This window comes from Rhizobium sp. Root1220, assembly GCF_001426265.1.
Lineage (GTDB): Bacteria > Pseudomonadota > Alphaproteobacteria > Rhizobiales > Rhizobiaceae > Rhizobium.
Map to the genome: position 1 here is coordinate 567138 of NZ_LMDG01000001.1, position 55565 is coordinate 622702.

The window sequence follows — 55565 nt, forward strand, 5'->3', positions numbered from 1 at the left end:
TTCCGTGGATCGGCATGCTGGCCGGCGCGATCGTCGGCGCAATCCTGACGCAGATAGTCGGCGCCGGAGCCCTGTGGTTGATCTCCGTGTTTGCGATGCTGATCGCTTTTGCAGCACTTCTCATTCCGAAGCCATTGCAAAGGCGCTTCAACCAGAACCGCGCGGTGCGGCGACCTACCCGCAACGGGTGATCGGTGCATCCCTGCCATCGTCGAATCAGATAAAGATGCCGGGAATGCTGAAGGAGCCTGCGTTTTGTTTCTCTTTTCAAAGCTCGTCTGGGTGTTCGGGCAGCCCCTGTCACTTGCTTTCGCCTTTGTCCTGGCGGCGCTGCTGACCGGGTTCGTTCGCTGGAGAGCCGTGAGCCTCGTTTCGTCGGCGCTGGCCGGGCTCATCCTCTTCGTCACGCTCTACACCACCGTTGGCAACTATCTGCTGCAGGGGCTGGAAGATCGTTTCACGAAGCCAAAGGACCCGCAGATTCTGCAGTGCATGATCGTACTCGGTGGCGCGTTTGAAAATGAGGTCAATACCATGCGCCACGGCATCGAGCTCAATGCGGGTGGCGACCGGTTCATCGAGGCGCTGCGCCTTGCGCAGAAGTATCCGCAGTCCCGAATCCTGATTTCGGGTGGAGATGGATCTATTTCTGGAAACTACGAGGGCGACGCGGTGATATCCGAGCGCTTTTTTCCTCTCTTCGGTATCGGCAAGGAACGCCTCATCGAGGAGACTGCATCCCGCACGACGTTCGAAAACGCAACCAACACCAAGGATCTTCTTGCCAGCCACGGATTGTCGAACTGCCTGCTGATCACCTCCGGCTACCACATGCCGCGTTCCGTCGGCATCTTCCGCAAGCTCGATATCGACGTAACGCCTTGGCCGACGGACTATCGCACCGACGGCAGGGAGCAGCTTGGCCTCGACTTCACACAGCCAAGCCGAAACGCCCAGAACATGGCGACTGCGATCCGCGAATGGTTTGGACTGGTCGGCTACTATCTCGCGGGCCGTACATCCGAGCTTTACCCGGAATGATCGCCGCTACTTCTTTGAAATCGTCACGAACTTTGTTCCGCGCACACGGGCCGTGACGACGCAGGGATCCTTTTCCCTGTCCGCTTCCGGCCGGTCGCAGAAACGTGGGTGCATCTTCATTGCCATGACCATGTTTCCGAAGCGCTTGACGAAGTCATAGCCGTAGATCTGCGCGGTGGCGATCATGAAATAGCCGCCTTCAGCCACCTGAAGATAGAAATTGTAGGTGCAGCCGTCGTCATTGCACTGCGGCCCCTTCTCGCCGTCGCAGGTCAGCTTTCCCTCGTTGACAACCGCGTCGACCAAGCCATCATTGTTGATGTCCTGCCGAGTGACAAAGCCGTCCGCAAACTCCGCTGCGGTGCATTGCTCTTGAAAATGCTTCTTCTCGTAGATCTCTGGATCGGAGATGAGTGACTGCTGAGCAAGGGCAGCAACCGGCAGCACGAGGAATGCGACAAGGTTCAGGGTGATCAGGAGCGTTTTCACGAATTTCTCTTTTGGTCGGATAAGGACGCTAATGGTCGGTCACTTTGCGTGATCCGGCTTGCGCGGCCCTTGCCGCCATGATTCAGTCGGCGCAAATGCCACATGGGCTCCGGAGCGCCGCCGTATGCCGCTATTCGTCTACCTGGACTATGCCGGCGTTGCGCTGTTTGCCGCGACTGGCGCACTCGCAGCGTCGCGCAAGCAGCTTGATCTGATCGGCTTTCTGTTCTTCGCAATCGTTACCGGAGCTGGCGGCGGAACGGTGCGCGACATCGTTCTGGGTCGGGTGCCGGTTTTCTGGGTTCTCAATCCGACCTACATCCTCGTCTGCTGCTTGGTCGGCATCGTTGTTTTTTTCACTGCCCACCTGGTCGAATCGCGCTATCGACTGCTGATCTGGCTGGATGCCGTAGGGCTCTCTGCCTATTGCGTCATGGGCGCCGCCAAAGGGCTTGCTGCCAGCGGCTCGCCGACTATCGCCATCGTTACCGGCACTCTTACGGCCACGTTCGGCGGGATACTGCGCGATCTGCTCGCAAACGAGCCATCTGTGTTGCTGCGGCCAGAAATCTATATCACCGCGGCGCTGGTCGGCTCCGGCATCTTCACAGCCGCGAACGCGCTCGATTTGCCGCTGTATTCGGCGTCGGCCGTGGGGGTGCTCGCCGCATTTGCCGTGCGTGGTGGCGCTCTTTACTTTGGCTGGACGTTTCCGACCTACAAGACGAAGCCCGGTCGTCACCCGGACGATGTGATGTAGGTCAGCGGTGTTTCGGCCGCAGGCGGATAACCACGTCGACGTGGGCGATTTCCATACCTTCGGGTGGCTCCGGCAGATTGCCGATCGTCAGATTGCTGACCGGGATATCGAGAATGTCGTTATCGCCTTCGACGAAGAAATGGTGATGGTCCGAAACATTGGTGTCGAAATAGGTCTTGGCGCTTTCGACCGCGAGAACGCGGATCATGCCGGCCTCGGTGAACTGGTGAAGCGTGTTGTAGACGGTCGCCAGCGATACAGGCACACCGGCGTGCACCGCCTCTTCGTGCAATTCCTCGACCGTCAGATGCCGGTCGCCCTTGGCGAAGAGCAGGTCACCTAGGGCTACCCGCTGACGCGTCGGTCGCAAGCCTGCACCGCGCAGCCTTGCTTCGATGGTAAGCGGGGCTTCAGCCGCCATTCGACGAACTCCGTTTAATCTAGCGTCCAGCAATCAGGTTTCCTAAGCCATATAACTTTTACGCAAAAGCCTTTCAATAGTTTCAATGGGGACAAAGCGGTCTAAAGTGCCGCAAAAACGGGCTTTTGGCGCAATTAGTTCTGGTAGGGGGCTTGGCCTTCCTGTATGCGACCACCAAATAGGGCGCGCAGCCGGTCCTTCGAAGGTGGGTGAAGCTTAGCCATGCTTATGCTTCATTTTCCGCTGAACTTGGACTAAACGTTCACATCCATCGGCATAGCTGCGGGGGAATTAGAGTTTTCATGGCTACGAGACAATCCAGCTTCAACTACGAGGAAATCCTGGCCTGCGGCCGTGGCGAACTGTTTGGCCCGGGCAATGCACAGTTGCCGCTCCCGCCGATGCTGATGGTGCATCGAATTACGGACATCTCTGAAACCGGCGGCGAGTTCGACAAGGGCTACATTCGCGCCGAGTATGACGTGAAGCCCGACGACTGGTATTTCCCCTGCCATTTCGCTGGAAACCCCATCATGCCAGGTTGCCTCGGTCTCGACGGCATGTGGCAGTTGACCGGCTTCTTCCTCGGTTGGCTCGGCGAACCGGGCCGCGGCATGGCGCTTTCGACAGGCGAGGTGAAGTTCAAGGGCATGATCCGTCCGACGACGAAGCTCCTTGAGTACGGCATCGACTTCAAGCGCGTCATGCGCGGGCGTCTCGTACTTGGTACTGCGGACGGCTGGCTCAAGGCCGACGGCGAAGTCATCTATCAGGCGAGCGACCTGCGCGTAGGTCTGTCAAAGGACAAAGCGGCCTGAATCGCGGCTCCGCGCCGCCCACACACCAAGCGTTCTAGAAAAGGTCATCGACATGAGACGGGTTGTAGTCACGGGTCTGGGTATCGTTTCCTCGATCGGAAATGATGCACAAGAAGTTACCGCGTCGTTGCGTGAAGCCAAATCCGGCATTTCCTTCTCCAACGATTTTGCCGAGCATGGTTTCAAGTGCCAGGTCTGGGGCAGCCCGACGCTCGACCCGACAGACATGGTCGATCGCCGTGCGATGCGCTTCCTGAGCCAAGGCGGTGCCTGGAACCATGTGGCCATGAAGCAGGCAATTGCCGATTCCGGTCTCGAAGAGAGCGACATTGGCAACAACGAGCGTACCGGCATCATCATGGGTTCTGGTGGTCCGTCGACGCGCACGTTGATCGAAGCCGCCGAGATCACCATCAAGAACAACAGCCCGAAGCGCATCGGTCCGTTTGCCGTGCCGAAGGCGATGTCCTCGACAGCATCGGCCACGCTCGCGACCTGGTTCAAGATCCACGGCGTCAACTATTCGATCTCATCGGCCTGCTCGACCTCCGCGCACTGCATCGGCAATGCCGCCGAGATGATCCAGTGGGGCAAGCAGGACATCATGTTCGCCGGCGGCCACGAAGATCTCGACTGGACGATGTCGAACCTGTTCGACGCCATGGGCGCCATGTCGTCCAAGTACAACGATACACCGGCAACGGCTTCGCGCGCCTATGACGTCAGCCGCGACGGCTTCGTCATCGCAGGCGGCGCGGGCGTACTGGTTCTGGAAGAACTCGAGCATGCGCTGGCGCGCGGCGCCAAGATCTATGCCGAAATCGTCGGCTACGGCGCGACATCGGACGGCTACGACATGGTCGCTCCATCTGGCGAAGGCGCGATCCGCTGCATGCGCCAGGCACTGGCAACGGTGAAGGGCCAGATCGACTACGTCAACACCCACGGCACTTCGACCCCAGTTGGCGACAGCAAGGAAATCGGAGCGATCCGCGAAGTGTTTGGCGACAAGATCCCGCACATCCAGTCGACCAAGTCGCTGACCGGCCATTCGCTCGGTGCGGCAGGCGTCCAGGAATCGATCTACTCGCTGCTGATGATGCAAGCCGGGTTTATCGGCGAAAGCGCTCACATCACCGAGCTCGACCCTGAATTCGAAGGTGTACCGATCGTTCGCAAGCGCATCGACGACGCCAAGATCGACATCGCGCTTTCCAACTCCTTCGGCTTCGGCGGAACCAACGCCACGCTCGTCTTCCAGCGCTACAACGGATAACAATAACATGACGGGTATCATGCAGGGTAAGCGCGGGCTTATAATGGGCGTCGCGAACAGCCATTCGATCGCCTGGGGGATTTCTAAGGCGCTGGCCGCACAGGGCGCAGAGCTTGCCTTCACCTACCAGGGCGATGCGCTGGGCAAGCGGGTCCGGCCGCTGGCGGCAGAGGTTGGCTCCGACTTCATCCTGCCGTGCGATGTCGAGGATCTCGCATCCGTCGATGCCACCATCGACGCTATCAAGGAGCGCTGGGGCAAGCTCGATTTCGTCGTTCACGCCATCGGCTTTTCCGACAAGAACGAACTGAAAGGCCTCTACGCCGATACCACGCGCGACAACTTCAGCCGCACGATGGTGATCTCCTGCTTCTCCTTCACGGAGATCGCCAAGCGCTGTGCGCCGTTGATGACCGAAGGTGGCTCGATGCTGACGCTGACCTACAACGGCTCGACGCGCGTCATCCCGAACTACAACGTCATGGGCGTCGCCAAAGCGGCTCTGGAAGCCTCCGTGCGCTACCTGGCTGCCGATTACGGCCCGAAGGGCGTTCGCGTCAATGCGATCTCTGCTGGCCCGATCCGCACGCTTGCGGGCGCCGGCATCTCGGACGCACGGGCAATCCTGTCGTGGAACCAGCAGAATTCGCCGCTGCGCAAGACCGTCACAATCGACCACGTCGGCAACTCGGCCCTCTACCTGCTCTCCGACATGTCGGCAGGCGTTACCGGCGAGATTCACTTCGTCGACGCCGGCTTCAACATCACCTCGATGCCGACACTCGAGGCGTTGCGCGGGGCGGACGTCGCGTAAAGGATTTCAAACTCCTGAATTGAAAAAGGCGGCCAATCGGCCGCCTTTTTCAATTTCTACTTCTTCGCCCACAAAACCTTGAAGCGGGCGTTGCGGCAGGTTTCGCCGCTTTCCTTGAAGTTGGCGGCCACGACCGGCTCGTAAGGCATGCCGCGATTGGCAACCATCAGCAGTCGACCGCCGCCGCGCAGCGACGAGGCTGCCATCTTGATCATTGCCTGGCCGAGTGCCGGCTCGGCGGCGTGGCCTTCATGGAAGGGCGGGTTCATGATGACAAGGTCGTACTTGTCCTTGACCGGCTCTGCCGCCAGATCGTGCCAGAAGAAGCGTGCGGCAACGTTCGGGCAGTTCTCACCCATGTTGGCCTTGGCGGCCTCCAAGGCGGCGTGGTTGGCCTCGTAGAGGTCCAGACGGCTGACGCCGGGCGAACGGGCGGCCATTTCCACCGAGAGGTAACCCCAGCCGGCGCCGAAATCGGCGACATCGCCGGTGAAATCGACAGGCAGGCGCGAGGCCAGCAGTTCCGAACCGTCATCGATGCGATCGTGCGAGAACATGCCGGCGGCAGCCGTGAAGCGGCCATCGACGCGGACCGGCGGCTTGGCGAACTTGGCGATGATCGCGCTGCTGTCTTCGGGTGCGCCGAACCAGAAGGCGACGCCGTGGTACTTCGGCATATGCTCGATCGACAGGCCGAAGGCTTCCATGCGTTTGCGCAGCGGCTGAACGCCATCTTCCTTGCCGCCGGCGACGACGACGAGACCGCCCACCTTCACGCGACCAAGGGCGGTGGCGATGTTCGCCTCGTTCTCGCCCTTGTGCTTGTTGCACAGGATCAGAACGGCATCATAATCCTCACCTTCGATCTCAGGCGTGGTTTCGATGCGCTGGGCGAGCAACTGCCGGTACAGGGGCTTGAAGCCCTGTACGGCGCTCAGCGAGGCGGCAAAGCCCTCCGGCAGGGCGAAGCCTGCCTCGGCGCCAAGGAAAAGCACGCACTCGTCCTCGCCGGGCGCCTCTACGGTGCCGCTTACAAAGGGGTGGAACAGTGTTTTCAGCGTCTCGCTGCTCATGGTTTTATCTCGATCTCGAATAGAAAAAGGGCGCGGAAACTACCCCGCGCCCATGAAGTCTCGGGAAGGCGCAGCTTACTCGGCTGCTTCTTCCTTCTTCTTGTCGGCAGGAATTTCCTGGCCGGTTGCCTGATCGACAACCTTCATCGACAGGCGGACCTTGCCGCGCTCGTCGAAGCCGAGGAGCTTGACCCAAACCTTCTGGCCTTCCTTGACGACGTCCTGGGTCTTGGCAACGCGCTCGGAAGCAAGCTGCGAGATGTGGACGAGACCATCGCGGGCGCCGAAGAAGTTGACGAATGCGCCAAAGTCGGCGGTCTTGACGACCGTGCCTTCGTAGATCTGGTTGATTTCAGGCTCGGCAACGATCGAGTGGATCCACTTGCGGGCCGCTTCGATTTCCTTGCCCGAGGACGAGGCGATCTTGACGGTGCCGTCGTCTTCGATGTTGATCTTGGCGCCGGTCTTTTCGACGATTTCGCGGATGACCTTGCCGCCGGAACCGATGACTTCACGGATCTTGTCGACCGGGATATTCATCACTTCGATGCGCGGTGCGAATTCGCCGAGCTGCGAGCGACCTTCGGTGATGGCGTTGGCCATCTCGCCGAGGATGTGCTTGCGACCGCCCTGAGCCTGCTCCAGAGCAACCTTCATGATCTCTTCGGTGATACCGGCGATCTTGATGTCCATCTGCAGCGAGGTGATGCCGTCGGCAGTACCTGCAACCTTGAAGTCCATGTCGCCGAGGTGATCTTCGTCGCCGAGGATGTCGGAGAGAACGGCAAAGCGTTCGCCTTCTAGGATCAGGCCCATGGCGATACCGGCAACCGGCTTGGCCAGAGGAACGCCTGCATCCATCAGAGCGAGCGAGGTGCCGCAGACGGTTGCCATCGAGGACGAGCCGTTCGACTCGGTGATCTCGGAGACGACGCGCAGCGTGTAGGGGAACTGGTCAGCCGAAGGAAGCATCGGGCGGATAGCGCGCCACGCGAGCTTGCCGTGGCCGATTTCGCGACGGCCCGGGGAACCCATGCGGCCGGTTTCGCCAACCGAGTAGGGAGGGAAGTTGTAATGGAGCAGGAAGCGCTCCTTGTACATGCCGGTGAGGCTGTCGACGTACTGTTCGTCTTCGCCGGTGCCGAGCGTGGCAACAACGATCGCCTGCGTTTCACCGCGGGTAAACAGAGCCGAACCGTGGGTGCGCGGCAGGATGCCGACTTCCGAGACGATCGCACGAACGGTCGACAGGTCGCGGCCGTCGATACGGCTCTTGGTGTCGAGGATGTTCCAGCGAACGATCTTCGCCTGCAGGTGCTTGAAGGTCGCGCCGATGACTTCGGCGGTGTGCTTCGGCTCAGCGCCTTCCGGGAAGAAGTGTGCCTTGACCTTCGCCTTGACGGCGTCGACGGCAGCGTAGCGTTCAGCCTTCTGCGTGTTCTTGTAAGCAACGCGCAGTTCGGCTTCGAAGTGCTTGAGCATTTCGGCTTCGAGCTCGGAATGATCTTCCGGCTGGAAATCACGAGGCTCCTTGGCGGCAACCTCAGCGAGCTTGATGATCGCGTCGAGAACCGGCTGGAAGCCCTTGTGGCCGAACATGACGGCGCCGAGCATGACTTCTTCGTTGAGTTCCTTGGCTTCAGATTCAACCATCAGAACGGCGTCATGGGTGCCGGCGACAACGAGGTCAAGGGTCGACTCTTCCATCTCGTCGAGATGCGGGTTGAGGACATATTCGCCGTTGATGTAGCCGACGCGTGCGCCGCCGACCGGACCCATGAAGGGAATGCCGGAAAGCGTCAGCGCAGCGGAAGCGGCAACCATCGACAATACGTCAGGATCGTTTTCAAGGTCGTGCTGGATGACAGTGACGACAACCTGGGTGTCGTTCTTGTAGCCTTCCGGGAATAGCGGGCGGATCGGGCGGTCGATCAGACGCGAAACCAGCGTTTCCTTTTCGGACGGACGACCTTCGCGCTTGAAGTAGCCGCCGGGGATCTTGCCGGCTGCGTAGGTCTTTTCCTGGTAGTTGACGGTCAGCGGGAAGAAGTCCTGGCCCGGCTTCGGCGACTTGGCCGAAACGACGGTGGCGAGAACGACAGTTTCGCCGTAGGTGGCGAGAACGGCACCGTCAGCCTGACGGGCAATCTTGCCGGTTTCGAGCTTCAGCGGGCGGCCTGCCCACTCGATTTCCACGGTATGTGTGTCAAACATGTGTCTTGTCCTTCAATGCGGGAAGACGCGCCATTGCCGATAGGCACGGCGCGCAGTCGACCGCAATCAATGATGACGCATCATGGGCAAGACAACGGGAGGCTTTGCAATGTCGGTCTCCTGGCAGAAACCGGGCCAAGGTGCGCACCCTGGCCGAAAGCATCCGGCAATCCTGCCCCATGACAGGTCAACGGTTTGGTTTTGGCAGATCCGGCCCATCCGGGTCTACCGGGCAATCCCGCCACGCCTCCTTGCGTATCGCGGGGTCGGGGAAAACATTCCCCCGAAATAAATGCGGCGGGCGTCCTGAGGGAGCGCCCGCCGAAAAAAGCCTTAGCGGCGGATACCCAGGCTGGTGATCAGCTTGGTGTAACGGCCTTCGTTCTTCTTCTTGAGATAGTCAAGAAGCGAGCGGCGGCTGGAAACCATCGTCAGCAGACCACGGCGGGAATGATTATCCTTCTTGTGGTCCTTGAAGTGGCCGGTCAGGTTGTTGATACGCTCGGTCAAGATGGCAACCTGTACTTCCGGTGAACCGGTGTCGCCTTCGAACGTTGCGTATTCCTTGATCAGAGCCGTCTTGCGCTCAGCAGTAATCGACATCGTATGTTCCTTTCGATGAGAGGAGATAAGGTCGCCAAAAGCCGGGATGTCGTCCAGCTTTGGCCGCGAATGCATTCAAGCCGAGCCTGATGCTGGCGCTGCCTATAAACCATTCAGGCAGCAAAGGGAAGAGGCATGCCACGCACGCCTCCGCCAGTCTCAACCTCAGCCGAAGACGCGCTTGGGGCGGAATTCGCCCTGGCCGATTTCGCCGATGGCGACCAGTTTGCCGCGGGCCGTGGCATAGGCTTCGCTTTCGGCAACCGGGGCATCACGGCCGCGCACAAGAATGGGGTTGCCCATCTTCAGGCGGTGGGCCTGGTCGTCGTTGACGACGAGATGCGGCAGAGACGAGAGAGCTTCGCTGGTATCGATCAATAGGACATCAAGCGCGGCCAGGCGCTCGTCGATATCCTCGATTTCCTCAAGCGCAACCAGATCGGCCAAGGGGATCATGCATTCTTCGGCAAACGGCGCAACGAAGCTGCGGCGCAGACCGGAAACATGGCCGAAGCAGCCAAATTCACGGCCGAAATCGCGGGCCAGCGCGCGCACATAGGTGCCCTTACCACACTCTACCTCGAAATGCGCGGTGCTCTCGTCCGGGCAGTCGACCAGCGTCAAGCGGAAGATCTCGACTTCGCGCGACGGGATCTCGACGGTCTCGCCTTCGCGTGCCAGATCGTAGGCGCGCTCGCCTGAAATCTTGATGGCGGAGAACTGCGGCGGTATCTGGCTTATGACACCGGTATAGCTGGGCAGGAGATCACGGATCTGCTGTTCGGTCGGACGCTTGTCAGAGCTCTGGGTGATCTCGCCTTCGAGATCGTCGGTCGCACGCTCCTCGCCCCAGGTAACCGTGAACTCATAGATCTTGCGGCCGTCCATGACGTAGGGGACGGTCTTGGTGGCGTCGCCAAGGGCGATCGGCAGCATGCCTGATGCCAGTGGATCGAGCGTGCCTGCATGGCCGCACTTTTGCGCCTTGAAGAGCCACTTGATCTTGGAAACGGCTTCCGTCGAGCCAAAGTCAACAGGCTTGTCAAGGATAAGCCAGCCCGAGATCGGGCGGCCTTTGGGCTTACGTGGTTTGGACATCAGGCTCTTCTATGATTGTTCTTCGGTATCGCCGCCTTCAAGGTCACGCATGACCTCGGGCGAGCGCAGCAACTCGTCGATCTTCTTGTAGTTGTCAAAGCTCGTATCGTCGCGGAAACGGACTTCCGGCATGTATTTCATCTGCCGGAGCTGCGGCCCAAGACGACCGCGAATGTATTTGGCGTGACGGTTCAGCGCCGCGATGATCGCGGCATGGTCAGCGACGCCGAGCGGCGTGACGAAAGCCGTCGCGACCTTCAGATCGGTCGACATGCGGACTTCGGAAATCGAGATGACGGTTTTTTCGATCACGTCGTCCCGCACTTCTCCGCGCTGCAGAACCTGTGTGATCGCCGCGCGTACCTGCTCGCCGACGCGCAGCATGCGCTGCGAAGGTGCGGAGGTTGTTGGTCTTGTTGCCATTATTCTTTGCCTCAAAAGGTTCGGGCGCCGGACTGGATGATCCGGCGCCCGTCCACAATTCTAGTCTCGCACGATCAGAGAGTGCGGGTGATATGCTCGACGCGGAAGCACTCGATAGTGTCGCCCGCACGGATGTCTTCGTAGTTCTCGAAGGCCATACCGCACTCCTGACCGACCGGAACTTCCGATACTTCGTCCTTGAAGCGCTTGAGCGTCTTGAGCTTGCCTTCGTGGATGACGACGTTGTCGCGCACCAGGCGGACGCCTGCACCACGCTCGACCTTGCCTTCGACGACACGGCAACCGGCAACCTTGCCTGTCTTCGTGATGTTGAACACCTCGAGGATCTCGGCGTTGCCGAGGAAGGTTTCGCGACGTTCCGGAGAGAGCAGACCGGACATTGCCGCCTTAACATCATCGACCAAATCGTAGATGATGTTGTAGTAGCGGATCTCGATGCCTTCACGCTCTGCAGCGGACCTAGCCTGCGCATTGGCGCGGACGTTGAAGCCGATGATCGCGGCATTGGATGCCTCGGCCAGCGAGATATCCGATTCCGTGATAGCGCCTGCACCGGAATGCACGATGCGGGCACGGACCTCGTCGGTGCCGAGCTTGTCAAGCGCGCCGGAAATGGCTTCAATCGAGCCTTGGACGTCGCCCTTGATGACCAGCGGGAATTCCTTGAAGCCCGTATCCTGCAGCTTGCTCATCATCTGTTCGAGCGAACCGCGCTGGCCGGACTGGCGGGCAGCCGCCTTGTCGCGGGCAAGCCGCTGGCGGTATTCGGAAATCTCGCGGGCGCGGCTTTCGTTCTCGACGACGGCAAACTTGTCGCCGGCTGCAGGCGTCCCTGAAAGACCCAGAACCTCTACAGGCATTGCCGGGCCTGCTTCCTTGACGTGATCGCCCTTGTCGGTGACCAGGGCGCGAACGCGGCCCCAGACGTCGCCAGCAACGATGATCTGGCCCGGGCGCAGCGTACCGTTCTGGACGAGCACGGTGGCCACGGCACCACGGCCGCGATCGAGCTGGGCTTCGATGACCGTACCTTCCGCCGTGCGGTTCGGGTTGGCCTTGAGGTCAAGAATTTCAGCCTGCAACAGTACGGCTTCGAGAAGCTTATCAAGGTTGAGACCGGTCTTGGCGGACACTTCCACGTCGAGCACTTCACCGCCCATGGATTCGACGAAGACTTCGTGCTGCAGCAGTTGGTTGCGAACCTTCTGCGGATCAGCTTCGTGCTTGTCGACCTTGTTGATGGCAACGATGATCGGAACGCCGGCCGCCTTGGCATGGCTGATCGATTCAATCGTTTGCGGCATGACGCTGTCGTCGGCCGCAACCACCAGGATCGCGATGTCGGTTGCCTGCGCACCACGAGCACGCATGGCCGTAAAGGCGGCGTGGCCGGGGGTATCGATGAAGGTGATCTTCTGGCCGTTCTGTTCGACCTGATAAGCACCGATATGCTGGGTGATGCCGCCAGCCTCGCCGGAGACGACGCTGGTCTTGCGGATAGCGTCGAGCAGCGACGTCTTGCCGTGGTCGACGTGACCCATGATGGTGACGACCGGCGGACGCGAAACGCGCTCGCCTTCGCCATCGGCAACGTTGAAGATGCCGAGTTCGACGTCGGATTCAGACACGCGCTTGACCGTGTGGCCGAACTCACCGGCGATGATTTCTGCCAGGTCGGCGTCGATGACGTCACCCGGCTTCATCATCTGGCCTTCCTTCATCAGGTACTTGATGACGTCGACGGCGCGTTCGGACATGCGCTGCGACAGTTCCTGAATGGTGATGGTCTCAGGCAGAACAACTTCGCGAATAACCTTTTCGCGGGTTTCCTGCATCTGGCTGCGGCGGAACTTTTCCTGCCGGCGGCGCATGGCGGCCATCGAGCGCCCACGGGCAGTACCGTCGTCGTCGACGCCGGCGGTGCCGATCGTCAGCTTGCCGCGGCGACGCTCGTCTTCGGTCTTCGGACGTGTCGTAACGGGCTTTGCAGGTTCCGGGCGGACAACGCGGCCACGAGCCGGAGCACCGCGCGGGGCCGGGCGTTCTTCCTGCTCGTTTTCGCGACGGCGAACCCCGCCTGGCGCTGCGACAGCACCGGCAGCCGGACGGGCCGACTGATCGCCATCGGCGCGACGCACAGCCGGTGCAGCTGCCTGGACGCGCGGGGCTTCGGCCGGAGCCGATGCAACCGGTGCCGGCGGAGCGGCAGCAGCTTCGGCTGCACGGACCGCATCCTCTGCGGAACGGCGCTTGGCTTCCTCTGCTTCGGCTGCCTGACGGACAATCTCCTCGGCGGCTCGGCGCTTCTCGTCCTCGGCGCGGCGGACAGCGTCCTCCGCGTCGCGCACCTGCGCCATGGCAAGGGCGCGGCGGCGCGCATCCATTTCTTCCGGCGACAGATGGTTCAAGACCACCGGACGCGGACGATCCTGCTGGCGCGGTGATTGCGATGAAGGCTGCGAGCGCTGCTGCTGGCCACCCGGCTGATGGATCCGCGGCTGCGGTGCCTGTGGCGCTCGCGCCTGAACAGGTGCCGGCGCCGGTTCCGCTGCGCGAACTGGAGCCACCGGTGCGGCCGGGGTAATCGGACGTTCGTCTTCAGGGCGCATCGGGCGCCGCTTGCGGGTCTCGACAACGACCGCCTTGGTGCGGCCGCGACCCATATCCTGGCGCACGGTGCCCTGGCTTACGCCCGACGGCTTCAGGGTCAGAGTCTTCTTGCCTGGTCCGTTCAGTGTCTTGTCGTCATTGCTATCGGTCATTCGTTCCCGTTCCTTCGGACAGGGAGCGATGACGTCATCAGGCCCTGTCAATCAAATAGTGTCGATCAATGATCTTGGGACCGGACAAGTCCGGTGACCGTATCATTGTTTTTGCCGGCCAGCGCCGCCCGCTGCCCGGGACTGACCGCCATTGCGGTACTGTTCGAGCATCTTTGCGCGCTTCACTACACCTTCACCCGCCTGCCCTGCAAGCACTGCAGCATGGATAAAAGCGTTCTGACCCATCAGGCCTTCCATTTCGCTCTCCGAGAAGAGGTGGTAGGAAGGTATTTCCTCCTCGGTTTCCATCCCGAGATGCCAGGCCTTGCGGGCCTGGTCGATTTTTCTCACGCCATCGGCTGCTGCGTCCGTTGCATGGAACACAGCGATGGCCGCGCCACTCCTGATCGCAGCATCCACTTTCGAGGAGCCGCTGATGAACTGCCCGGCCTTACGGGCCATGTTCATCATCTGCATCAACTGCTGTGCCAACAGCTTGTCGACGACTTCGCCGAGATCGGCCGCGACCTTAACTTCCGTCTTCAGGGCACGGGCGAAGGACTTCTTCGCCACTGCCTTGTCGACCAGCGCACGGTCGATCTTCACCCAACAGCCGCGTCCCGGAAGCTGGCGCTTCAGGTCTGCGACCACTGTCCCATCGGGAGCGGCAACGAAGCGGATCAGCTCACCCGGCGATCCGCTTTCGCGCGTCACGATGCACATGCGACCATTCACGTCATATCCTGCAAGATCGTCGTCCTCAGGAGAAACGGTAGGCTCACGCGCGGACATTAAACTTCCTGCTCGGCCTCGGGAGCTTCTTCAGCTTCCGCTTCCTTCGCGAGGTCTTCCTCAGTGATCCAGCCAACCGCGAGGCGGGCCTGAACAACCATCTGTTCGGCTTCGACGCGCGACACATCGAACTTCGAGAACAGACCTTCGAACTTCTTGGTCTCGCCGTTCTTGCGTTCGCTCCAGCCCACGAGATCGTCAGCTGCGCAGCCGGCGAAGTCTTCCATCGTCTTGATGCCGTCTTCGCCAAGCGCGACCATCATCTGGGCGGTCATGCCGTCGATCTGGCGCAGGTCGTCCTCGACGCCCAGCGCCTTGCGCTTCTCATCCATTTCGGCTTCCAGCTTTTCCAGAAACTCGCGAGCGCGGGTCTGGATTTCCTGTGCCGTGTCTTCGTCGAAGCCATCGATCGACGCAATTTCGTCGAGCTCGACGTAAGCCAGTTCCTCGACAGCCGCGAAGCCTTCGGAGGCCAGAACCTGCCCGACCATTTCGTCAACGTCGAGCGAGTCCATGAACAGGTTGGTGCGTTCGTTGAATTCCTTCTGACGGCGCTCGGATTCCTCGGCTTCCGTCATGATGTCGATGTCCCAGCCGGTCAGCTGCGACGCCAGCCGAACGTTCTGACCGCGGCGACCGATGGCGAGCGACAGCTGCTCGTCCGGAACCACGACTTCGATGCGCTCCGCGTCTTCGTCGAGAACGACCTTCGCGACTTCGGCCGGCTGCAGGGCGTTGACGACGAAGGTCGCCGGGTCCTGCGACCAGGGAATGATGTCGATCTTTTCGCCCTGAAGCTCGCCGACAACGGCCTGAACGCGCGAACCGCGCATACCGACGCAGGCGCCGACCGGATCGATCGAGCTGTCGTTCGAGATCACCGCGATCTTGGCACGTGAACCCGGGTCACGGGCAACCGACTTCACCTGAATGATGCCGTCGTAGATTTCCGGCACTTCCATGGTGAAGAGCTTGACCATGAACTGCGGATGGGTACGCGACAGGAAAATCTGCGGACCGCGCTGTTCGCGACGAACGTCGTAGACATAGGCACGGACGCGGTCGCCATAGCGGACGTTTTCACGCGGAATCATTTCGTCGCGACGGATGATGCCTTCGCCACGGCCGAGATCGACGATGACGTTTCCGTACTCGACGCGCTTGACGGTGCCGTTGACGATTTCGCCGACGCGATCCTTGAATTCGTCAAACTGCCGGTCACGCTCAGCTTCGCGGACCTTCTGGACGATCACCTGCTTGGCGGACTGGGCAGCGATACGGCCGAAATCCATCGGCGGAAGCGGATCGGCGATGAAATCGCCAAGGGCTGCATCCGGGTTACGGTCGCGGGCCAGTTCAAGCGGAATCTGGGTCGAATAATCCTCGGCCACTTCGACAACTTCGAGCAGACGCTGAAGGCGGATTTCGCCGGTCTTCGGGTTAATGTCCGCGCGGATGTTGGATTCAGTGCCGTAGCGCGAGCGCGCGGCCTTCTGGATCGCGTCTGCCATTGCGGCAAGCACGATCTCGCGGTCGATGACCTTTTCGCGCGCCACTGCATCTGCGATCTGCAGAAGTTCGAGCCGGTTCGCACTGACTGCCATGTCTTTTCTCTCCGTCTAGGCGTTCAGGGTTCCCTTCCCCGGCGCCACAAGTTGATCGGTTTATTCTTCGTCTTCCGCTTCGTTCTGGTTCGCGGCCTCTGCCTTCGCCAGCTTGTCAGCGCGCAGTGCATCACGGATCAGATCGTCGGTCAGAATGAGTTTCGCGTCGGCAAGCGCCGTGAACGGAATAACGATGGTCTGTTCTTCGCCCTCGGAAACCTGGTCACGCTCCAGCGTAAAGCCGTCCGTGTCGGTGGCAACGATCTTGCCACGGAAGCGCTTGCGATTGCCGACCATGATCGACGTTTCGCACTTCAGAAGATGTCCCATCCAACGCACAAAATCGGACTTGCGCACCATCGGCCGGTCGATGCCCGGCGAAGACACTTCCAGATGATACTCTTTATCTATCGGATCTTCCACATCTAGAACCGGAGAAACGGCCATCGAGACCTCCTCGCAGCCCTCGACATTCATCGTTCCGTCGTTGCGTTCGGCCATGATCTGCATGGTCGCGCCGTTCTGGTTCATCATGCGCACGCGCACCAGACGGTAGCCCAGGTCGACAAGCACAGGCTCGATAATCTCGGCAAGGCGCTGGTCAAGACCGGTCTCGGTGATCAGCCGCGGCTCATGTTCGTTGTCTACGTTCGTCGGATCCGACAAGCGATACGCTCCTAGCAATGTCGTGCATTTCGGATGATCGCGGTAATAAAAAAGAGCGGGTCCTTGCGGCCCACTCTTCATCAGACGATCAAGATTTGAGAGCCATATAGGCCGGTTTCCGCGAAAATGCAAGCTCTGTCGCGAACAGCCGGACGTATGGCTGAATGTGTAGCCATGATCATCATTCCGCATATATTGCATATGGAGTGAATGGATCGCGCGGGAGGAATCGTGGCGTACAGTTCTTCGACATTGGCGCCGCTCCGGCATGAAACCTATAGAACCATATGGTTCGCAAGCCTGGCCTCCAATTTTGGTGGCCTCATCCAGGCGGTCGGGGCGGCCTGGATGATGACGATCATCACCTCGTCAGGCGACATGGTGGCGCTGGTCCAAACGTCGACGGCGCTGCCGATCATGCTGTTCTCGCTTGTCTCTGGCGCGCTTGCCGACAGTTTCGATCGTCGAAGAGTGATGCTGACGGCCCAGTGCTTCATGCTCGCCGTCTCGGCGGCGCTCAGCGTCTGTGCCTATTTCGGCCTGTTGTCGCCGTGGCTACTGCTGTGCTTCACATTCCTGCTCGGCTGCGGCACCGCGCTGAACAACCCCTCCTGGCAGGCATCGGTGGGCGACATGGTGCCGCGCGCCGACCTGCCCGGCGCGGTGACGCTCAACAGCGTCGGCTTCAACATCACCCGCAGCGTCGGCCCCGCGCTCGGCGGTGTGATCGTGGCGGCGGCGGGCGCTGCCGCCGCCTTTGCCGTCAACACGCTGAGCTATTTCGCGTTGATCTATGCGCTGGTGCGCTGGAGGCCTGCCCTTCCCGTTTCAAGCCTGCCACGCGAAGCACTGGGAAGCGCCATCTTCGCCGGTCTGCGCTATATCTCGATGTCCCCCAACCTTCAGAAGGTGATGTTGCGCGGCCTGATTTTCGGTATCAGCGCCAGCTCGATACTCGCCCTTCTGCCGATCGTGGCACTGGAACTTGTCGGCGGCGGCCCGCTGACCTACGGCCTTATGCTCGGCGCCTTCGGTATCGGCGCGATAGGAGGAGCAGTATTGAATGCGCGCCTGCGCGAACAGTTTTCGAGCGAGACGATCGTTCGCCTTTCCTTTGCCGGATTTGCGCTCAGCGCGGCCATTGCGTCCGTCAGTCCTATGGCGGCGCTGACCTGCGTCGGATTGGTGATCTCGGGTGCCTGCTGGGTGCTGGCGCTCTCGCTTTTCAACACGATCGTGCAGCTTTCAACGCCGCGCTGGGTGGTTGGCCGGGCGCTATCGCTCTACCAGACGGTCACCTTCGGCGGCATTGCGGCCGGCAGCTGGATCTGGGGTGTGGCAGCGGATCGCTACGGCGTTGCCGATGCATTGCTCCTCTCCGCCGCAGTCATGCTCGTCGGCATCGTCGGCGGGCTTCGCTTCTCCATGCCGGCCTTCACATCGCTCAATCTCGATCCCCTCAACCGCTTCACCGAGCCATCACTCGGGCTCGACATCACCCCGCGAAGCGGGCCGATCGTCATTCAGGTCGACTATGACATCGCAGACGACGATCTCCCCGAATTCCTGATGCTGATGGGTGACCGCCGGCGGATCCGCATCCGCGACGGCGCCAAGAACTGGGCCTTAATGCGCGACCTGGAGAAACCCGGCAGCTGGACCGAGACCTATCATACGCCCACCTGGGTCGAATACATCAGGCACAACCAGCGCCGCACCCAGGCGGATGCCGAAAACGCCGATCGCCTTCGCGCGCTTCATCTTGGTGAGACGTCACCGCACGTACACCGCTTGATAGAGCGGCAGGCGATTCCTCCCGATGACGACGTCTTCTACAAGGCGCCCATCGATCTGCACCATTGAGGCAAACCATTTCATTGAATGAGCCGCGTGTCGAACGAGGCTACTTCAGCTTGCCGATCATCGACGCCTCGGGGTAGCAGGTCGGCTTCATGCCGCTTTTCTCCTGCCACCGGCCAATGGAGCGCCGCGTCTTGTAGCCCGGCAGGCCATCGGAACCGCCGACATCGTAACCCTTGTTTTCCAATGCTTTCTGCATGGTTGCAACGTCGGACCGCAACATCTTGCCGACGTCGCCCCACGGCCCCCGGAAGGGGCCAGACCCATAGGCAATCCGATCAGCAAGATTGCCGATGTAGAGGGCGTAGAGGTCGGAGTTGTTGTATTCCTTGATGACATAGAAATTGGGGGTTACCAAGAATTCCGGGCCGTCGCGCCCTGCCGGAACAAGCATCATGCCCGTCGCCTTCTTTTCATTCGACGTAAAAGCCTTGCCGGTCACACGCTCGATGCCAAGCGATGCCCAATGCGAAATTGGCTTGGCGAGATCGGGACCTTCCTGAGCACAGGACACCGTGGCGGGGATCGTCACCTCGTAACCCCAGCCGCGATCGCGTTGCCAACCCTTCTGCACAAGGAAATTGGCGATCGACGCAAGCGTGTCCGGCACCGAGGTCCAGATGTTGCGATGCCCGTCACCATCGAAATCGACCGCATACTTTAGGTAGCTGGTCGGCATGAACTGTGGCTGGCCGAGCGCGCCGGCCGACGAGCCCTTGAAACCGGCTGGCGTCACGTCGCCGTTCTCGATGATGCGGAGCCCGGCGATCAACTCGGTCCAGAACATGTCCTTGCGGGTCGACATGAAGGCCTTGGTGGCCAGAACCTCGATCGCTGAGTTCGGGATCTTCGCCGCGCCGAAACCGGTCTCGCGTCCCCAGATCGCCATCACGATCGAGCCGGGCACGCCATATGTCTTTTCGATCTTCTTCAAGGCCGACGCATATTGCGATGCGAAGCCGCGTCCGGTCACCGCAAGCCTCTTCAGGCGATCGTCGTTGAAGTAGGGGGCCGGCGAGGAAAACTCCGCCTGCGTCTGCTTCAGCTCCTTTGGTGGCGGAAAACCAGGAGGGGCAAGATCAGTCAGGTTCCAGTTCAATTCGACACCGGCAAAGGCAGCCCGAAACACCTGTTCGGAAATACCGTCCCTATGCGCTTCCGGCCAAAGATCGGCCTGCACCCATTTTTCGAACTGCGCTTCGACATTGGCCTTGGAAGCCGAGAGGGCCGGTAGGCATGAAAGGGTCAGCAAAGCCGCGCTCGCTACGAAAAGCCGGCCGAAATTGCGTCTGCTCATCCTTCCCCCTAAATTGCCGTGCGTGCTCTGACGGCCGCGGTCAACGTGCCTTCGTCAAGATAATCGAGTTCACCGCCGACCGGAACGCCGTGCGCGAGGCGCGTGATCTTTACGTCCAGACCCGACAGCCGGTCCGTTATATAGTGTGCTGTGGTCTGCCCCTCTACAGTAGCGTTGACGGCGATGATCAGTTCGCGGATGCCGCCGGCTGTTACCCGTTCTATAAGACCGTGAATGTTCAGGTCGTCAGGCCCGACACCGTCGAGCGGAGAGAGCGTTCCGCCGAGCACATGGTATGCGGCGTTGAGGACGGCAGCCCGCTCCAGCGCCCACAGATCCGAAACGTCCTCGACGACGATAATCACGGAGTGGTCGCGCCGGTCATCGGTGCAGACCGTGCACGGGTCAACAGTATCGACATTTCCGCAATGGGAGCAGATCTTGACCTTGTCGTAGGCCTCGCCCATTGCATTCGAAAGCGGTCCCAGCAACTGGTCTTTCTTCTTGATGAGATGCAGGGCAGCACGACGCGCGGAGCGCGGGCCAAGACCCGGCACCTTCGCCAGAAGCTGGATCAGTTTTTCGATTTCGGGGCCGGTGACTCGCTTTGCCATGAGCGGTTATTAGCCCATATGTTGGCAAAACGGAAACACGCAAGGATCGCAGATCGCATGAAAATCCTCGCTGTCTGCCTCGGCCATCCGGAAAGGCTGCCAGGCAAGAGCTACAAGACAGGGATCAACAAGCACCCGGTCGGCGCTAGCGTGATGGTCGATGCCCATGGGTTGGTTGGCGATGCGATTTGCAATCGCAAGCATCACGGCGGGGTGGACCAGGCCGTCTATCTCGAAGGCGCCATTACGCTGGAGTGGTGGTCGAAGTCCCTGGGTCACACGATCGAACCCGGTACCTTTGGCGAAAATCTGGTGATCGACGGACTCGACAACAGGACGGTCGCCGTCGGCGACAAATTCATAGCCGGCGATCTTGTTCTCGAGGTGACCGCCGCTCGTATTCCTTGTGCGACGTTCGCCGCCAAGATGGGCGATCCGCAATTCGTCAAGCGATATACGCGTGCGGCACGTCCCGGTATCTATTGCCGCGTCATAAGCGGCGGCATGGCGACCACAGGCGAAGCGGTCGACCTTCACCCCTTCACTGGTGCGAAGGTGACGTTGCCCGAGATGATTGCGACTTTCGGCCGGAAACTCTCGGCCGGTGACCGGGCGAGGTACCTCGCCGCGCCTATCCACTATAAGCTGCGCGCCGCTCTGGAAGCACAGGCCTAGCCGAGATCCTGCCTCGAAGGCTGGGAGGGTTGCTCCCGTCCCACGTCAATCAGAACGGCATCTTGAAGCCGGGCGGGATCGGCAGGCCGGCTGTGAGCGCCTTGGTCTTTTCGGCAGCGGCGGCTTCGGCCTTGTCCTTCGCGTCCTTGTGGGCGGCAACGATCAGGTCCTCAAGGATCTCGACATCATCCTCCTTGAACAGCGACGGGTCGATCTTCAGGCTCTGCATTTCGCCCTTTCCGTTCAGTATAACGGCGACAAGCCCGCCGCCTGACTGGCCTTCGGCCTTGAGCTCGGCGATCTCCGCCTGCATTTGCTCCATCTTGGCCTGCATTTCCTTGACTTTGCCCATCATGCCCATGATGTCGCGCATCGTCTTGCTCCTTCTTGGTCTCTCAGAATTCTATATCATCGCCGGGCAGGATATCGCCCTCTTCGGATTCGGCGGCAGCAGGAGGCTGGATCTCGCCCTCGTCCTCCGGCTCGGGAGCCCTCACGCGAACGTCGATGATCTTGGCGCCGGGAAATTGCGCGAGGATCGCGGCGACGTCCGGGTCCTCTCGGGCGTCGCTGACCTGCTGTTGCTTGGCACGGGCTTCGGCCTCGACCATGGTCGGCTGGCCTTCATCACGGCTGAGGCTGACGATCCAGTGGATGCCCGTCCAGTCTTTGAGCTTGACGGCCAGTTCGTTCAGCAGCGTCGGGGGCGCGCCTTCCGTCAGGTTGACATCGAGGCGGCCGGGCTCGACGCGGACGGGACGCACGAAATTGCGAACCAGCGCCTTTATCTTCGCATCGCGCTTCTCGGCCGCCAGATTGACAAGGTCGGCGATCGAGTTGACCGGGACGAGTGGCTGCGGCGCTTCGGCAGGCTTCGTCTCGGTACGACCGACCGGCAGGCTCTGTGGATCGGGATTGGCGACGGAACGAAGCATCGCCGTCGAACCGGACGGCTGCGGCCGCGATGCGACTGCCTCTGTGGAACGCGCCGTGACATTTCCCTGATAGTTGACCGTCGCGCCGTTGCCGCCACCGCCCCCCGACGGTGCGGATGGACGCGTACCGCTGCTGTTTTCGGAGAATTCCGCCAGACGCCGGGCCGCATCTTCAGGTGCCGGCAGATGCGCGGCATGCGCCAACCGGATCAGCACCATTTCGACAGCTCCGGCCGGGCGCGAGGAGGCTTCCGCTTCGGGAATACCCTTCAGCAGCATCTGCCAGATGCGTGACAGGGTGGTAACCGCAACGCCTTGCGCGAATTCGGCAGCTTTGGTGCGTTCGACTTCGCTCAGCGACGGATCGTTGGCCGCATCGGGCACGTATTTCAGCCGGGTCACCAGATGGGTGAAATCGGCGAGGTCGGTGAGCACGGCGACGGGGTTGGCGCCAGCTTCGTACTGACTTTCGAACTCGCCGAGTGCAGACGCAACATCACCTTTGACGATGTGCTGGAAGAGATCGACGATACGGGCGCGATCGGCGAGGCCGAGCATGGCGCGCACGGCTTCCGCCAGAACGCTGCCGCCGCCGTGGGCAATCGCCTGGTCGAGCAGCGAAAGCCCGTCGCGCGCCGAGCCTTCGGCAGCGCGGGCAATCATCGCCAGCGCATCGGGTTCTGCCTCGATGCCCTCCTTCGACGCGATCGTGGTGAACAGGCCGACGAGATCCGATGCGCTGATGCGGCGCAAGTCGAAGCGCTGGCAGCGCGAAAGGACCGTGATCGGCACTTTGCGGATTTCTGTGGTGGCGAAGATGAACTTCACATGCTCCGGCGGCTCTTCAAGCGTCTTCAGCAGACCGTTGAAGGCCTGCGTCGAAAGCATGTGCACCTCATCGATGATGTAGACTTTGTAGCGCGCCGAAACCGGACGGTAGCGCACCTGCTCGATGATCTCGCGGATGTCGTCGATACCGGTGTGGGAGGCGGCGTCCATTTCGATGACGTCGACATGGCGGCCTTCCATGATCGCCTGGCAATGCTCGCCGGGGATGCGCAAGTCGATCGTCGGCTTGTCGATCTCCGACGTCTTGTAATTGAGCGCACGCGCCAGAATACGGGCTGTCGTCGTTTTGCCGACGCCGCGGACGCCGGTCAGCATATAGGCCTGCGCAATACGGCCGGTCTCGAAGGCGTTGGTCAGCGTCCGAACCATCGGCTCTTGGCCGACCATCAGATCCGTGAAGTCCTTGGGGCGGTATTTGCGTGCCAGCACCCGGTACCCGGTGCCCGTCGAGGCGGCATCTTTTGACTGTCGCTCGGTGTCGCTCATCGCCCTGCTTAGCGCCCGATTGTTCGGGCAAAGAATGGAGAGAAGGGTGGGAGGCTGGCACGATGACCCGTGCCGGGCTCGTTAGGGCTGCTTCCTTCCGGACCTGACCCGGTTGGCGAGTGGCTCGTCCACCACCAACCTCCCGAAGGCACATATCGGCAATATCGCGATCAAAAGCAAGCCAAGCTCAAAAAAAACTGCTAGCCTTTGGAAAACCCTGGAGGAATGGTTGTTGGACGTCTTCGCGCTCGACCGGCGGCTTCAAAGCGACAGCCACAGCGTCATGCAGATCGGGCTCTGCGACCTGAGGCTATCAAAGGATGCGCGCTGGCCATGGCTGATTCTCGTGCCGCGGCGCTGTGACGTCAGTGAGGTTTTCGAACTGACGCCGCTCGACCAGGTAATGCTGACGTTCGAAACCGACTTGGTCGCCGCTACGCTCAAGAAGATCACCGGCGCGACAAAAATCAATGTCGGGGCCCTTGGCAATATCGTCCGCCAGCTTCATGTTCATGTCATTGCCCGCTTCGAAGGCGATGCCAATTGGCCGGGTCCCGTCTGGGGATTTGGAAAGGCGGAGCCATACGAGGAGGGGAAGAGAGATGAATTTATAGAGAAGTTGCGGGAAGCCCTTTCATCATGAGCCGTTCGCTTTTCGACCTGGATGTTCCCCATCCGGAACCCAGCAATCTGACCGCCTTTGCCGCCAACGACCTGATCCGCGACTCAGAGCATCGTGACGAAAGTTCGGTAGACAAGGCGTTGGCCCAGGACGGCACGCATATCTTTGCCTTTACCGGCGACAAGCTTGTCCTGAAACACGACGGACAAGTGCTTGATCCACTGTTTGCCCGTTACGAACTCAACGATCTCCAGCCGAATTGGGATGAGACCGTACTGCTTGGCTATCGCAAGACGGGCGAACCACGCCTTGCCGTGCCGGTCGGCGTTTCAGAGGATGAGCTTGCCTGCCAGTACAAGCCGGCCGATGGTCGTTCATTGTTTCGCGAGATGCTGATCGACGACGTCCTGCTTGGCGAATTCGCTCAGGGCGCCAGCCTGATCCGCTGGAACAGGGACAACAAATTCTGCGGCCGCTGCGGCTCGACGATGGATATCCACATCGGCGGATACAAACGGATCTGCACCGCCTGTGAGCACACGATCTTCCCGCGCACGGATCCCGTCGTCATCATGCTGGCGGTGGACGAGGAGCGCGATCTCTGCCTGCTGGGCCGAAGCCCGCATTTCGCACCCGGCATGTATTCGTGTCTCGCAGGTTTCGTCGAACCCGGAGAGACAATCGAGAACGCCGTTCGCCGCGAGACGCTTGAGGAGTCGGGAATTCAGATCGGCCGCATTCGCTACCACGCCTCGCAGCCCTGGCCGATGCCGCACACGCTGATGATCGGTTGTTATGCCGAGGCCAGATCGGCCGCAATCAAGCGTGATGAGCAGGAACTGGAAGACTGCCGCTGGTTCACTCGCGAGGAAACGATAGAGATGCTCGAGCGTCCCAGCCCGACAGGCAAGGCGCCGCCGCCGAAGGGCGCCATCGCCCACCGCCTGATGCGCGACTGGGTGGAGTGGAAGAACCGATAGGCTCACGTGATGGCTCGCTCGGAACGGCTGCTGACCCTGCTTCAGACATTGCGTCGCTACCGCCATCCGGTCAGTGGCGCCGTGCTCGCAACCGAGACCGGCATCAGCATCCGCACCCTCTACCGCGATATTGCGAGTCTCCAGGCGCAGGGCGCCCTGATCGAGGGCGAGCCCGGCCTCGGCTACATACTGAAGCCCGGCTTCATGTTGCCGCCGATGATGTTTTCGCAGGATGAAATCGAGGCGCTGGTTTTGGGCTCGCGATGGGTCGCGCGGGCCGCCGATCCGCGGCTGGCGGCCGCAGGTGCAGACGCTTTGGCCAAGATCGCCGAGGTGTTGCCGCGCGAGATGCGGGAGGAAGTCGAAACCTCGACCCTGCTCGTTCACCTTCGCCCCCCGATTGCCGACAAGGCCGACCTTGGCGTTATCCGCAAGGCGATCCGCACCGAGCGCATCCTGGAACTGACCTATACCGACGAGAGTGGGCGCGCTTCCATCCGCAACGTCTGGCCGTTCGCGCTCAGCTATTTCGAGCAGGTGCGCGTCATGGTGGCCTGGTGCGAGCTCCGGCAGGATTACCGCCATTTCCGGACCGACCGAATTGTCGAAATGGCACCGCAGGAAGTGCGCTATCCCCGCCGCCGTGCGGTGCTGCTCAAGGAATGGCGGGACCAGCAGGAGATTTCGTCCGATTGAAGACTACTGCCATAAACTGACAGTAGCTCGCGCTATTATCGGGACCAATCCAAACAGGAGGACTTGATATGACGCGCCTGAATTTCAACCAATCGACAAGCGGAGATCGACTTGTCGAGGACACGCCGACGCCGCCGGGATACCCTCAATCGCTGATACTCCGCATGATGCTGGACGCCTCGCGCAAGATGGCACGGACCGGCAATCCCCGCCTCGACCCGCAGGCCATGTCGGCAACAATGAAACGCGACCTCGGCTTCGCGGACTGAAGCGGTGTCCGAGGGGATGTACACTCCCAGCCATCACGCATTTCAAGACACCAGGATCACCAGATGACCAGCCCAAACCTCATCATACTCTACGTCCGTGATCCTGCCGAGAGCGCCAGCTTCTACCAGGCACTCCTCGGTCGGGACCCGGTTGCGGTCGCCCCGAATTTCGTCGCTTTCGCCCTCGACGGCGGCTTCACGCTCGGCCTTTGGCGATTGAGCAAGGTCGCTCCGCAGCCGTCCGCCATCGGCAGCCGCGCTGAGATCGCGTTCATGATCCCCGGTGAAAACGGCGTCTCACGACTCTACGAAGACTGGCGCAATCGGCGGATGCCAATTGCCCAGGATTTGACTGACCTGGATTTCGGGTCGACCTTCGTCGTACTTGATCCGGACGGCCACCGGTTACGCGTCTGTGAGCCGGATAAGTAAACAGTGGGGGCCGTTGCGCCCTTCCTTTACTTCTGCAGGTGGCCGCGCATCGGATGGCCCTTATAGACACCGAGAATCCGCACCTTTTCCGAGAAGAACCGAAGCTCCTCCAAAGCCCGCCGGACGTTGGCATCGTTTGGATGGCCTTCGATGTCGGCGTAAAACTGCGTTGCTACAAATTTGCCGCCCAGCTGATAGCTTTCCAGCTTGGTCATGTTGATGCTGTTGGTCGCAAATCCGCCCAGCGCCTTATAGAGAGCGGCGGGAATGTTGCGGACGTTGAAGACGAAGGTCGTCACCAGCTTTTCCTCTGCCGAATCCCGGTGGGCCCATTCTTCGTCGCGCGACAGCACGACGAAGCGGGTTACGTTATCTTCGGTGTCTTCGACATTCTCGGCAACGATATCGAGTCCGTAGAGATCGGCGGCAAGGCGCGGTGCAAGCGCCGCCATCGAACGGTCACCCGTCTCCTGCACCAGCTTTGCCGCGCCTGCCGTATCGCCGGCGATGACCGCCTTCCAACCGTTGGCCCGAACGATCTTGCGGCACTGGCCGAGCGCATGGATGTGGCTGTGGACGGTGCGGATCTCGTCCTTGGTCACTCCGGGCAGAACCATCAGCTGGAAGCGGATCGGCATGAAATACTCGCCGATGATGTGAAGTCGCGATTCGGGCAGCAGATGATGGATGTCTGCAACACGCCCAGCAATTGTATTCTCGATCGGGATCATTGCCAGGTCGGCATCGCCGTTATCGACGGCAACGAAGGCATCCTCGAACGTCTGGCACGGCAGCGGCTCCATGGTCGGGAACATGTCCCGGCACGCCATGTCTGAATTCGCGCCGAAGTCGCCCTGGAAGGCGATCCTGTTGGTCTTGATGTTCATAGGAGATCCGTCAGTTCGATTTTGCGGAGAGAATGCGCCGCGCCTTTTCAAGGTCGGCTGGAGTATCGACACCCAGCGGAACCGTGTCAACGATCTCGACATCGATGCGCATGCCGGCTTCGAGCGCCCGAAGCTGCTCCAACGATTCGCGCATTTCAAGGATGGACGGGCCAAGCGATACGAACCGCTCAAGTGCCGACCGCCGATAAGCGTAGAGCCCAATGTGGTGGTAGAGCGGTCCAACGCCATAGGGCGCCGTCGCCCTGGTGAAGTAGAGCGCCCGCAGCCGGCTTTCGGAGAGCGGAGAGCCGACGACCTTGACGATATGGGGCGCGGTCTTGTCTTCCTCGTCCTCGATCTCGATGGTCAATGTCGCGATATCGACGTTCTCGTCCGCCAGAGGCCTTAGCGCCGCCCGCACCGTTTCCGGTTCGATCGTCGGCAAATCGCCCTGGACATTGACGATAATCTTTGCCCGTCCGTCCGGATCCACTTTCATCAGCGCTTCGTAAATGCGGTCAGAGCCGGACTGATGCTCCCTGCTTGTCATGACGACTTCGAAGCCGGCTTGCGAAACAACATCGAAGACCTCCTGGTCGTCGACGGCCACGACCACGCGCCCGATTGCCGCCTCCCGCGCCCGCAACGCCACCTGCACGATCATCGGCAGACCGCAAACATCGGCCAGCGGCTTGCCGGGAAGGCGGGTTGATGCCATGCGCGCCGGGATCAGCACGAGGACGTCGTCTATATTTGATCTGGTCATTGTTAGGGCCTTAAAATCGGGGCGGAAAGTGTCAAAAAGTCTCACGCAGCAGACCATTTAGACTGTTGCAACAAATCGCCAAAAGACATAGGTTCCGCGCGATTTCAAGATGGTCCGGTGTATCTCTGCCGGATGCGAGGGGAGCATTGCAGATGAATTCATACGTGAATACGGCAGTGGGGGCGCTGCTTGGAACGATATTCGTTCTGATGTCGGTGTCCATCGCATCGGAAGGGATCTTTCATTCCGAGAACCCCGAGAAAGAGGGGTTTGCCATTGTCGCCGAGGAGGCATCCGCCGGTGGTGCCGAGGCGGCGCCTGCTACGGTCGTTCCGATCGCTCAACTGCTCGCCAAGGCGGACGCCAAGGCTGGCGAGACCGTATTCAAGAAGTGTCAGGCCTGTCATGACGCCACCAAGGGGGGACCGAACAAGGTCGGGCCAAACCTCTATGGTGCCGTGGATCGTCCTATCGCCACGCATGAAGGCTTCGCCTATTCGTCGGCCATGAAAGACTTTTCCAAGGGTGGCAGCGAAAAGTGGACGTTTGACCACCTCAACCACTTCCTCGCGGCACCGAAGAAGTACATCGCCGGTACGGCTATGGGTTTTGCCGGCCTGACGAAGGACACCGATCGCGCCAACGTCATTCTTTACCTGCATACCCTTGCTGATTCGCCCGTGCCGCTTCCGGACCCGAATGCGCCGGATTCGGCAACGCAGTGATGTTTGCAATATCCTGAAGAAGACCGAGCCCGGCCATGAGCCGGGCTTTTTTCATGCGCCGAGAAGATAGGCCCAGAACGACACCGAGATGGCGCCAAGGGCAGTGGTCACCGTTATGGTCGAGGCCGCCAGGCCATGTCCGACGCCGAAGCGATTGGCAATGAGCCAGGCGTTCACCCCCGTCGGCACCGACGAAATCAACACCAGAGCCGCTGTCCAGTCACTCGCCAATCCGACCAGATTGCTCGCAGTCCAGACGCACGCGGGGAGAAGCAGAAGCTTGAAGGCGGAGGTGACGCTGGCAATTCCGACATTGCCCGAAATGCCGTACTTCTGCAGCGCCATGCCGAGCGAAATGAGGGCGACAGGCCCAGCCACGCCAGCGATCTGGTCGACAATCATCTCCACCGGCGCAGGCATCTTCAGCTCCAGCAGGTGCATGCACGCACCGCCCGCCAACCCGATCACCAGCGGATTGCGAACGAGGTTGACGGCGATCTGCCGAACCACCTTGGCGACGCTGCGCTCGTGACCGCCGGCGATCTTGTGTTCGGCACGCTCCATCAGGATCGTACCGATGATCATCATGACAGGCAGGTGAACGGCGATCAGGATCGAGAGCGGGACAAGGCCCTTGTCCCCTATCGTCCGCTGCACCAGCGGAAGCCCGATGAAGATCGTATTGGCAAAGGCCGATGAAACGCCGGCGAGAACGCCGATACGATCATCCCGGCCGAAAAACCGGGTGGCGGCCACATGCGCCGCAAACCACGTGACGGCAACGCCGGAGAAATAGGCGATCCAGAGACGAAAAGGCGATGCGCCTTGAAAATCAGCTTCAGCAATCGTTCGGAAAAGCAGCAGCGGAACGGCGACCTTGAAGACGAACTCGCTGAGCGCATCGCCGATCTCCGCCTTCATCAATCCCGCTTTCACGATCAACCAGCCGATCAAAATCATGATGAAAATGGGAAGAACGTCGAAAATGATGGCTGACATCAGAAAGGGGTGCCTTTGCATGCGGTTGGCAAAGGTCTAGCAGCAAATCGTTTGCGCTGACAAACGTGAATGGTCGCAACGCGTTAGGCCGAGACAAAAAAAGCGGGCCACGCCCGCTTTTCCGCGTCCGGCCTTGCCGGACAGCCGGTCGACAATGCTGCCAGTTCATCCGTGGTCAGCGTCGCTCCGGTACCGTCGAAGGGTATCATTCCCTTCTCCATTGGCTGCAGTCCGTGAACCACACATGCCAATCTCGTTGGCGATGTTTATAGCCATCGAAAATGACGGGCGGATGACGCCGCAGCCGCATTTTTGCGAGGGGAATAGCGGGCCGCCGGCATTTCTTCTTCCCATGCGGTGAAAATTCGCTAAGACCGACTACCGGCTATCACCAAAAACCGGGACCTCCCTTTTCATGACCAAATTCGATGTTCTGACTGTCGGCAACGCCATCGTCGATATCATCGCGCGCTGCGACGACCAGTTCCTCATTGACCACAAGATCACCAAGGCCGCGATGAACCTCATCGATGCCGATCGCGCTGAGCTTCTCTACGCGCATATGGGCCCGGCACTGGAAGCGTCAGGCGGCAGCGCCGGCAACACGGCAGCTGGTATTGCCAGCTTCGGCGGCAAAGCTGCCTATTTCGGCAAGGTCGCCGAGGACCAGCTTGGCGAGATCTTCGCGCATGATATCCGCGCACAGGGCGTTCACTACCAGACTCAGCCGAAGGGTAAGTTCCCGCCAACGGCACGCTCGATGATCTTCGTCACCGACGACGGTGAGCGCTCGATGAACACCTATCTCGGCGCCTGCGTCGAACTCGGCCCGGAAGATGTCGAGCCCGAGGTCGTGGCACAGTCCCAGGTCACCTATTTCGAAGGCTACCTCTGGGACCCACCGCGCGCCAAGGAAGCGATCCGCGATTGCGCGCGCATTGCCCACGAGAATGGTCGCGAAGTCTCGATGACGCTATCCGACAGCTTCTGCGTCGATCGCTACCGCGCCGAGTTTCTGGAACTGATGCGCTCCGGCACGGTCGACATCGTTTTTGCCAACCGGCAGGAAGCGCTGGCACTTTACGAGACAGACGATTTCGAGGAGGCACTCGTCAAGATTGCCAAGGACTGCAAGATCGCAGCGGTCACCATGAGCGAGGATGGTGCTGTCATCCTGAAGGGGCCTGAGCGCTTCTATGTCGATGCGATCAAGATCAGGGAATTGGTTGACACGACGGGCGCGGGCGACCTTTTCGCCGCCGGCTTCCTTTACGGCTATACTCAGAGTCGGACCCTGGAAGACTGCGGAAAGCTCGGCTGCCTGGCAGCCGGCATCGTCATTCAGCAGATCGGCCCGCGGCCGATGAAGTCCCTGGCCGAGGCCGGAAAGCAGGCAAGCCTTACTTGAAGGCTTCGCCTGGATAAGCGCCCCAGATCTCCGACTGCGCCACCCAGCCTTCGGCGCCGTCGATCTTGGCGAAGCACCAGTCACCGTTGCATTCACCGATATTCATCATGACGCCGGGTTCGAGCTTGGCAACAACGCTTGAGGACGACAACGCGTCTCGCCGCATGTTGACGAAGACCCCCTTGCCCTTGCCCTTCATCCATGGAGCGGCAATGGCCGCGCGCGTCCCCGACAGCAGCGACTGGTTGACCCAGCCCTCGGTACCATCAGCGTCACGCACCTGCCGCCAGTTGTCATATTCCTGGATGATCTCAACCGGCAGTCCGGCCTTCAGGTACATCCACGACGCGGCATAGTCCGTGCCGGGACCGATGCGCAGGTTGACGCGCTTGGACTTCAGCGTCACGAAGCGGGGAAGCGGCTGGCCGCTCGGGCCTTTTGCCGCCTGGGCATGCCCCAATTCGGCGGTTCCAGCCGAAAGCACGAAACCGATCGCGAGGGCGAGGCATGATTTCAGGAGTGTGCTGCGCATGGGGACTTCCGTTCGCTCGAATTCAAGGCAGCTCTCCTGCCTGATTCCCGGACCTCGACATTTGACCGCACGCTGAACGAGTTTTGTTTGTCTTCGCGCGCGGGTCTGGTAGAAATTGCCCGGAACGGGAAAATTATCCCGCGTCTTGGTTAAGGACCTCTGAACAATGCAGCGCCGGCGGACATGACGACGAAGAAAAAACCGAAGGTCTACATTACCCGCAAGCTGCCCGACGCGGTCGAGACGCGCATGCGCGAACTCTTCGACGCGGAACTCAACATAGACGACACGCCGCGATCGAGGCCGGAACTGATTGCTGCCATGAGGACGGCCGATGTCCTGGTCCCGACTGTCACGGACCGGATCGATGCCGCCGTGATCGAGGAAGCGGGTCCGCAGTTGAAGCTGATTGCCAGCTTCTCGAACGGCACCGATCATATCGATGTGGAAGCCGCGGCCCGTAAGGGAATTACCGTTACAAACACGCCAAACGTGCTGACCGAAGACACCGCCGATATGACGATGGCACTCATTCTCGCAGTGCCACGCCGGCTCGGCGAAGGCGCGCGGATACTGACGGACCAACCCGGGGAATGGGCCGGATGGTCACCGACCTGGATGCTCGGGCGCCGCATTCATGGCAAGCGCATCGGCATCGTCGGGATGGGGCGCATTGGCACCGCAGTGGCTCGCCGTGCCAAGGCGTTCGGGCTCGCCATCCACTACCACAACCGCAAGCGGGTCAATCCCGCGACGGAAGACGAACTGGAGGCGACCTATTGGGAAAGCCTCGACCAGATGCTTGCACGCGTCGATATCGTATCGGTCAACTGCCCCTCAACGCCGGCGACGTTCCACCTGCTGTCGGCGCGGCGTCTGGCGCTTCTGCAACCGACGGCCTATCTCGTCAATACCGCGCGCGGCGACGTGATCGATGAAGCGGCGCTGATAAAAAGCCTGAGGGAAGGCAAACTTGCCGGTGCCGGCCTCGACGTGTTCGAGAACGAACCGGCCGTCAATCCAAAGTTGATCAAGCTCGCAAACGAGGGCAAGGTCGTGCTGCTGCCGCACATGAGTTCAGCGACGATCGAAGGTCGAATCGACATGGGCGACAAGGTGATCATCAACATCCGCGCATTCATCGACGGCCACCGCCCGCCGAACCGGGTGCTGCCCGGCCGCTAGCCCTGGGCCGAGAGCGATTTCCGCATCTCGATCGACGTCGTTCGACTGAAGCCCGGATGGGCGTTTTCCGCCGTCTTCGAGAAGCCCCACCGGGCGAATACGGCGTGATTCTCGACGAGTTCGATGCGCGTTTCCAGCCTCAGCGCCGGCAAGGCGAGTGACCGCGCCGTTTCTTCGGCAACCGACAGCAGCTGCCTGCCTATCCCCCGCGACTGGGCGTCCGGCGCAATTGCGAGCTTGCCGATGTAAACAGACCCCCACTCGGGCCGCAGGAATACGCAACCAACCAAGGTTTCACCCTCCAGCGCGACAAAGGCCATCTCCGTTTCGGCCTTAGCGGCAAGCGAACCTGACGTCAGAAGGAGTGCCGAGGACGGTGGCTCGATGCGTTCATTCATGTAAGAAAAAGAGGATAGGATAAGCGCCAGGAGCTCATCCCAGCGGTCGAAGCCGGCTTCGAGGCGGCTGATGTTCATGACGCCTGGGTCTGCTTCGGACGCCGGCGCCTGTAGCGGATCGTATCGAAGCGCGCCGACAAGGCATCATAGAGCAACAGCCGGCCAACCAGCGGCTCACCAGTGCCGGTAATGAGCTTGATTGCCTCCATCGCCATCAGCGTTCCGATGACGCCGGTGAGCGCACCGATGACGCCGGTTTCAGCGCAGACGGGAATAAGACCGGCCGGTGGCTTTTCCGGGAAGAGATCACGGTAGGTTGGGTTCAGCGTGCCATCGGCGACGGCTTCGTAAGGCTTCAACACCGTGACCGAGCCGTCGAAGCGGCCGACCGCACCTGTTACCAACGGGATCTGCGCAGCTTCCGCGGCGTCCGCTGCCGTATAGCGCGTGTCGAAATTGTCCGAGCCATCTATCACGAGATCAAAACCCGACAGGTGACGCCTGGCGGAATCGGGCGAGAACCGTTCCTCGAACCGAATGACTTTCACGTGCGGATTGAGCCGCGCGATCGCAAAGGCAGCACTTTGCGTCTTCAATTCGCCGATCGTTCCGGAATCATGAATGACTTGGCGCTGCAGGTTGGAAAGCGACACGCGATCATCGTCGGCAATCCCAAGCGTACCAACTCCGGCGGCAGCGAGATACTGCAGGATCGGCGCGCCCAGGCCGCCCGCGCCGATTACCAGCACGCGTGAAGCCTTCAGTTTCTGCTGGCCGGCACCGCCTATTTCGGGAAGCAGGATGTGGCGCTGGTATCTGGCGATTTCTTCAGGGCTCAGAGGTTCCATGGGAGCGACGCTAGCATGGCCTTCGGCAATCGGGAAATCGGCGGTCATTCGAAAACCTTTCCATCGGCAACGGTGAAGAACTGCGCCCGGTCGCCGAGTGCAGAAAACATGGCGCGGTCCGTGCCCGTCATGAAGGCCTGACCGCCGAGCGCGTCGATCAAATCGAACAGGGCGGCACGACGCCCCTCGTCGAGATGGGCGGCGATCTCGTCAAGCAGCAGGATCGGTGCGTGGCCTGTCAGATTGCCGACCAAGCGGGCGTGCGCCAGAATCACGCCGACCAGAAGCGCCTTCTGTTCGCCTGTCGAGCAGCGCGCGGCTTCCATCTGCTTGTCGCGATGACGCACCAGGAGATCTGCCCTGTGCGGACCGTCAAGCGTGCGGCCCGCGCCGGCATCGCGATGACGGCTTTCCGCCAGCATCGCGGCATAATCGTCCTCGAGATCGACGGCCGGGCGGCCAAACTGTCCGTCCATGAAGCCGCTGAGCTCCAGCAACGCGGAGGGAAACGGCAATGCTTCGCGTGTTTCCTCGATCAGCCGGGCAAGGAGCCCAAGCATTTCCTGGCGTGCCAGCGCCATCGCAATTCCGAGGCTGGCCATCTGCTCCTCGATGCCCGACAGCCACGACGGATCGAAGCGGCGCTCGTCGAGAAGCTTGTTGCGGCTGCGCATGGCGCGCTCGAAATCGCTGGCGCGGCGTCCATGAGAGGGGTCGAGGGAGAGCACCAGTCGGTCGAGGAAGCGACGACGCTCGGACGAGCCACCCGTAAAGAGCCCATCCATCGATGGTGTCAGCCAGAGCACTCGTAGATGATCGGTAAGTTCGTCGGCGGTTCTTGCCGGCGTACCGTTGATACGCAGCCGGCGGGAGGCCGCATCGTCGGTCGTATCGACGCCGGTGCCGATCTCCACCTCGCCCTCCATCCCGTCGAGTTGAGCGAAAATCGAGAAGCCGGCGGTGGCGCCGACGCGGGTGATATCGCCATAAGTGGCGCGCCGCAGGCCGCGTCCGGGCGACAGAAAGGATACCGCCTCCATGAGGTTGGTCTTGCCGGCGCCGTTGTCGCCGGTCAGCACCACATGCCGGCTGTCAAGCGGCAATCCGGCCGCCGTGTAGTTGCGGAAATCGGTCAGTTTGAGGCGGGAAAGAGAAACCTTGTGTGGCATGCGTTATCCGGATTGTAACGCCAGAGAGCTAAGCGCTACGAGCGTGGATAGCAAGGGCGCAAGCCTCCCGCGCACAATATGCCTCGCCGTTGCAGCCGACGCGGCGTTCGACGTTTTATAGTTTGAAATATTACTGGAATAGACAGTATGGTATGCAAGTGATTGCTACAATTCGAAACAGTTGCGAGTTCTACGATCTCAGTAAATATTCCTTGGCGCGCGATTCCGCTCGTCGATATTTCTTAGTGGCGACGTAAACAGTCATGAAAAGTCGTACGAAAACACATATGGCGATAAGCGCCGCGACAGCGTTGCTAATGGGATACTTGCTTGTCGCCTATTTTGTCGTCCCCGAAGTATGGATATTCCATGATGCCGGTCGCGTTGCCGAATTTGGCGACATGGTTACAACCACCGGGCAGGACATCCCCGGCGATCCCATTAATGTCGGTCTGGTTGGCTCCAAAGAAGAGGTGCTGCGGGCATTCGCGGCAGCGGGATGGGACCCTGCCGATAAGATTACCCTGCGTACGTCGGCCGAAATCGGACTGAGCGTCGTGCTTGATCGGCCTGACCTGGACGCTCCGGTTAGCCCATTGTTCTTCGATGGACGCAAGCAGGACCTCGCCTTTGAAAAAGCCGTCGGCAAAAGCGCGGACAAACGCAACCATGTGCGCCTCTGGCATAGCACGAGGACCGGTGCTGATGGCCGGCCGCTTTGGCTTGGTTCTGCGAGTTTTGACCGTGGCGTCGGCTTCAGCCACGACACCGGCCAAATCACCCATCACATCGGGCCCGATATCGACGCCGAGCGGAATCTGGTGATCGGCGACCTGCTCAGGGCGGGACAGCTTTCATCGACCTATGAAATAGCCGGAATCGGCCCGACCAAGACCGGCCGCAACGGTGGCGGCGACCCTTACTTCACCGATGGACAGGCGCTGATCGGTGTGCTTCGCGCCGCGGCGCCCTGAACGCCGGAAGCACCGGGAGGCGTTCAGCCCCATTCGAATGGTTTGGAGCGCTGCCCGTAGACACGCGCGCCCGGAGGAAGCCTCGGCGCCTTTGCGCCGTCTTGACAGCCACTTGCCGGCATACCGACCTCACGCGATGTTGAGCGGCCGCAAGAAACTAAGGCGGACTTGCCCTTGGTGACGGGTGTTCGCACACCTACCTCTAGACCAGTCACATCGTTTCAGGACAACGGTCATGAATATCGGCATTATCGGCTCCGGCTTCATCGGAGGCACTCTGACGCGCCGCCTTTCGACGGCGGGCCACAAAGTCTTCGTCGCCAATTCGCGCGGGCCTGCATCGCTCGCGAAACTCGTCGCCGAGACCGGCGCGACGGCGGTGACGGCCCGTGAAGCCGCCCGCAGCGGAGGCGTTGTAATTGTCGCAATACAGGAAGGCAAAGTCCCCGATCTGCCGAAAGATCTCTTCGACGGCGTCGCTTCGGAAGTGGTGGTGGTCGACACCGGTAACTACTACCCACGGCAGCGTGATGGAAAGATCGCCGCAATCGAGAATGGCATGACCGAGAGTAGCTGGGTAGAAAGCCAACTCGGACGACCGGTACTGAAAGCTTTCAACAACATCTACTGGCAACATCTGCTCGAATCCGGCAAGCCGGCCGGCACTCGCGGCCGCATCGCCCTACCGGTCGCCGGCGAAAGTGCCGCCGCCAAGGCCGTGGTCGTCAGACTGTTCGATGAACTGGGATTCGACGGCGTCGATGCAGGCAGTCTCGATGAATCATGGCGACAACAGCCCGCTACTCCGGTCTACGGCACCGACCTCGACGCAGATGGTGTTCGGCGGGCGCTGGCAGGCGCCACCCCCGAGCGTAAGTCGGAATGGTATGCCACCGGCAACAGCCCCGGCACGCTCGACAATCCGGCTTAGGCCGAATTGACAGAATGCATGGCTCCATTTGGGTCATCGGCCGAGCCTCGATGAACGTGGAAGCGTATCCGCTGTCCTGTGTTTAGATCTTGCGGTCTTCTCCCGGCGGCAATCGCCGCTTATATGAATGCCGTCGCAATCGGCGACCGCTGGAGTGGACGATGAACACGAAAATAGAGGGCCGGGCGGCACATGTGGCCGCCATCCGCGAACGCGCCGAAGCTGAAATGAAGGCGATGGGGGTCGATGAGGCGTTCATTGATAGGCTGGTGGAGACGTTCTACGGCCGCGTACTCAAGCATCCTACCCTTGGACCGGTGTTCGACGCTAAGCTTGCAGGTCGCTGGCCGGAGCATATGGCAAAGATGAAGAGTTTCTGGTCGGCTGTGGCGTTTCGCAGTGGTGCCTATGGCGGTAAGCCGGTGCAGGCGCACACCGGCGTCTCGGATTTGACAGCGGAGTTGTTCCCGCAGTGGCTGGCGCTGTTTTCCGACACGCTCGACGATATCGCGCCGAACGCCGATGCGAAGGCGTGGTTCATGGCGACCGCGGAGCGGATCGCCAAGAGCCTGACGCTTTCGTTGTTCTACAATCCGGCCCTCGACGACCCGCAGCGCAAGCCGGCATGATAGCCGCTCAGGCGGCGATCCGCTTGTAGAAAAAGGTGGATGCGCAGAAGCCACCTTCCGGCCACAGGGCGTAATCCGGGATCACGCCGACACGCTGCCATCCGAAGCGCGGATAGATCGCCTCGGCATCGCTTCCTGTCGCCGTATCGAGCACGAGGAGAGTCTTGCCCAGTCTCCCCGCCTCACGCTCGGCGGCATCCATCAGCAAGCGGGCTAGACCCTTGCCACGGGCGGAGCGGTGAACCAGCAGCTTCTTGAGATCGGCACGGTGCGGCTGATTGGGCATCTGGGCAGCGCCGACCTGCACGGTACCGATCGCCTTACCCGCCAGTTCGGCGACGAAAAGCAGCGTCGCGCCCATCGCGACGCTTTCCGCAACACCCCGCCAGTAAGGCTCCGCGCTCGCCGTGTCGTAAGGCTGCATGAAGCCGACGGAAGCGCCGCCATTGACGCAATCGGCCAGAACCTCGCAGAGGTCGGGAATAGCTGCCCGCGCTGAGGCTGCGTCGAGAAGGCGGATGGCGATCATGGGTCTCTCCTGAAATGAACTAGCGGCGCCGGTCGAGCACGACACAGTAGCGGGCGGGCGTATTGCCGGGATTGTGGAAGACGTGACCTTCGGCAACGGGCATGAACAGACAATCACCAGGCAGGAGACGATGAACCGTCTCGCCAGTCGTCATCTCCAGTTCGCCGTGGAAGAGCCAGATATGCTGGGTCATGCCGCTGCTTGCCGCATGCGGCGGGAAGCCGACGCGAGCGCCGGCGGGGAACTCGACATCGACGATGTCGACGTCGGACCCCGTTCCGGGCGGCGATACGGAACGGCGCATGTAGTCCGTTTCGGGATCGCGCCAGACCTGCTGTTCCTGCCGGCGGGAGAGCGGGGAGGCCTTGCCGTCATCGGCGAAGAAGGAGGAAAGCGACAGGCCGAGCGCGGCGCAAACCCGCGCAAGCAATGAGGCCGTCGGGCTTGCCTCTCCACGTTCGATTCGGGAGATCATTGCCCGGCTCACGCCGGAGGCGTTGGCAAGATCATCCAGCGTCAGGCTTTTCTCCATCCGTATCTTGCGGATGCGTATGCCGATCGCCTTTTCGAGTTCTTTTTCCATCATACGATCTACTATAATAGAAATGCATTGATCGATAGTGGAATCAAGGCAAATCTTTCGGATTCGAGCGACCCGACCTATCGTAAACGAAACCCTGCTTTTCCACTTTGCGACAAGGGGATGCGCTGCTATATGGCGCCCATGAGCACCAATCCGAACCGCACGCCCCTTGACCATATCCGCAACTTTTCCATCGTCGCGCATATCGACCACGGAAAATCGACGCTTGCCGACCGGCTAATCCAGACGACCGGCGGCCTTGCCGAACGCGACATGTCGGAGCAGGTGCTTGACAGCATGGATATCGAGCGCGAGCGCGGCATCACCATCAAGGCGCAGACCGTTCGTCTGCACTACAAGGCCAACAATGGCGAGACCTATATCCTCAACCTGATCGACACACCCGGCCACGTCGACTTCGCCTACGAAGTCTCCCGTTCGCTGTCGGCCTGCGAGGGGTCGCTGCTTGTGGTCGACGCCTCACAGGGCGTCGAGGCGCAGACGCTCGCCAACGTCTATCAGGCGATCGACAACAACCACGAGATCGTCACGGTTCTCAACAAGATCGACCTGCCGGCGGCAGAGCCGGACCGGATCCGCGAGCAGATCGAGGAAGTGATCGGCATCGACGCCTCTCAGGCTGTGCTGATCTCCGCCAAGACGGGCCTCGGCATTCCTGACGTTCTGGAAGCGATCGTTCACCAGTTACCGGCGCCCAAAAGCCCGGCCGGCGAAACCGGACCGCTGAAGGCGCTTCTCGTCGACAGCTGGTACGACACCTACCTCGGTGTTATGGTTCTCGTACGCATCATCGACGGCGTGCTGGCCAAGGGCCAGACCATCCGCATGATGGGCACCGACGCCAAGTATCAGGTCGAGCGCGTTGGCGTGCTGACGCCGAAGATGCTGGCGGTCGATAGCCTCGGCCCGGGCGAGATCGGTTTCTTCACCGGCTCGATCAAAGAAGTTGCGGATACTCGCGTCGGCGACACAATTACTGAAGACAAGAAGCCGACGGCGCAGGCGCTTCCGGGCTTCAAGCCCGCCCAGCCGGTGGTGTTCTGTGGCCTCTTCCCGGTCGATGCGGCCGACTTCGAGGATCTGCGCGCGGCGATGGGCAAGCTACGCCTCAATGACGCCTCCTTCTCCTTCGAAATGGAATCGTCTGCCGCACTCGGTTTCGGTTTCCGATGCGGCTTCCTCGGCCTGCTGCATCTGGAAATCATCCAGGAGCGTCTCGAACGCGAATTCGACCTCGACCTGATCGCGACGGCCCCCTCGGTCGTCTACAAGCTGACGATGACCGACGGCACCGAGCGCGAGCTGCACAATCCCGCCGACATGCCAGACCCTGTCCGCATCAGCGAGATCCACGAGCCCTGGATCAAGGCGACCATCCTGACGCCCGACGATTATCTCGGCGGCATTCTCAAGCTCTGTCAGGACCGCCGCGGCATCCAGACCGAACTTACCTATGTCGGCAAGCGCGCCATGCTCACCTACGAGCTGCCGCTCAACGAAGTGGTCTTCGATTTCTACGACCGCCTGAAGTCGATCTCCAAGGGTTACGCCTCTTTCGACTATCATCTCGACGGCTATCGCGAGGGCAATCTCGTCAAGATGACGATCATGGTCAACGGTGAGCCGGTGGATGCGCTGTCGATGCTTGTCCACCGTTCGGCGGCCGAAAAGCGTGGCCGCGACATGTGCGAAAAGCTGAAGGACCTGATCCCGAGGCACATGTTCAAGATTCCGATCCAGGCGGCGATCGGTGGAAATGTCATCGCCCGCGAAACCATCTCGGCGATGCGCAAGGACGTGACAGCGAAGTGCTACGGCGGCGACGCCAGCCGCAAGCGCAAGCTGCTCGATAAGCAGAAGGCTGGCAAGAAACGGATGCGCCAGTTCGGCAAGGTCGAGATTCCGCAGGAAGCGTTCATCGCAGCGCTGAAGATGAGCGACGAGTAGAGCATCATTTCAATCCGGCCGGCAGGCGATGCATGGCCGGACACCGCCCTGCCTTAGCTGCAGGCCATGTACTCCTTCACCAGTCCTTCGTAAGCCTCCATCTCGGGCAGCGCCTCGTAGCTGCGGATCGCGCCCGTTTCGGCGAAGGGCAGCTTTTCGCGCGTCCAGGTCTCGATGAATGGCCGGAACCAGCGCGGATCGTCCAGCATCGTCGGACGCAAATTGACAAACCAGTCCATCCCTTCCGACCGCGTGAACATCCAGGTCATGCAGTGGCCGCAAAAATAGTGGTGCGCCTCAACACCGTGCAGACCGCCGACCACTGGCTGCCCCTCGGTGATCTCGAAGCCGTCCGCTGGAATGGCGACACTCAACGAGTAAGCGCTGGATGACATTCTCTGGCATCCGGTGCAATGGCAGGCCATGGTCAATAGCGGCTTGGCACTGACCTTCAACCGCACGCGGCCGCATCGGCAGCCGCCTTCCCAAGGCACGTCTACTTCTGTCATCGTGGCCTCCCTTTCGTCATGCTCAATCTAGTGGCGGGCAGTGCGGCGTCAAATCAGCCGGCTTCCAACTGCAGATAAGCCGACAGCGGCATTTTACAGCATTGGAAAGTTACGATCCCGCTCCGACATCTGCGCAACAGGTAGCGGCCAGGCGATCGCGACCCTGGGATCGAGCGCGTTGACCCCGCCTTCGGCGCCGGGCGCGTAAGGCTTATCGTGCAGATAGATCAATTCGCAGTTCTCCGTCAGCGTCTGGAAACCATGGGCAAAGCCCGGCGGGATCATCATCGACCGGGCATTCTCGGCGGAAAGAACCTCACCATGCCACTTGAGATAGGTTGACGACTGCGGCCTGAGATCGACCGCGACGTCGAAGACGGCGCCCGCGAGACATGAGACGAACTTCGCTTCGTCATGCGGCGCGCGCTGGAAATGCATGCCGCGAATCACCCCCTTTGCCTGTGTCATCGTGTGATTGATCTGCGCGATACCGCCAATGCCGAAGTCGGCAAGCTCTTCGCCGCAGAAGAACCGCGAGAAGAAGCCGCGCTCGTCACCGAGGCGCTGGCGTTCGATGACGACGAGGTCAATCAGGGCAGTGGGGATGCGAGTGAAGCGGGACATGGGTTTCTCTGCTACGTGGACTCTTTGTTACCGCAAAGCGATCTCAGCGGCGCCGCGTCGCCACTTGACCCGATTCGGAAATTAGGCTCAAGAGTTGCCATTCTACCTTGACCGGGGTCGTGATGAAGCAGCGCATTCTCTACACCAAACCATCCATAACCGAACACGAGATAGGCTATGTTGCGGACGCCGTGGCGAACGGCTGGGGAGATCGCTGCTACGAATATATCAACAGGTTCGAGGCAGCGTTTGCCGCGCACCTGAATGTCAAGCATGCGATCGCGACGTCCAGCTGTACCGGAGCGCTGCACATGGGGCTTGCCGCTCTCGGTATTGGCCCAGGCGACGAGGTGATCCTGGCTGACACGAACTGGATCGCTTCGGCCGCTCCGATCGTGCATCTGGGTGCTAAACCTGTATTCGTCGACGTTCTTCCCGATAGCTGGTGTATCGATCCAAAGAAGGCCGATGCGGCGATCACCCCGCGGACAAAAGCTATTCTGGCCGTTCACATCTACGGCAATCTTTGCGACATGGACGCTCTTCTTGAAATCGGCGAGCGCCATGGCGTGCACGTCGTGGAAGACTCCGCAGAAGCGCTTGGATCGGTTTGGCATGGAAAGCGCGCCGGCTCCATGGGTGCCTTCGGAGCTTTCTCGTTTCACGGAACGAAAACCATCACCACCGGAGAAGGAGGGATGTTCGTCACGAACGATCCGGGCGTCTACAACAGGGTTCTGACACTTTCGAACCACGGGCGTGCTCGTGGGCAAACAAAGCAATTCTGGCCTGACGAAGTCGGCTTCAAATACAAGATCTCGAACTTGCAGGCCGCGATCGGCCTGGCGCAAGTGGAGCGGATCGACGAGCTGACCGAACGAAAAAGGCAGATCTTCTACACCTACCGTGACGCGTTCCGGCATATCAGTTCATTGTCGATGAACCCTGAGCCCGAGGGAACAGAGAACGGCTTCTGGATGCCGACGCTGATGTTTGCGCCCGAGACTGGCATCACCAGAGAGAGGCTTCAAGCTGCGTTCCTGGCCGAGAACATTGATGCGCGCGTGTTCTTCTGGCCGCTGAGCTCATTGCCATCCTTCGCCGACGCACCGGAAAACTCCGTCGCCTACGACTTGCCGGGACGAGCGATCAATCTGCCGAGCTATCATGACATAACCGACGACGAGCAGCGCCGCGTTATTGATGTCGTGAAGGACATCTGCGGCCAGATTGCCGCGAGCTGAGATGGAGATGGGAGAGATGGAAAGCATATACCTGCTTGGTGCGGCGAGTCCTGAGACCATCCGCATGGTGCAGGCCGTGCAGGCATCGTCTCCGGTCAGCTTTCCGGGCTTGCTCGATAACGACAAGCGTAAACATGGGACGCTGTTTTTCGGCATGCCCGTGCTCGGCGGATACGAAGTCATTCCGGGACTTGCTGGTCCCCGGGTTGGCTTTGTCAGCCTCGTGAGCGGCAGCACACAGGCGCGGGAGGAGACTGGTCGCGGGATCGAGGCAGCCGGTGGCCAGCTCGTCAACCTTATTCACCCTACAGTCGACACCAACATGGTTGCGCTCGGGCGAGGTATCTATATCCAACAGGGCGTTCAACTCGGCGCACAAGTCGAACTCGGCGATAACTCGAGCATCCATATCGGCGCCGTCGTAAATCACGAATGCCGCCTCGGTCGATCGGTCTTTGTCGCGCCGTCTGCGTGTATTGCCGGCTGTTGCGAGATAGGCGACGGCGTGTTTGTCGGCGTCAATGCGACGATCCTGCCTCGCCTGAGGATTGGCAACTGGGCGACCATCGGCGCCGGCGCCGTGGTAACCAAGAATGTGCCTGACCACGCTGTCGTCGTCGGCAATCCCGCCAGGATCGTGAAATTCAACGAGCGAGCTGATTGAACGCTGCGCATTGATTGCGGGGCCTGAATCCAGCAGATTCCTCTGTTGAGCCCGGTGGCATTGGGCTAAGATCAGGCCCGCGCAAGATACTTGCGGCCATTGTGGGAAGCCCACTTTTTCGCAGAATCAACGTTGCAACACGGCAATCATCACATCGAGGCATAGCATGAGCAACTTTGAGGAAGAGGTCCCGGATCGCGGCGCTGCGATCCGACCATGCTCTCAACCTCAGCGCATCGGACTTTCTTCGAAAGTATGTCGATCCTACAACTGCTTCCGGATGGACCACCCGATGATTCAAAATCCGCAGGATATGGTCGCGATTTCAAGCAATTGGACTTCGCTGCGTTTCCTCCAAAGTCGGTCCAACCTGAGAAACCGCGCACTGATCGAAAGCACGTTACCATGAAGATCGTCATTCTTGCCGGGGGATACGGCACCCGTATTTCCGAAGAAAGCCATCTGCGGCCCAAGCCGATGATCGAGATCGGTGGCCGGCCGATTTTGTGGCACATAATGAAAATCTACAGCCATTTCGGCTTCAACGATTTCGTCATCTGCCTCGGCTACCGCGGATATATGATCAAGGAGTATTTTGCGAACTACGTTCTTCACTCCGCCGACGTCACCTTCGACATGGCGACGGGCGAGACGACTTATCATGCGACGAAAGCCGAACCCTGGCGTGTGACACTCGTTGAAACGGGCCAGGACTCGATGACAGGCGGGCGGTTGAAGCGCGTGGCGGACTATCTCGGCGACAACTTCTGCCTGACCTATGGCGACGGTGTGGCCAACGTAGATATCCGGGCGCTTACGGACTTCCATCTCAGCCACGGCCGCGACGCAACTGTCACCAGCGTGGTTCCGCCGGGACGCTATGGCGCGTTGCTGATGGACGGCGGGCGGGTGCGAAGCTTTACGGAAAAACCAGCGGGCGACAACGGGCGCATCAATGGCGGCTTCTTCGTCCTCAACCGCTCGGTTCTGGATCGCATTGACGGCGACAGCATGCCATTCGAGGGCGCTCCGCTTGAAGGGCTCGCCCGAGACGGCCAACTGATCGCGTTTGCGCATGACGGCTTCTGGCGGCCGATGGATACGCTACGCGACAAGAATCAGCTTGAAGAACTCTGGCAGAGTGGCGACGCGCCGTGGAAAGTCTGGTCGTGAGCCGCTTGCCGGATCCACGTTTCTGGGCCGGCAAGCGTGTCTTCCTGACGGGCCACACGGGGTTCAAGGGAACATGGGCGCGGATCTGGCTGTCGAAGCTCGGTGCGCGGGTGACCGGCTACGCGCTGGCACCCGCCACTACGCCTTCGCTGCATGCCCTTGCAGGCTCTTGGGGGCTTGAGGCCGAGACGATTGCCGATATCCGCGACGGCACCCGACTGGGGGCGGCGCTGCAGGACTGCAATCCCGACATTATCCTCCATATGGCCGCCCAACCGCTGGTGCGGCGAAGCTATGCCGAACCCGACGAGACATTTGACGTCAACGTGATGGGGACGGTACGGCTGCTGGAAGCGTCACGGTCGATCGAGGCGCTCAAGGCCGTGCTCGTGGTGACGACCGACAAGGTCTACAGCAATGACGAGAGCGGGCGGCATTTCGTCGAAACCGATCGGCTGGGCGGGCACGATCCCTATTCCGGTTCGAAAGCCGCGGCGGAGATCGCGACCGCGACGTACCGCGACTCATTCTTTCGGCAGAAGGGCGTGCATGTCGGCACCGCGCGGGGCGGCAACGTCCTCGGAGGCGGCGATTTTTCCGAGGATCGCCTGGTACCGGATATCGTTCGCGCGGCGATCGCGGGCGAAATTCTTGATATCCGCAGCCCGCTCGCTACACGTCCATGGCAGCATGTGCTGGATTGCCTGAATGGTTACTTCCTTTTCAGCGAGGCGCTTTTCGCCGCAAAACCGTCGGCCGAGGCCTTGAATTTCGGCCCTTCGCCAGCGGAAGCGCAAATTGCGGTTGGTGCGGTCGCCTCCGCTGTTCAGGTGGCGATGGGACTGGGCGAGACGTGGCGCGACACCTCTTCAGCAGACAAACCGCGCGAGATGCAGACGCTCGGACTCGACCCCGCGGAGGCCAACCGGTCTCTCGCCTGGCGGGCCTGTCTCAGCCAGGCAGAAGCGATCGACTTGACAGCGCGCTGGTACGATCAATGGCGTCGGGGCGGTGATGCGCTCGCGCTAGTCACCAGCCAGATTGATGATTTTGTGAAAGGCTCCCAACGACATGTCTCATGAATGCCGCTTCTGCTCAGCGCCGTTGACGACGGTCGTCGCGGATCTCGGATCGACGCCGTGGTCGAACTCCTTTCTGCCGGATGCGACGGCGATCGACAAGGAGCGTTCGTTTCCGCTCAAGGTGATGGTTTGCTCAGAGTGCTACCTGGTTCAGACGACCGAGACCGTTCCGGCGGATGAGATCTTCAATGCCGACTACGCCTACCTCTCCTCGTTCTCGACCAGCTGGCTCGAACATGCCAAGCGCTATGCGGAGATGATGACCGAACGGTTCGATTTGACCTCGGACGCGTCGGTTGTCGAGGTCGCGTCGAACGACGGCTACCTGCTGCAATATTTCGCCGGCATGGGCATGTCCGTTCTCGGCGTGGAGCCGGCAGCGAATGCCGCGAAGATAGCCGAGAGCCGCGGTGTAGCGACCAAGGTGGCGTTCTTCGGCAAGGAGGCCGCCACGGCGCTGGTCGCAGGTGGCCTCCGCGCCGATTTGACGGCCGCGAACAACGTGCTGGCGCATGTGCCGGATATCGCCGACTTCGTCAGTGGGTTTGCGATCTTGCTGAAACCCGACGGCGTCTCGACGTTCGAGTTCCCCCATCTCTTGACAATGCTCGACGGGATTCAGTTCGACACGATCTATCATGAGCACTATTCCTATATGTCGCTTCTGGCAGTCGAGCGGATTTTCGAGGCCTGCGGGCTGAAGGTCTTCGATGTCGAGGAGATTCCGACGCATGGCGGGTCGCTACGTGTTTTCGCTCAGAAAACGGAGGGAATGCGAACTGTGACGGACCGCCTCATTGCGCTTCGTGAGAAGGAAGAACAGTTCGGCCTGAGGCGTATGGCGACATATGAGCGGTTCGGCCAGCGTATCGGCGCCGTTTGTGATGCATTCCGGAGTTTCCTTGCGCGCGCCAAGGCAGATGGAAAGACCGTTGCTGCCTATGGCGCCGCTGCAAAGGGCAACACGTTTCTCAATGTTTGTGGCGCGACCGCAGACGACATCACTTTCGTCGTCGACCGCAGCGACATAAAACAGGGAAAACTTCTGCCGGGGAGCCACATCCCGGTCTATGCGCCGAGCCACATCGACGTAGCAAAACCCGACTACATCGTCATCCTGCCGTGGAATTTGAAGGATGAGATCATCAAATCCAATTCGCAGATCAGAGCTTGGGGCGGCCAATTCGTGGTTGCGATTCCGACGCTGCATATTCTTTAGGGCGACGCCTGTCGCCTGCTGTCGTCTATGCTGAGCCCGACATCAATCTCGTTTCGTATCCGGCTGCCAACAACGACTGCCGGACACGTGACATGAGCATTGCCGGGGCGGGGAGACGTTTGCCTTTGAAAACACACGGCGATCCCGTATGCGACAGCAGATCCCCTCGTCGCGACACGCGACATCAAGGAGCGAGAATCAACTCATAGTTGCTTGTGCGGATCTTGGCTGAAAGTCGCAGACGCTCACCAGAAGGGCTTTAACGGTTGTAGGGTGCGTGTCACCATTGCTTGGCCGGCTAAATCCTGCTCGTTTTCCTCCACTTGCCCAGCCGATACCGAAGCCTATTTTTGGGGCTTGCAACGTCAAACCTTTACGATAGGTTGCGCGTCGACCTGATATTGGCAGGTCGACCACGGGAACGAACGATTAAAAAAGCGCAAAGCTTAGAAAGGTGGCCTCCCCCATGAACTTCTTCACAAAGCGATTCCTGGCCTCTGCAGTACTTGGCTCGCTGCTGGCCGTTTCGGCGCACGCAGCCACAATCAATATTCACAATGGTGGCGATACGACATCGCTTGATCCGCAAAAAATCTCCGGCGACTGGGAAGATCGCATTGCCGGTGACATCTTCGAAGGCCTCGTAACGGAAGACGCCAAGGCCGACCCGATTCCTGGTCAGGCCGAAAGCTGGACCGTCTCGGACGACGGCCTCGTCTATACCTTCAAGCTGCGCGACGGGATTAAGTGGTCCGACGGCCAACCGGTAACAGCCGGCGACTTCGTTTTTGCCTTCCAGCGGCTCCTCGATCCGAAGAACGCTGCGGACTACGCCTATCTCCAGTTCACGATCAAGAACGCCGAGAAAATCAACAAGGGCGAGATTACCGATTTCAACCAGCTGGGCGTCAAGGCGATCGACGACAAGACGCTGGAGATCACGCTCGAAAATCCGACCCCCTACTTCATCAACGCTCTGACGCACTACACGGCCTATCCGCTGCCGAAGCACGTCATCGACGCCAAGGGTGCTGATTGGGTCAAGATCGGCAACATCGTCACCAACGGTCCATACAAGCCGGTCGAATGGGTTCCCGGTTCGCACGTCACCACAGTCAAGAACGATCAATGGTACGGCGCCAAGGACCTGAAGATCGAAGGCGCGAAGTTCTTTACGCTTGAAGACCAGGAAGCCGCGCTGAAGCGCTACCGCGCCGGCGAATTCGACGTCCTGACGGACTTCCCGAAGGATCAGTACGAGTGGATCAAGACAAATCTGCCGGGCCAGGCGCACGTCGTGCCGTTCCTTGGCACCTACTATTACGTCGTGAACTCCACCAAGCCGCCCTTCAGCGACAAGCGCGTCCGCCAGGCGCTCTCAATGGCAGTGAACCGCGAAGTCATCGGTCCGAGCATTCTCGGTACCGGCGAGCTTCCGTCCTATTCCTGGGTTCCGCCAGGCACGGCGAACTACGGCGAGCCGGCTTACACCAGCTGGAAGGACCTGCCGTACAATGAGAAGGTGGCAGAAGCCAAGAAGCTGCTTACCGAAGCCGGTTTCGGCCCCGACCATCCTCTGAAGGCACAGCTGCGCTACAATACCAATGACAACCACAAGCGCATCGCGGTCGCGATCGCCTCCATGTGGAAGCCCCTCGGAGTTGAAGTCGAACTGTACAACACCGAGACCAAGGTCCACTATGACGAAATGCAGCGTGGCCAGGTTGAGATCGGCCGTGCTGGATGGCTTGCAGACTATGACGATCCGGACAACTTCCTGAGCCTGCTCGTCACCGGCGTCCCGAACAACTACGGTCGCTGGAGCAACGCGGAATACGACAAGATTGTCAAGGAAGGCAACAACACCAGGGATCTGAAGGCGCGCGCCGAAATCCTGAAGAAGGCCGAGCAAATCGCCCTCGACGAAAGCGCGGCAATTCCGATCTATTACTACGTCTCCGAAAACATCGTTTCTCCGAAGGTCCAGGGCTTCGAAGACAACGTTACGGACAAGCACCGCACACGCTGGCTGTCCTTCAAGGAATAAGGCCCAAAGGCTCTTCCCGGCACCGTCGGGAAGAGCTGGCTCACGATCATGATCAAATACGCACTCCGTCGATTGCTGTCGACAATCCCCGTCTTGTGGATTGCCGTAACAGTGTGCTTTTTCATTTTGCGCCTTGCCCCCGGCGGCCCTTTCGATGGCGAAAGGCCATTGCCGCCGGCAGTCATGAAGAACCTCGCGGCCCACTACAATCTCGACAAGCCGCTGGTTGAGCAGTACGTCATCTACGTCGGCGACCTGCTGAAAGGCGACCTCGGGCCCTCCTTTGCCAGTGAGGACTTCACAGTCACGCAGCAGATCATGATCGGCCTGCCCTACACCTTCACGATCGGCTCGGCAGCCTTCCTGCTTGCCATCGTCGTCGGCGTGGCAGCAGGCTGTCTCGGGGCGCTCTATCAGAACAAGGCGCCGGACTATTGGCTTGGCAGCATGGTGCTTGTGGGGGTCGTGCTCCCGAACTTCCTTATTGCCCCGATCCTGCAACTCGTGTTCGGCATCCATCTCGGCTGGCTGCCGGTCGGCGGGTGGGGCAACGGCTCCATCAAGTATCTCATCCTGCCGGTTATTGTTCTGGCGCTGCCGCATGCGGGGCGCATCTCCCGCATCACCCGTGGTTCGATGATCGAGGTCATGAGCCAGAACTTCATACGCACGGCTCGGGCCAAGGGCATCGGCCCGCGCCTCACCGTCATGCGCCACGCGCTGAAACCCGCCATGATGCCGGTCGTCTCCTATCTCGGGCCGGCAGCAAGTTACCTTCTCACCGGCTCGCTGGTCGTCGAAAGCATCTTCGGATTGCCCGGCATCGGCCGCTATTTCATCAACGCAGCGCTGAACCGCGACTACGGCATGGTTCTCGGCACGGTCATCTTCTACATGGTGCTGATCGTATTCCTGAACCTTCTCGTTGACATCGCCTATGCGTGGCTCGATCCGAAAGTGAGAACCAGATGATCCTCAACCCCGCAAAGAGGGAATTGCTCGCGGCAGAGCTGCTGGAGGCCGAAGGCCTCGCACCGGAAGGACGCTCGCTGACGAAGGACGCGCTTCGCCGTCTTTCGCGCAACAAGGCCGCCGTCGTCTCGATAGTCGTGTTGGCGCTGCTTGTCCTCGCCGCATTCCTCGGCCCCTGGTTCATTCCTTTCGGCTACGAGGATCCGGATTGGGCGGCCTTCCGCGTGCCGCCATCCATTGAGAGCGGCCACTACTTCGGCACTGATCCGAATGGTCGCGACCTGCTTGCCCGGGTGCTCTACGGCACCCGCGTCTCGCTCGCCGTGGCGGTGACCGCAACCCTTGTCTCCGTGGTCATCGGCGTGCTTTACGGCGCCATCTCCGGTTATCTCGGCGGCAAGGTGGACGCCGTCATGATGCGCTTCGTCGACATCATGTACGCCCTGCCATATATCCTTTTCGTCATCCTGCTGATGGTGATCTTCGGACGCAACGTCTACCTGCTCTTCGCGGCGATCGGTGCGTTGGAATGGCTGACCATGGCCCGCATCGTGCGCGGCCAGACGCTGTCCATCAAGCAGCGCGAGTTCATCGAAGCGGCCCGCGCGTCCGGCCAGAAGCCGTTCAAGATCATCATCAAGCACGTCATTCCCAACCTCGTCGGCCCGGTGGTGATCTTCGCTGCACTGACCGTTCCGGAGATCATCGCGACCGAAAGCTTCCTTTCCTATCTCGGTTTCGGCGTTCAGGAACCGTTGACCTCACTCGGCACGCTGATCGCTGAAGGAAGCAACGCGATGGAAAGCATGCCGTGGCTGCTGGTCTTCCCGGCAATCTTCCTCGTCGCACTGCTGCTCAGCCTGCTCTTCATCGGCGACGGCCTGCGCGACGCGTTCGACCCGAGGGACCGCTGACATGTCCCAGCAAACAACAAACGATGCCCTTCTCGAACTGAAGGACTACTCGATCACCTTCGACACGCCGGATGGGCAGGTGAAGGCGGTTTCGAACATGAACCTGTCGATCAAGCGCGGCGAACGCGTTGCGATTGTCGGTGAATCTGGATCGGGCAAGAGCCAGACATTCCTTGGCATCATGGGCCTCCTCGCCAAGAACGGAAAGACCACCGGCAAGGCGCTGCTGGGAGGTAAGGACGTGCTTGCGCTCAAGCCACGGGAACTCGACCAAGTTCGCGGCAAGGACATGGCCATGGTGTTCCAGGACCCCATGACCGCCTTGAATCCGTCCCTGAGGATCTCGCGGCAGCTCACGGAACAGCTTGAGGTTCATCGCGGCTTCACGGCACGCGCCGCGTCTGCGGAAGCGCTCGACATGCTGAAGCGGGTCGGCATTCCCGATCCCGCCCGGCGCTTCAGCCTTTATCCGCACGAGCTTTCCGGCGGCATGCGCCAGCGCATCGTTATCGCCATGGCATTGCTGACGAAGCCGAAATTGCTGATCGCCGACGAGCCGACAACGGCGCTCGACGTGACAATCCAGGCACAGATCCTCGACCTCTTCAACGATCTCACGGCCGAGATGAATACGGCGCTGGTGATGATCACCCACGATCTCGGCGTCGTAGCCGGTCTCGCAGACCGCGTCGCCGTGATGTATGCCGGACGGATCGTCGAGGAGGCGCCGGTTGACGAACTCTTCGACAATCCCGCGCATCCCTATACGACGGCCCTGCATGCCTCAATCCCGAGGCCCGACCAGGATGTCGACCAGTTGGCTGTCATCCCAGGCCGACCGCCGAACCTGCAGCACCTGCCAAAAGGCTGCAGCTTTTCGCCGCGCTGTCCGATGGTCCAGAACGACTGCATCGATGCATCCCCACGGCTCGACATGCTCGCACCGCGCCATGCGGCGGCCTGCTTCCATCCCTTCCCGCGCCTCGAGGAGGTTCTGAACAATGGCTGAGCGTTCACTGCTGCGGGTGGAGAACCTGACTACCCAGTTCGAGGTCCCAGCCAAGGGCTTCTTCAAACCACCCCTGAAGCTGACGGCGGTCAACAATGTCAGCTTCGATCTGATCGAGGGCCGGACGCTCGGCATTGTCGGCGAATCCGGTTGCGGAAAATCGACGCTCGGCCGCTCCATTTTGCGGCTTCTGAAGTCACAGAATGGTCGAATCCTCTGGCAGGGGCGCAACCTGCTCGACCTGTCGGACGAGGAGATGCGGGCCGCGCGCCGCGACATGCAGATCATCTTCCAAGATCCGATCGCATCGCTCGACCCGAGGATGACGGTCGGCGACATCATCGCCGAGCCGCTCACTGTTTTCGAACCGAAGCTTAGCAGGGCCCAACGCACCGAGCGTGTTCGAGAGATCATGACGGCCGTCGGTCTCGTGCCTGAAATGATCAACCGCTATCCTCACGAGTTTTCGGGCGGCCAGGCGCAGCGTATCGGCATCGCGAGGGCCGTCGTGACGCGGCCGAAGCTGATCATCTGCGACGAGCCGGTGTCGGCGCTCGACGTCTCGATCCAGGGTCAGGTGATCACGCTGCTGCGCAAGCTCCGCAAGGAATTCGGCCTGACGTTGATTTTCATCAGTCACGACCTCTCCGTGGTGCGGCTGATTTCGGACGATGTGTTGGTGCTTTATCTCGGCAAAGTCGTGGAAGCCGGCGACTGTGCGACTGTCTTCGACAACCCGGCGCACCCCTATACGCAGGCGTTGTTTTCAGCGGCCCCAATTCCCGACCCGAAACTCGCCCGGAACCGCCAGCGCATACGCCTGCAGGGCGATCCACCGTCACCGCTCAACCCTCCGCAGGGCTGTGTCTTCTCGCCACGGTGCTGGAAGGCGACCGATATCTGTCGAACGGAGATGCCGCCGACCGAACAGGTCCGACCGGGGCAGACGGCGGCGTGCTATCACATGGATCGATAGCCGTTCTTCGGCGGACGGCAGCCGAGCACCAGGCGCTCCGAACAGAATGCATGGTGATGGCGGGACCATGATCTGGCCGTCACACGGTGGTGAATTTAACTCTTTGTGGATGCTCTACGGCCGTTGAACCGTGGCTTTAGCCTGCCGATTGGCCGTGTCGATCAGCGGTCGAACAGATTTTGCCATTGCTTTTCACCGATCAGGCAGTCGGCGGCTGACTGGCTTCCGGCAGCTTTTTGCACCGTCTCCGGCCCAGGGAGGCCGCTGATCTCCATCACAAGCTTGCGCCGCACGGCGACGGCAAAGTCTTCGATCTTATGCACCGGCAACACAAACGCGCCAGGCCCCCCAATCACGCAATCCGCATAATATCGGTCGAGCCCACCCGGCGTATCGGAAGGTCTCAACATGATCGCCAGACCATTGACAACGAGCCCCGCGGCAAGCGCCTTGTCCCTTGCCGGCAATATCGGCTCCCCGGAATTGTTTGGTCCATCGCCGGAGATGTCGATCACCTTTCGTCTGCCGACATAAGGACTGGCCGCAATCATGCCGGCGCCTTGGCTCACGGCTGTGGAAATCGATGTCCGGCGTTGCGTGGTGATCGGGCGGGCTTCAAGCTTGTCGGCAAAATCGAGTGCATCCTGCTGCGTCTCGATGACGTGCCAGGCGATCACTGATTCCGGTACGACGTGTCCTGCCCATTCGAAATAGCTGATAGCAATGCGGCCGGAGAGGCCATTTTTCACGGCTCCGAGGAACTCCGGATGCTTGAGCGCCTCGACATAGCCTTCGCGCTGGATGCCAACTTCCTCATGATCCATGGAACGGGACGTATCGACGGCAAGCACCAGCGAAACATCGACCTCGTCCCCGCCTTGATCCGGCAACGTCGCGGCGACACCGGACAGGCTCATGAGCACTGCAAACGTCGTAAACATCGAACAGACCCGCTTTGATCGGCGGGATGAACTGTACCACACCCGACTATGGCGACGACACTCTGCCTGACGCCGCGCTTCAATTTCCAGTGATCGCGGTGGTCACCCGACAAACACGTTTTATCTGAGCATGCCTCAATGGTCGGACAATCAGCGGCGAGACCGCCCGCACGCAAGAACGCTCGTCGGTTTGTCGAGGAGCTCTTGGATTGGCTGGAATTTGCTGTTTGCGAGAAAGGTTGGTTGCGGGGGCAGGATTTGAACCTGCGGCCTTCAGGTTATGAGCCTGACGAGCTACCGGGCTGCTCCACCCCGCGTCCAGCGCATTCGGCTTTGCCGAATGTCGCGGCTACGTCAACGCTTTGCGTTGCCGGATTTCTGCCGGAGCAAAACCCTTTGGTTTTGTCTCCTGTAAGGTTCTGTTCTGCCGAATCTATCCGACCCTTATAACACGAAAGGACCGCTTTAGGCGGCCCTTTTTGYKTCGGCTGGGCCGAAGAAGTGTGATGAGAAGATTTGTTGCGTTTTGCAGACCTGGCAGCGACCGACTCTCCCGCGTCTTAAGACGAAGTACCATAGGCGGGAACGGGTGCAGCCGCCCCGCCATAACCACCAGGTCAGCGAAGCGCAACAATGAGAAGCTGGTGAGGCCGGTTAGGCCTCGTTTTTAGTCTTGAACACGTCTTAGGCGTCATTTCTGTCGTTTGACAGTCATGAGCATTGATCAATGAGAACGATCAAGCCAATCGAGCTATTAGTACCGGTAAGCTTCACACATTACTGTGCTTCCACACCCGGCCTATCAACGTGGTCGTCTTCCACGGCTCTGATAGGGAATACTCGTTTTCAGGTTGGTTTCCCGCTTAGATGCCTTCAGCGGTTATCCATTCCATATGTAGCTACCCTGCTATGCCCTTGGCAGGACAACAGGTCCACCAGAGATATGTCCATCCCGGTCCTCTCGTACTAGGGACAGATCCTGTCAATATTCCTACACCCACGGCAGATAGGGACCGAACTGTCTCACGACGTTCTGAACCCAGCTCACGTACCGCTTTAATTGGCGAACA

At 60.4% G+C, this 55565-nt stretch carries 58 protein-coding genes, 1 tRNA gene, 1 rRNA gene and 1 other RNA gene (2 of these 61 cut by a window edge); 30 read left to right on the plus strand and 31 right to left on the minus strand.

Features of this window, described 5'->3' with window-relative positions; translation table 11 throughout:
* Together ASC90_RS02775 and ASC90_RS02780 are read left to right on the plus strand one after the other, a co-directional pair.
* Window positions 1-191, plus strand: partial view of a YoaK family protein gene (locus ASC90_RS02775; RefSeq protein ID WP_056535070.1) — the final stretch only. It extends 526 nt beyond the left edge of the window; the window shows 191 of its 717 coding nt (coding positions 527-717); the start codon falls outside the window, past its left edge; it ends in the stop codon at window positions 189-191.
* A gap of 64 nt (window positions 192-255) precedes the next feature.
* Window positions 256-1041: a YdcF family protein gene (locus ASC90_RS02780; RefSeq protein WP_056535072.1), complete on the plus strand. Its 786-nt coding sequence runs from the start codon at window positions 256-258 to the stop codon at window positions 1039-1041.
* Window positions 1042-1047: 6 nt separating this feature from the next.
* Here the strand turns inward: ASC90_RS02780 and ASC90_RS02785 are convergent, their stop codons facing one another.
* A complete protein-coding gene (locus ASC90_RS02785; RefSeq protein ID WP_056535074.1) occupies window positions 1048-1530 on the minus strand; it encodes a hypothetical protein in 483 nt (160 codons plus the stop codon).
* Window positions 1531-1654: 124 nt separating this feature from the next.
* On the opposite strand from ASC90_RS02785, the gene ASC90_RS02790 reads away from it, so the two are divergent.
* Complete coding sequence (locus ASC90_RS02790; protein WP_056535076.1) at window positions 1655-2290, plus strand: trimeric intracellular cation channel family protein; 636 nt, start codon at window positions 1655-1657, stop codon at window positions 2288-2290.
* 1 nt (window position 2291) lies between these two features.
* On the opposite strand, the gene irrA is transcribed toward ASC90_RS02790, so the two are convergent.
* A complete protein-coding gene (gene irrA / locus ASC90_RS02795; RefSeq protein WP_056535078.1) occupies window positions 2292-2711 on the minus strand; it encodes an iron response transcriptional regulator IrrA in 420 nt (139 codons plus the stop codon).
* A 302-nt stretch (window positions 2712-3013) separates the two neighbouring features.
* Here irrA and fabA point away from each other — a divergent pair, with 302 nt between their 5' ends.
* Genes fabA through fabI form a run of 3 tightly spaced genes read left to right on the plus strand, consistent with a single transcriptional unit; the run spans window position 3014 to window position 5619 of the window.
* A complete protein-coding gene (fabA, locus tag ASC90_RS02800; RefSeq protein WP_056535080.1) occupies window positions 3014-3529 on the plus strand; it encodes a 3-hydroxyacyl-[acyl-carrier-protein] dehydratase FabA in 516 nt (171 codons plus the stop codon).
* Window positions 3530-3581: 52 nt separating this feature from the next.
* A complete protein-coding gene (gene fabB, locus ASC90_RS02805; RefSeq protein WP_056535083.1) occupies window positions 3582-4805 on the plus strand; it encodes a beta-ketoacyl-ACP synthase I in 1224 nt (407 codons plus the stop codon).
* 7 nt (window positions 4806-4812) lie between these two features.
* Window positions 4813-5619 carry an enoyl-ACP reductase FabI gene (fabI, locus tag ASC90_RS02810; protein ID WP_056535085.1) on the plus strand — a complete coding sequence of 269 codons (807 nt, stop codon included), beginning with the start codon at window positions 4813-4815 and terminating at the stop codon, window positions 5617-5619.
* A gap of 56 nt (window positions 5620-5675) precedes the next feature.
* On the opposite strand, the gene ASC90_RS02815 is transcribed toward fabI, so the two are convergent.
* From ASC90_RS02815 to rimP, 9 genes are all read right to left on the minus strand, one after another.
* Entirely contained in the window at window positions 5676-6692 is a 1017-nt protein-coding gene (locus ASC90_RS02815) for a class I SAM-dependent methyltransferase (RefSeq protein WP_056535087.1), read from the minus strand.
* Between the two features lie 75 nt (window positions 6693-6767).
* Window positions 6768-8906 carry a polyribonucleotide nucleotidyltransferase gene (gene pnp, locus ASC90_RS02820; RefSeq protein ID WP_056535089.1) on the minus strand — a complete coding sequence of 713 codons (2139 nt, stop codon included), beginning with the start codon at window positions 8904-8906 and terminating at the stop codon, window positions 6768-6770.
* A 333-nt stretch (window positions 8907-9239) separates the two neighbouring features.
* Window positions 9240-9509 (minus strand): 30S ribosomal protein S15, encoded by a 270-nt coding sequence (gene rpsO / locus ASC90_RS02825; protein ID WP_025659731.1) that lies wholly within the window; start codon window positions 9507-9509, stop codon window positions 9240-9242.
* A 165-nt stretch (window positions 9510-9674) separates the two neighbouring features.
* Window positions 9675-10607, minus strand: a complete 933-nt coding sequence (truB, locus tag ASC90_RS02830) for a tRNA pseudouridine(55) synthase TruB (RefSeq protein ID WP_056535091.1) — start codon at window positions 10605-10607, stop codon at window positions 9675-9677.
* A gap of 9 nt (window positions 10608-10616) precedes the next feature.
* Window positions 10617-11030, minus strand: coding sequence for a 30S ribosome-binding factor RbfA (rbfA, locus tag ASC90_RS02835; protein ID WP_056535094.1), 414 nt, complete (start codon window positions 11028-11030; stop codon window positions 10617-10619).
* A gap of 74 nt (window positions 11031-11104) precedes the next feature.
* Entirely contained in the window at window positions 11105-13813 is a 2709-nt protein-coding gene (infB, locus tag ASC90_RS02840) for a translation initiation factor IF-2 (RefSeq protein WP_056535096.1), read from the minus strand.
* A gap of 102 nt (window positions 13814-13915) precedes the next feature.
* Window positions 13916-14605 carry an RNA-binding protein gene (locus ASC90_RS02845; RefSeq protein WP_056535097.1) on the minus strand — a complete coding sequence of 230 codons (690 nt, stop codon included), beginning with the start codon at window positions 14603-14605 and terminating at the stop codon, window positions 13916-13918.
* Window positions 14605-16209, minus strand: coding sequence for a transcription termination factor NusA (gene nusA / locus ASC90_RS02850; RefSeq protein ID WP_056535099.1), 1605 nt, complete (start codon window positions 16207-16209; stop codon window positions 14605-14607). The genes ASC90_RS02845 and nusA overlap by 1 nt, the downstream gene beginning before the upstream one ends.
* 60 nt (window positions 16210-16269) lie before the next feature.
* Window positions 16270-16875: a ribosome maturation factor RimP gene (rimP, locus tag ASC90_RS02855; protein WP_056535101.1), complete on the minus strand. Its 606-nt coding sequence runs from the start codon at window positions 16873-16875 to the stop codon at window positions 16270-16272.
* 231 nt (window positions 16876-17106) lie between these two features.
* Here rimP and ASC90_RS02860 point away from each other — a divergent pair, with 231 nt between their 5' ends.
* Window positions 17107-18738, plus strand: a complete 1632-nt coding sequence (locus tag ASC90_RS02860) for an MFS transporter (protein WP_056535258.1) — start codon at window positions 17107-17109, stop codon at window positions 18736-18738.
* A 40-nt stretch (window positions 18739-18778) separates the two neighbouring features.
* Here the strand turns inward: ASC90_RS02860 and ASC90_RS02865 are convergent, their stop codons facing one another.
* Together ASC90_RS02865 and recR are read right to left on the minus strand one after the other, a co-directional pair.
* Complete coding sequence (locus ASC90_RS02865; RefSeq protein ID WP_056535103.1) at window positions 18779-20032, minus strand: lytic murein transglycosylase; 1254 nt, start codon at window positions 20030-20032, stop codon at window positions 18779-18781.
* An 8-nt stretch (window positions 20033-20040) separates the two neighbouring features.
* Window positions 20041-20646, minus strand: a complete 606-nt coding sequence (gene recR, locus ASC90_RS02870; protein ID WP_056535105.1) for a recombination mediator RecR — start codon at window positions 20644-20646, stop codon at window positions 20041-20043.
* Window positions 20647-20703: 57 nt separating this feature from the next.
* Here recR and ASC90_RS02875 point away from each other — a divergent pair, with 57 nt between their 5' ends.
* A complete protein-coding gene (locus ASC90_RS02875; RefSeq protein ID WP_056535106.1) occupies window positions 20704-21321 on the plus strand; it encodes an MOSC domain-containing protein in 618 nt (205 codons plus the stop codon).
* A 49-nt stretch (window positions 21322-21370) separates the two neighbouring features.
* On the opposite strand, the gene ASC90_RS02880 is transcribed toward ASC90_RS02875, so the two are convergent.
* From ASC90_RS02880 to ffs, 3 genes are all read right to left on the minus strand, one after another.
* On the minus strand, window positions 21371-21694 hold the full coding sequence (locus ASC90_RS02880) for a YbaB/EbfC family nucleoid-associated protein (protein ID WP_056535108.1): 324 nt from the start codon (window positions 21692-21694) through the stop codon (window positions 21371-21373).
* Window positions 21695-21716: 22 nt separating this feature from the next.
* Window positions 21717-23591 carry a DNA polymerase III subunit gamma/tau gene (locus ASC90_RS02885; protein ID WP_056535110.1) on the minus strand — a complete coding sequence of 625 codons (1875 nt, stop codon included), beginning with the start codon at window positions 23589-23591 and terminating at the stop codon, window positions 21717-21719.
* A gap of 46 nt (window positions 23592-23637) precedes the next feature.
* Window positions 23638-23734, minus strand: an RNA gene (ffs, locus tag ASC90_RS27590) — signal recognition particle sRNA small type.
* Between the two features lie 89 nt (window positions 23735-23823).
* On the opposite strand from ffs, the gene ASC90_RS02890 reads away from it, so the two are divergent.
* The 5 genes from ASC90_RS02890 (at window position 23824) to ASC90_RS02910 (ending at window position 26590) form a co-directional block, all read left to right on the plus strand.
* Window positions 23824-24234 carry an HIT family protein gene (locus ASC90_RS02890; protein ID WP_056535260.1) on the plus strand — a complete coding sequence of 137 codons (411 nt, stop codon included), beginning with the start codon at window positions 23824-23826 and terminating at the stop codon, window positions 24232-24234.
* Window positions 24231-25193 (plus strand): NAD(+) diphosphatase, encoded by a 963-nt coding sequence (nudC, locus tag ASC90_RS02895; RefSeq protein ID WP_056535112.1) that lies wholly within the window; start codon window positions 24231-24233, stop codon window positions 25191-25193. The genes ASC90_RS02890 and nudC overlap by 4 nt, the downstream gene beginning before the upstream one ends.
* 9 nt (window positions 25194-25202) lie before the next feature.
* Window positions 25203-25889 (plus strand): YafY family protein, encoded by a 687-nt coding sequence (locus tag ASC90_RS02900; protein WP_056535114.1) that lies wholly within the window; start codon window positions 25203-25205, stop codon window positions 25887-25889.
* A 68-nt stretch (window positions 25890-25957) separates the two neighbouring features.
* Window positions 25958-26158, plus strand: a complete 201-nt coding sequence (locus tag ASC90_RS02905; RefSeq protein ID WP_056535116.1) for a hypothetical protein — start codon at window positions 25958-25960, stop codon at window positions 26156-26158.
* Window positions 26159-26221: 63 nt separating this feature from the next.
* A complete protein-coding gene (locus ASC90_RS02910) occupies window positions 26222-26590 on the plus strand; it encodes a VOC family protein (protein WP_056535117.1) in 369 nt (122 codons plus the stop codon).
* Between the two features lie 26 nt (window positions 26591-26616).
* On the opposite strand, the gene ASC90_RS02915 is transcribed toward ASC90_RS02910, so the two are convergent.
* Both ASC90_RS02915 and ASC90_RS02920 read right to left on the minus strand, forming a co-directional pair.
* A complete protein-coding gene (locus tag ASC90_RS02915; protein WP_056535119.1) occupies window positions 26617-27477 on the minus strand; it encodes a prephenate dehydratase in 861 nt (286 codons plus the stop codon).
* Between the two features lie 10 nt (window positions 27478-27487).
* Window positions 27488-28243, minus strand: a complete 756-nt coding sequence (locus ASC90_RS02920; protein ID WP_056535122.1) for a 3-deoxy-manno-octulosonate cytidylyltransferase — start codon at window positions 28241-28243, stop codon at window positions 27488-27490.
* A gap of 152 nt (window positions 28244-28395) precedes the next feature.
* On the opposite strand from ASC90_RS02920, the gene ASC90_RS02925 reads away from it, so the two are divergent.
* Complete coding sequence (locus ASC90_RS02925) at window positions 28396-28968, plus strand: cytochrome c family protein (RefSeq protein WP_056535124.1); 573 nt, start codon at window positions 28396-28398, stop codon at window positions 28966-28968.
* A gap of 51 nt (window positions 28969-29019) precedes the next feature.
* Here the strand turns inward: ASC90_RS02925 and ASC90_RS02930 are convergent, their stop codons facing one another.
* Together ASC90_RS02930 and ASC90_RS30205 are read right to left on the minus strand one after the other, a co-directional pair.
* The gene (locus ASC90_RS02930; protein WP_056535126.1) at window positions 29020-29967 is read right to left on the minus strand and encodes an AEC family transporter; all 948 of its coding nucleotides are present in this window, start codon (window positions 29965-29967) and stop codon (window positions 29020-29022) included.
* A gap of 83 nt (window positions 29968-30050) precedes the next feature.
* Window positions 30051-30176, minus strand: a complete 126-nt coding sequence (locus ASC90_RS30205) for a hypothetical protein (protein ID WP_280138301.1) — start codon at window positions 30174-30176, stop codon at window positions 30051-30053.
* A 206-nt stretch (window positions 30177-30382) separates the two neighbouring features.
* Here ASC90_RS30205 and ASC90_RS02935 point away from each other — a divergent pair, with 206 nt between their 5' ends.
* On the plus strand, window positions 30383-31375 hold the full coding sequence (locus ASC90_RS02935) for an adenosine kinase (RefSeq protein WP_056535128.1): 993 nt from the start codon (window positions 30383-30385) through the stop codon (window positions 31373-31375).
* On the opposite strand, the gene ASC90_RS02940 is transcribed toward ASC90_RS02935, so the two are convergent.
* Complete coding sequence (locus ASC90_RS02940; RefSeq protein ID WP_056535130.1) at window positions 31368-31907, minus strand: SH3 domain-containing protein; 540 nt, start codon at window positions 31905-31907, stop codon at window positions 31368-31370. The two genes, ASC90_RS02935 and ASC90_RS02940, sit on opposite strands and share 8 nt — an antisense overlap.
* 183 nt (window positions 31908-32090) lie before the next feature.
* On the opposite strand from ASC90_RS02940, the gene ASC90_RS02945 reads away from it, so the two are divergent.
* On the plus strand, window positions 32091-33092 hold the full coding sequence (locus ASC90_RS02945; protein WP_056535132.1) for a D-glycerate dehydrogenase: 1002 nt from the start codon (window positions 32091-32093) through the stop codon (window positions 33090-33092).
* Here the strand turns inward: ASC90_RS02945 and ASC90_RS02950 are convergent.
* The 3 genes from ASC90_RS02950 to recF are packed head-to-tail and all read right to left on the minus strand — an operon-like array spanning window position 33089 to window position 35507.
* Complete coding sequence (locus tag ASC90_RS02950; RefSeq protein WP_056535134.1) at window positions 33089-33568, minus strand: GNAT family N-acetyltransferase; 480 nt, start codon at window positions 33566-33568, stop codon at window positions 33089-33091. The genes ASC90_RS02945 and ASC90_RS02950 overlap by 4 nt on opposite strands.
* A complete protein-coding gene (locus ASC90_RS02955) occupies window positions 33565-34386 on the minus strand; it encodes a molybdopterin-synthase adenylyltransferase MoeB (RefSeq protein WP_056535136.1) in 822 nt (273 codons plus the stop codon). Before ASC90_RS02955 ends, ASC90_RS02950 begins: the two co-directional genes overlap by 4 nt.
* Window positions 34383-35507 (minus strand): DNA replication/repair protein RecF, encoded by a 1125-nt coding sequence (gene recF, locus ASC90_RS02960; RefSeq protein ID WP_056535138.1) that lies wholly within the window; start codon window positions 35505-35507, stop codon window positions 34383-34385. Before recF ends, ASC90_RS02955 begins: the two co-directional genes overlap by 4 nt.
* Window positions 35508-35794: 287 nt before the next feature.
* Between recF and ASC90_RS02965 the strand changes: the two genes are divergently transcribed.
* The 3 genes from ASC90_RS02965 (at window position 35795) to ASC90_RS02975 (ending at window position 38041) form a co-directional block, all read left to right on the plus strand.
* Window positions 35795-36481, plus strand: a complete 687-nt coding sequence (locus ASC90_RS02965) for an LssY C-terminal domain-containing protein (protein ID WP_244480280.1) — start codon at window positions 35795-35797, stop codon at window positions 36479-36481.
* Between the two features lie 235 nt (window positions 36482-36716).
* Window positions 36717-37412 (plus strand): NAD(P)-binding domain-containing protein, encoded by a 696-nt coding sequence (locus tag ASC90_RS02970; RefSeq protein WP_056535141.1) that lies wholly within the window; start codon window positions 36717-36719, stop codon window positions 37410-37412.
* A gap of 161 nt (window positions 37413-37573) precedes the next feature.
* Window positions 37574-38041 carry a truncated hemoglobin gene (locus ASC90_RS02975; RefSeq protein ID WP_056535143.1) on the plus strand — a complete coding sequence of 156 codons (468 nt, stop codon included), beginning with the start codon at window positions 37574-37576 and terminating at the stop codon, window positions 38039-38041.
* A 7-nt stretch (window positions 38042-38048) separates the two neighbouring features.
* Here the strand turns inward: ASC90_RS02975 and ASC90_RS02980 are convergent, their stop codons facing one another.
* Window positions 38049-38570, minus strand: a complete 522-nt coding sequence (locus ASC90_RS02980) for a GNAT family N-acetyltransferase (RefSeq protein ID WP_056535145.1) — start codon at window positions 38568-38570, stop codon at window positions 38049-38051.
* 19 nt (window positions 38571-38589) lie between these two features.
* Entirely contained in the window at window positions 38590-39153 is a 564-nt protein-coding gene (locus tag ASC90_RS02985; protein WP_056535262.1) for an XRE family transcriptional regulator, read from the minus strand.
* Window positions 39154-39285: 132 nt separating this feature from the next.
* Here ASC90_RS02985 and lepA point away from each other — a divergent pair, with 132 nt between their 5' ends.
* Window positions 39286-41121: a translation elongation factor 4 gene (gene lepA, locus ASC90_RS02990; RefSeq protein WP_056535263.1), complete on the plus strand. Its 1836-nt coding sequence runs from the start codon at window positions 39286-39288 to the stop codon at window positions 41119-41121.
* Between the two features lie 53 nt (window positions 41122-41174).
* Here lepA and ASC90_RS02995 read toward each other — a convergent pair whose 3' ends face one another.
* Window positions 41175-41630, minus strand: coding sequence for a GFA family protein (locus tag ASC90_RS02995; RefSeq protein ID WP_056535147.1), 456 nt, complete (start codon window positions 41628-41630; stop codon window positions 41175-41177).
* Between the two features lie 93 nt (window positions 41631-41723).
* Window positions 41724-42254 (minus strand): dTDP-4-dehydrorhamnose 3,5-epimerase, encoded by a 531-nt coding sequence (rfbC, locus tag ASC90_RS03000; RefSeq protein WP_056535149.1) that lies wholly within the window; start codon window positions 42252-42254, stop codon window positions 41724-41726.
* 122 nt (window positions 42255-42376) lie between these two features.
* Here rfbC and ASC90_RS03005 point away from each other — a divergent pair, with 122 nt between their 5' ends.
* From ASC90_RS03005 to ASC90_RS03050, 10 genes are all read left to right on the plus strand, one after another.
* Window positions 42377-43498, plus strand: coding sequence for a DegT/DnrJ/EryC1/StrS family aminotransferase (locus tag ASC90_RS03005; protein ID WP_056535264.1), 1122 nt, complete (start codon window positions 42377-42379; stop codon window positions 43496-43498).
* Window positions 43499-43514: 16 nt separating this feature from the next.
* A complete protein-coding gene (locus tag ASC90_RS03010; protein ID WP_056535150.1) occupies window positions 43515-44162 on the plus strand; it encodes a NeuD/PglB/VioB family sugar acetyltransferase in 648 nt (215 codons plus the stop codon).
* A gap of 405 nt (window positions 44163-44567) precedes the next feature.
* The gene (gene rfbF, locus ASC90_RS03015; RefSeq protein WP_056535267.1) at window positions 44568-45335 is read left to right on the plus strand and encodes a glucose-1-phosphate cytidylyltransferase; all 768 of its coding nucleotides are present in this window, start codon (window positions 44568-44570) and stop codon (window positions 45333-45335) included.
* Window positions 45332-46417: a CDP-glucose 4,6-dehydratase gene (rfbG, locus tag ASC90_RS03020; protein WP_056535152.1), complete on the plus strand. Its 1086-nt coding sequence runs from the start codon at window positions 45332-45334 to the stop codon at window positions 46415-46417. The genes rfbF and rfbG overlap by 4 nt, the downstream gene beginning before the upstream one ends.
* Window positions 46407-47636, plus strand: coding sequence for a class I SAM-dependent methyltransferase (locus ASC90_RS03025; protein ID WP_056535154.1), 1230 nt, complete (start codon window positions 46407-46409; stop codon window positions 47634-47636). Before rfbG ends, ASC90_RS03025 begins: the two co-directional genes overlap by 11 nt.
* 466 nt (window positions 47637-48102) lie before the next feature.
* On the plus strand, window positions 48103-49683 hold the full coding sequence (locus ASC90_RS03030; RefSeq protein ID WP_056535155.1) for a peptide ABC transporter substrate-binding protein: 1581 nt from the start codon (window positions 48103-48105) through the stop codon (window positions 49681-49683).
* Window positions 49684-49731: 48 nt separating this feature from the next.
* Window positions 49732-50655 carry an oligopeptide ABC transporter permease OppB gene (gene oppB, locus ASC90_RS03035; protein WP_056535158.1) on the plus strand — a complete coding sequence of 308 codons (924 nt, stop codon included), beginning with the start codon at window positions 49732-49734 and terminating at the stop codon, window positions 50653-50655.
* A complete protein-coding gene (locus ASC90_RS03040) occupies window positions 50652-51569 on the plus strand; it encodes an ABC transporter permease subunit (RefSeq protein WP_056535160.1) in 918 nt (305 codons plus the stop codon). Before oppB ends, ASC90_RS03040 begins: the two co-directional genes overlap by 4 nt.
* Before the next feature lies 1 nt (window position 51570).
* Window positions 51571-52578 (plus strand): ABC transporter ATP-binding protein, encoded by a 1008-nt coding sequence (locus ASC90_RS03045; protein ID WP_056535162.1) that lies wholly within the window; start codon window positions 51571-51573, stop codon window positions 52576-52578.
* The gene (locus tag ASC90_RS03050; RefSeq protein WP_056535164.1) at window positions 52571-53554 is read left to right on the plus strand and encodes an oligopeptide/dipeptide ABC transporter ATP-binding protein; all 984 of its coding nucleotides are present in this window, start codon (window positions 52571-52573) and stop codon (window positions 53552-53554) included. The genes ASC90_RS03045 and ASC90_RS03050 overlap by 8 nt, the downstream gene beginning before the upstream one ends.
* Before the next feature lie 161 nt (window positions 53555-53715).
* Here ASC90_RS03050 and ASC90_RS03055 read toward each other — a convergent pair whose 3' ends face one another.
* The 3 genes from ASC90_RS03055 to ASC90_RS03065 all read right to left on the minus strand — a co-directional run.
* Window positions 53716-54495 (minus strand): DUF1194 domain-containing protein, encoded by a 780-nt coding sequence (locus ASC90_RS03055; RefSeq protein WP_056535166.1) that lies wholly within the window; start codon window positions 54493-54495, stop codon window positions 53716-53718.
* A gap of 240 nt (window positions 54496-54735) precedes the next feature.
* A tRNA-Met gene (locus ASC90_RS03060) sits at window positions 54736-54812 on the minus strand.
* 416 nt (window positions 54813-55228) lie between these two features.
* Window positions 55229-55565: ribosomal RNA gene (locus ASC90_RS03065) — 23S ribosomal RNA — on the minus strand (it continues 2464 nt past the right edge of the window).

Bases quoted from the DNA above. Each gene is read 5' to 3' on its own strand.
- ASC90_RS02910 (WP_056535117.1), top strand. From the start codon at position 26,222: ATGACCAGCCCAAACCTCATCATACTCTACGTCCGTGATCCTGCCGAG.
- ASC90_RS02945 (WP_056535132.1), top strand. From the start codon at position 32,091: ATGACGACGAAGAAAAAACCGAAGGTCTACATTACCCGCAAGCTGCCC.
- ASC90_RS02995 (WP_056535147.1), bottom strand. From the start codon at position 41,630: ATGACAGAAGTAGACGTGCCTTGGGAAGGCGGCTGCCGATGCGGCCGC.
- ASC90_RS02900 (WP_056535114.1), top strand. From the start codon at position 25,203: ATGGCTCGCTCGGAACGGCTGCTGACCCTGCTTCAGACATTGCGTCGC.
- irrA (WP_056535078.1), bottom strand. From the start codon at position 2,711: ATGGCGGCTGAAGCCCCGCTTACCATCGAAGCAAGGCTGCGCGGTGCA.
- ASC90_RS02920 (WP_056535122.1), bottom strand. From the start codon at position 28,243: ATGACCAGATCAAATATAGACGACGTCCTCGTGCTGATCCCGGCGCGC.
- rfbF (WP_056535267.1), top strand. From the start codon at position 44,568: ATGAAGATCGTCATTCTTGCCGGGGGATACGGCACCCGTATTTCCGAA.
- fabI (WP_056535085.1), top strand. From the start codon at position 4,813: ATGACGGGTATCATGCAGGGTAAGCGCGGGCTTATAATGGGCGTCGCG.
- rfbC (WP_056535149.1), bottom strand. From the start codon at position 42,254: ATGTCCCGCTTCACTCGCATCCCCACTGCCCTGATTGACCTCGTCGTC.
- ASC90_RS02955 (WP_056535136.1), bottom strand. From the start codon at position 34,386: ATGACCGCCGATTTCCCGATTGCCGAAGGCCATGCTAGCGTCGCTCCC.
- ASC90_RS03055 (WP_056535166.1), bottom strand. From the start codon at position 54,495: ATGTTTACGACGTTTGCAGTGCTCATGAGCCTGTCCGGTGTCGCCGCG.
- infB (WP_056535096.1), bottom strand. From the start codon at position 13,813: ATGACCGATAGCAATGACGACAAGACACTGAACGGACCAGGCAAGAAG.
- recR (WP_056535105.1), bottom strand. From the start codon at position 20,646: ATGGCAAAGCGAGTCACCGGCCCCGAAATCGAAAAACTGATCCAGCTT.
- ASC90_RS02905 (WP_056535116.1), top strand. From the start codon at position 25,958: ATGACGCGCCTGAATTTCAACCAATCGACAAGCGGAGATCGACTTGTC.
- ASC90_RS02845 (WP_056535097.1), bottom strand. From the start codon at position 14,605: ATGTCCGCGCGTGAGCCTACCGTTTCTCCTGAGGACGACGATCTTGCA.
- ASC90_RS03030 (WP_056535155.1), top strand. From the start codon at position 48,103: ATGAACTTCTTCACAAAGCGATTCCTGGCCTCTGCAGTACTTGGCTCG.
- ASC90_RS03050 (WP_056535164.1), top strand. From the start codon at position 52,571: ATGGCTGAGCGTTCACTGCTGCGGGTGGAGAACCTGACTACCCAGTTC.
- ASC90_RS03005 (WP_056535264.1), top strand. From the start codon at position 42,377: ATGAAGCAGCGCATTCTCTACACCAAACCATCCATAACCGAACACGAG.
- nudC (WP_056535112.1), top strand. From the start codon at position 24,231: ATGAGCCGTTCGCTTTTCGACCTGGATGTTCCCCATCCGGAACCCAGC.
- pnp (WP_056535089.1), bottom strand. From the start codon at position 8,906: ATGTTTGACACACATACCGTGGAAATCGAGTGGGCAGGCCGCCCGCTG.
- ASC90_RS02935 (WP_056535128.1), top strand. From the start codon at position 30,383: ATGACCAAATTCGATGTTCTGACTGTCGGCAACGCCATCGTCGATATC.
- ASC90_RS02970 (WP_056535141.1), top strand. From the start codon at position 36,717: ATGAATATCGGCATTATCGGCTCCGGCTTCATCGGAGGCACTCTGACG.
- rbfA (WP_056535094.1), bottom strand. From the start codon at position 11,030: ATGGCAACAAGACCAACAACCTCCGCACCTTCGCAGCGCATGCTGCGC.
- ASC90_RS02965 (WP_244480280.1), top strand. From the start codon at position 35,795: ATGGCGATAAGCGCCGCGACAGCGTTGCTAATGGGATACTTGCTTGTC.
- ASC90_RS03040 (WP_056535160.1), top strand. From the start codon at position 50,652: ATGATCCTCAACCCCGCAAAGAGGGAATTGCTCGCGGCAGAGCTGCTG.
- fabA (WP_056535080.1), top strand. From the start codon at position 3,014: ATGGCTACGAGACAATCCAGCTTCAACTACGAGGAAATCCTGGCCTGC.
- ASC90_RS02925 (WP_056535124.1), top strand. From the start codon at position 28,396: ATGAATTCATACGTGAATACGGCAGTGGGGGCGCTGCTTGGAACGATA.
- nusA (WP_056535099.1), bottom strand. From the start codon at position 16,209: ATGGCAGTCAGTGCGAACCGGCTCGAACTTCTGCAGATCGCAGATGCA.
- oppB (WP_056535158.1), top strand. From the start codon at position 49,732: ATGATCAAATACGCACTCCGTCGATTGCTGTCGACAATCCCCGTCTTG.
- ASC90_RS02885 (WP_056535110.1), bottom strand. From the start codon at position 23,591: ATGAGCGACACCGAGCGACAGTCAAAAGATGCCGCCTCGACGGGCACC.
- rpsO (WP_025659731.1), bottom strand. From the start codon at position 9,509: ATGTCGATTACTGCTGAGCGCAAGACGGCTCTGATCAAGGAATACGCA.
- ASC90_RS30205 (WP_280138301.1), bottom strand. From the start codon at position 30,176: ATGATACCCTTCGACGGTACCGGAGCGACGCTGACCACGGATGAACTG.
- ASC90_RS02950 (WP_056535134.1), bottom strand. From the start codon at position 33,568: ATGAACATCAGCCGCCTCGAAGCCGGCTTCGACCGCTGGGATGAGCTC.
- ASC90_RS02975 (WP_056535143.1), top strand. From the start codon at position 37,574: ATGAACACGAAAATAGAGGGCCGGGCGGCACATGTGGCCGCCATCCGC.
- ASC90_RS02865 (WP_056535103.1), bottom strand. From the start codon at position 20,032: ATGAGCAGACGCAATTTCGGCCGGCTTTTCGTAGCGAGCGCGGCTTTG.
- ASC90_RS03045 (WP_056535162.1), top strand. From the start codon at position 51,571: ATGTCCCAGCAAACAACAAACGATGCCCTTCTCGAACTGAAGGACTAC.
- truB (WP_056535091.1), bottom strand. From the start codon at position 10,607: ATGTCCAAACCACGTAAGCCCAAAGGCCGCCCGATCTCGGGCTGGCTT.
- ASC90_RS02915 (WP_056535119.1), bottom strand. From the start codon at position 27,477: ATGAACATCAAGACCAACAGGATCGCCTTCCAGGGCGACTTCGGCGCG.
- ASC90_RS02790 (WP_056535076.1), top strand. From the start codon at position 1,655: ATGCCGCTATTCGTCTACCTGGACTATGCCGGCGTTGCGCTGTTTGCC.
- ASC90_RS02880 (WP_056535108.1), bottom strand. From the start codon at position 21,694: ATGCGCGACATCATGGGCATGATGGGCAAAGTCAAGGAAATGCAGGCC.
- ASC90_RS02930 (WP_056535126.1), bottom strand. From the start codon at position 29,967: ATGTCAGCCATCATTTTCGACGTTCTTCCCATTTTCATCATGATTTTG.
- ASC90_RS03010 (WP_056535150.1), top strand. From the start codon at position 43,515: ATGGAAAGCATATACCTGCTTGGTGCGGCGAGTCCTGAGACCATCCGC.
- ASC90_RS02815 (WP_056535087.1), bottom strand. From the start codon at position 6,692: ATGAGCAGCGAGACGCTGAAAACACTGTTCCACCCCTTTGTAAGCGGC.
- ASC90_RS02940 (WP_056535130.1), bottom strand. From the start codon at position 31,907: ATGCGCAGCACACTCCTGAAATCATGCCTCGCCCTCGCGATCGGTTTC.
- ASC90_RS03025 (WP_056535154.1), top strand. From the start codon at position 46,407: ATGTCTCATGAATGCCGCTTCTGCTCAGCGCCGTTGACGACGGTCGTC.
- ASC90_RS02980 (WP_056535145.1), bottom strand. From the start codon at position 38,570: ATGATCGCCATCCGCCTTCTCGACGCAGCCTCAGCGCGGGCAGCTATT.
- lepA (WP_056535263.1), top strand. From the start codon at position 39,286: ATGGCGCCCATGAGCACCAATCCGAACCGCACGCCCCTTGACCATATC.
- recF (WP_056535138.1), bottom strand. From the start codon at position 35,507: ATGCCACACAAGGTTTCTCTTTCCCGCCTCAAACTGACCGATTTCCGC.
- ASC90_RS02875 (WP_056535106.1), top strand. From the start codon at position 20,704: ATGAAAATCCTCGCTGTCTGCCTCGGCCATCCGGAAAGGCTGCCAGGC.
- fabB (WP_056535083.1), top strand. From the start codon at position 3,582: ATGAGACGGGTTGTAGTCACGGGTCTGGGTATCGTTTCCTCGATCGGA.
- ASC90_RS02985 (WP_056535262.1), bottom strand. From the start codon at position 39,153: ATGGAAAAAGAACTCGAAAAGGCGATCGGCATACGCATCCGCAAGATA.